Raw genomic sequence first — 57,671 nt, forward strand, 5'->3', positions numbered from 1 at the left:
CGGCCGTCGAAGCCCTTGTCGAGGTTCTTGACCTCGACCACCACGTCGCCCAGTCGCGGCGGCGTGGGGATCTGGATCTCCTCGAAATCGAGCTTGCGCATCTTGTCGGCCTCGGCCGCCATCTCCTCGTACCGGCCCAGGCGCGCCTTGTTCTTGGTCTGGCGGGCCTTGGAACCCGAACGGACCCAGGCGAGTTCCTCCTTGAGGCGACGCTGCAGCTTCTGATCCTTCTTGCCCTGCACCTCGAGGCGCTCGGCCTTCTTCTCCAGGTAGGTGGAGTAGTTGCCCTCGTAGGGGTGCAGCTTGCCGCGGTCGACCTCACAGATCCATCCCGCGACGTGGTCGAGGAAGTACCGGTCGTGGGTGACGGCGAGAACGGCGCCCGCGTAGCTCGCGAGGAACTGCTCGAGCCACAGCACGCTCTCGGCGTCGAGGTGGTTGGTGGGCTCGTCGAGCAGCAGCAGGTCGGGCTTGGACAGCAGCAGCTTGCACAGCGCGACGCGCCGCTTCTCACCACCGGACAGGTGGGTGACGGGCTCGTCGGCGGGCGGGCAGCGCAGCGCGTCCATCGCCTGCTCGAGCTGGGAGTCGAGGTCCCAGGCGTCGGCGTGGTCGAGTGCCTCCTGCAGCTGACCCATCTCCTCCATGAGCTCGTCGGAGTAGTCGGTGGCCATGAGCTCGGCGATCTCGTTGTACCGGTCGAGATCCTCCTTGACCTTGCCCATGCCCTCCTCGACGTTCTGGCGGACGGTCTTCTCGTCGTTGAGGACGGGTTCCTGCATGAGGATGCCGACCGACGCGTTCGGGTCGAGGAACGCCTCACCGTTGGAGGGCTGATCGATGCCGGCCATGATCTTGAGGATCGACGACTTACCCGCGCCGTTGGGGCCCACGACGCCGATCTTCGCGCCGGGGTAGAACGACATGGTGACGTCGTCGAGAATCACCTTGTCGCCGTGTGCTTTACGTACCTTCTTCATCGTGTAGATGAACTCGGCCATGTTGCCACCTTCCACGCCGCGTCGATCTGTGCGGCTTCGTTTCTGCTCGGGGCACGTCGTGGCCGGGCGTCAGTCTCACACCACACTGCGCACACGTCGGCCCGACGCCTCCGATGCCCGTCGGAGTCGATCACAACCTTAGCGGTCGTGGCGGAGCGGTCTAGCTCCCCTCGGCCGACGTGGTCGACCGGCTCGCCGTCGCCTCGTCGTCGGCCGGACGATCGGAGCTCCGCTGTCCCGACAGTCCCGCCAACATCGCGTTGTACTGGGCGAGTTCGGAATCGTTGTCGCGGTCCTCGCGACGGTCGAAGCGCTTGGCCATGCGCTGGTCCTGGCGTGTCCACTGGATGAACAGGGCCAACAGCACGATGACCAGGGGAACCTCTCCGGCCGCCCACGCGATACCGCCGCCGACGCGCTGGTCGGAGAGCAGATCGGTGTTCCAGGGCAGACGCAGTGCGCTGTAGTAGCCGCGGGCGATCACCGAGTCCTGCGACATCAGGATCACCCCGAAGAACGCGTGGAACGGTAGTGCCGCGAACACCATCGCCACCTTGATCAGCGGTTGGACCTGCCGCGGGGACGGGTCGATGCCGATCACCACCCAGTAGAAGAGGTAGCCACTCACCAGGAAGTGGATGTTCATGACGATGTGGGCCGCGTGATATGTCGCGACCATGTCGAACAGACCGCCCAGGTAGAGCACGTAGAAGCTGCCGACGAACAGCACGAATGCGACCACCGGGTGGGTGAGGAAACGCGACACCGGGCTGTGGAGGCCGGTGAGCAGCCATTCCCGGGGCCCGGGCGGAGCTCCGCGACCGGCCGGGGTCAGGGCCCGCAGCGCGAGGGTGATCGGTCCGCCGAGCACCAGCAACACGGGGATCAGCATCGACATCAGCATGTGCGCGATCATGTGGATGCTGAACATGCCCATCGAGTAGGCGCCCAGACCCGACGACGTCGTGAACAGCAGCAACACGGTCCCCATGACCCAGCTGATGGTGCGTCCGATCGGCCAGTCGTCACCGCGACGCCGGAGCCTGATCACCCCCCGCAGGTAGACCACGCACAGCGCGACGGCCGCCGTACCCAGGAGCAGGTCGACCCGCCACGTCGTGAGCAGCGACGACAGCGTCGGGGCGCCGGGCAGGTTGTAGCCCAGTTCGACCTGTTGGATCGACAGCTCCGAGGTGTTGCGCGCCGGCGGCGGGGTACGGGCCAGCCCGACGGCGAGTCCGAAGGTCACCGCGAACACCACGACCTCGGCGATGCCGAAGCGGACGAAGGCGCCGCGGTCGCCGGGATCGGCGTCGAGTGCGGCGATCGACCGTCTGCGGTGGAGTGCGCCGAACGCGCCGAGGACGATCAGCGCCACGGCCTTGAGCAGGACGACGCGGCCGTAGGTGGTGGTGAACAGCTCGTCGAGGTGGACCCGGATGAGGGCATTGATCACGCCGCTCGCGCCGACGACGACGATGCACCACAACGCCACCCGCGAGAACCGACGGACGGCGAGCGCGGTGTGGGCGCCGAGACCGCGGGCGTACACCAGCACGGCGAAGAGACCGCCGAGCCAGACCGTGGCCCCGACGATGTGCAGGATCAGGCTGTTCGTGGCGTAGTCGTGGTCGCCGCCGGCCGAGGAGTGGCCACTGATGGCGAGCGGCATCAGGCTCAGCACACCCATCCCGAGCGCGACGAGGGTCCACCACCAGCGCAGGGCGACCCGGGCCGCGACCGCGGTGATGAGGGCGAAGATCGCCGTCCACAACCACGACCGCGCGTCGGCGACCTGGTCGAGGGCGTTCATCAGGTTCTGGGGCTCCAGCGACGTGGCCAGGGGTTGGCCCGAGACGTTGGACAGCGACAGCGGGATCATCAGCAGTGACGTCACCGCCCACGTCATCGCACCCGCCACGGCCCATCGGATCGCGCGGTAGCCGCCGACGTCGAGGACGCCGTCGGACTGCGGCGGCACGAAGAACGCCGCGAAGAGCGCTGAGCCGATGGCGATCGCGATGGCGATCTCACCGGTTCCCTGCACCACGGGCATGCCGTACGTGGTGAGCCATCCGGGATCGGGGATGCCGGCGAGGGCGACGGCCTCGGCGGCGGACACGGCGGTCACGATGACCGCGACGATCACGGCCACCCATGCGACCACCCACGCCAGGGCACCGGCGCCGCTGCGACGCAGATCGAGGGAGTCAGGAGTGGTCACGCTCATGGCGCCGAGTCTATCCGCGCGCCGATCGCCGTCTGCCCGGTCGATCCCGGCTCCGGCAGCGCGGCCCCGATACACTTGCCGCGCGCCTCCGTAGCTCAGGTGGATAGAGCAAGAGCCTTCTAATCTCTAGGTCGCAGGTTCGAGTCCTGCCGGGGGCACATCAGGAACGTTTGATCGTGAGCCCCGTCATCGCCGAGATGGACCCGATCACGTCGATCACCGCGCCACCCGGTCGCTTCGGTGCACCAGCCTTGTCCTTCACGCCCGACATCCCACTCGTCGTGAGACCTGTACAGCGGATCTCCTGATCGGGCCCCACGCGCAGCTTCACCGTCATGGCCGAGACCTGCAACTGCAGCGTCACCGTGACCGTCGCGATCACCGCGTTGGTGAAATCGAGGTCGACCGTCCCCATCGTCCCGGTGACCAGGATGTTCGACGGCGCATCCCAGGTCCCTTTGCGGCGCACCGTCTCCCAGTTGGCGTCGAACACCACCGGTCGAGTCGGCGCCACCGGCACCCCGGTCGCCACGGCGGCGGGGGTGTCGGGGAACAGCGACGCCGCCACCGGGAGGTTCTCCAGGACCGAGCGGAGGTCGCCGCGCGTCTTCGACTCGTAGACGCGGCCCGACCTCTCCTCGAACTCGGCGATGTCGATGTAGCCGGTGGCGAAGGCGTCGTTGAGGTGCGTGATGGCGCGCTCGCGCTCGGGGTTGCCGACGCGTATCGCGTCGTCGGGCTGTCCGACCATGGGCGCCAGGCTAGTGGAAACCGACATCCCCGGCGTCCGCCGAAAGGTCGTCATTCCCCGACGCGACCGTCGATCGCCTCGCGGACGAGGTCGGCGTGGCCGTTGTGACGTGCGTACTCCTCGATCAGGTGGACCACCACCCAGCGCAGCGAGAAGCGGGCACCGTCACCGCGCGCGATCGACGTGAGCCCGTCCATGCCGACAGCGTCGAGGGCCGCGTCGATCGCGGCATCGGAGTCGCCGACGGAATCCCGCCACAGCGACCACAACCGGTCAGGGGTGTCGCGCGCGGCCGAGGTCCAGTCCCAGTCGGGATCGGCCGCCCAGTCCACCGACGCCCACGGCTGCGGCATCGCTCGGCCGGCGAGTCGATGTGTCACCCATTGGGTCTCGACGAAGGCGAGATGTTTGAGCATCCCGCCGAGGGTCATCGACGAGGCCGCGACCGTGGTGGCCAATTCGGCGGCGTCGAGTCCCTCGCACTTCCAGGAGAACGTCGCCCGCTGGTAGGCGAGGAACCCCCGCAGCGTCGACACCTCGTCGGCGGCGAACTGCGGTTCGACCCGGTGGGACCCATCTGCGTCGGTCATGAGGGCAGCTTAGGGCCGGTGTGCGAACGTCAGTTATGCACTTTGTTGCACAGTGTGTAGATGCGTATTACTGTGCGGTCATGGCACTGGAGCACGCGATCCTCGTGTCGCTCGCGGAGCGACCCGGTACGGGATACGAGATCGGGCGTCAGTTCGAGCGCTCCATCGGCTACTTCTGGTCGGCAACCCACCAGCAGATCTATCGGACGCTCAAGAAGCTGCACGACGACGGGCTCGTCGAGTTCGAGGCGGTCGCCCAGGATTCCCGCCCGGACAAGAAGGTCTACACGCTCTCGCAGGCCGGTCGAGATGCCCTGCGCGACTGGGTGTCACACCCCGCGCCCATCCCCCGCCTGCGCGATGAACTCAGCGTGAAGTTGCGCGCGGCCGAACACGGCGACCTCGACGACCTCATGGCCGAGATCGCCCGGCACCGCGACACCCACGCCGAGAACCTCCGGCTCTACGAGTCGTTCGCCGAACGGGACGCCGCATCCGGCGGCGAGCGGCACGGGCGGCGACTCCATCAGCACCTCGTACTGCGCGGTGGGATCCGCACCGAACGCGGTTTCGTCGAATGGCTCGACGAGGTCCTCGACGCACTCACCGCCGAACGCGCTCACCACCAGAACACCCTCACAGCCACCCGGCGAGAAGTCAGCCCCGACGAAGTAGAGGTCGCACGATGAACGAGCACTTCCCGAACCTGTTCGAGCCGTTGGCGATCGGACCGATGACGTTGCGCAACCGCATCGTCATGGGTTCCATGCACACCGGCCTCGAGGAACGCGCCTGGGACACCAAGCGACTCGCCGCCTACTACGCCGAACGTGCGCGCGGTGGGGTCTCGCTCATCATCACCGGCGGGTTCGCGCCCACCCGCACCGGCCTGCTCCTCCCCTTCGGCGGGAAACTCACCAACCGTCTCGAGGCACGTCGCCATCGCCGCATCACCGGCGCCGTGCACGCCGAGGGCGGCAGGATCGCCATGCAGATCCTGCACGCCGGACGCTACGGTTACACCCCGTTCAAACTCAGTGTGGGATGGGAGAAGTCACCGGTTCACCCGTTCAAGCCGATCAAGATGACCGGCTTCATGATCCGGCACGTGATCCGCTCCTACGGTCGTTGCGCGGTGCTCGCGCGCAAGGGCGGGTACGACGCGGTGGAGATCATGGGCGGCGAGGGCTACCTGCTCAACACGTTCCTGTGCCCGCGCACCAACTCCCGTACCGACAAGTGGGGCGGCAGCACCGAGAACCGCCAGCGCATCGTGCTCGCGATCATCGACGAGATCCGGTCGCGTGTCGGGCCGGACTTCCCGATCATCATGCGGCAGTCCATCGCCGACCTCGTCGAGGGCGGACAGACCTGGGACGAGATCGCGAGCCTGGCACGGGCTCTCGAGGCCCACGGCGTGAGTGCGATCAACACCGACATCGGCTGGCACGAGGCGAAGGTCCCCACCATCGCCACCTCGGTGCCGCGGGCGGCGTTCGTGCGGTTCACCGAACGTCTGCGTGAGGAGGTGTCGATCCCGCTGATCGCCTCGAACCGCATCAACACCCCCGAGGTCGCCGAGGAGATCCTGCGGCGCGGAAGGGTCGACGCCATCTCCATGGCGCGCCCGATGCTCGCCGACCCCGAGTTCTCCAACAAGGCCCGCGACGGCCGCGCCGACGAGATCAACACCTGCATCGGGTGCAACCAGGCGTGCCTCGACCACGCCTTCGTCGGCAAGAAGGTCTCGTGTCTGCTCAACCCTCGCGCCGGTCGCGAGACACTCCTGACGTTGTCGCCGACCCGCCACACCAAGCGGGTCGCCGTCATCGGCGCCGGACCGGCCGGTCTGGCCGCGGCGGTGTCCGCGGCCGAGCGTGGCCATCGGGTCGACCTCTACGAGGCCGGAACCGCGATCGGCGGTCAGTTCGCCATCGCGGCGCGCATCCCCGGCAAGGAGGAGTTCGCCGAGACCATCCGCTACTACACCCGTCGGCTCGAGGTCCTCGGCGTCACCGTGCACCTGTCGACCAGGGCGACCGCCGACGATCTGATCGCCGAACGGTTCGACGAGGTGGTCGTCGCGACCGGCGTGGTGCCACGCATCCCCGACATCCCCGGCATCGATCACCCGTCGGTGGTCAGTTACGCCGACGCCGTCCTCGGTCACCGCGAGATCGGCACGACAGTCGCGGTGATCGGTGCCGGTGGCATCGGCTTCGACGTCACCGAGTTCCTCACCGTCACCGACTCCCCCACCCTCGACATCAAGGAGTGGGAGCAGGAGTGGGGCGTGACCGACGACCTCACCACACCGGGGTTCGTCACCACGCCGCGTCCGATCCCGCCGGTGCGGACGGTCTACATGGTGCAGCGCAAGACCGGCGGACAGGGCAAGGGACTCGGCCTCACGACGGGCTGGGTGCACCGTGCCTCGGTGAAGATGAAGGGCGTCGAGCAGATCTCCGGCGCACGCTACGACCGCATCGACGACGACGGTCTGCACATCAGCTTCCCCGACTCCGACACCCCCGCCAGGGTCCTCGCGGTCGACACAGTGGTGGTCTGCGCAGGCCAGGAGTCGGTCCGCGATCTCCTCGACCCCCTCACCGAGGCCGGTGTGGCCACACACGTGATCGGCGGTGCCGACGTGGCCGCCGAGCTCGACGCGAAACGGGCCATCCGTCAGGGCACCGAGCTGGCCGCCTCGCTCTAGGGCTGCACCGATACCATCTGCTCCCATGGCCCTTCCCACACCGTCCGCGTCCGCCCGTGCCGTCGTCACCGGAGCCTCGTCCGGCATCGGTGAGGCCCTCGCCTGGGAACTCGCCCGTCGCGGCCACTCGCTCATCCTGGTGGCTCGTCGTGGCGAGATCCTGGAGGAGACCGCCGAGGCCATGCGGGCCGAGCACGGGATCACCGTCGAGGTGCGGGCGGTCGACCTGTCCGACATCCGTTCGCTGGAGATCCTGTGCGCCGAGCTCGCCGACCGGGAGATCTCGATCCTGTGCAACAACGCGGGGATCGCGACGTTCGGGGCGATCATCGACCTCGACCACGATTACGAGCGTGCGCAGCTGCGGCTCAACGCCACCGCGGTCCACGAGCTGACGCTGGCCGTGCTGCCGCAGATGGTGGCGCGCGGCGCGGGCGGCATCCTGATGGTCGGTTCGGCGGCAGGCAACATGCCCATCCCGAACAACGCGACCTACGCCGCGTCGAAGGCGTTCGTGAACACCTTCAGCGAGTCGCTGCGCGGTGAGGTCGCCGCGAAGGGTGTGCACGTGACCTTGTTGGCCCCCGGCCCGGTGCGTACCGAGGAACCCTCCCCCGACGAGGCGAGCATCGTCGACAAGATGGTGCCCGGTTTCCTGTGGGACGACAGCGCCGGCGTCGCTCGCCTGAGCCTGGACGCGTTGGCGCGCAACAAGATGCGCGTCGTCCCCGGCGTCCTGTCGAAGGCGATGTCGGTGGCCGGTGGGTACACCCCGCGCAAGATCGTGGCCCCGATCGTCGGCGGCTTCTACAAGAAGCTCGGCGACTGACCCAGGACCGTCGTCAGCGGCGGCGCTTGCCGGCGCCGAACAACGATCGCGTGATCTCGCGGCCGAGAGCACTGCCCGCCGACCGCATGAAGCTCTTCACCGCGGGATTGCTGAACACCTCCGCGACCACCCCCGGCTCGTCCTTCGCGGGTTTCGGCGCAGGCGCCGGGGCCGACGGGGCCGGCGCGGCGGGTGTCTCCTGCGGCGTGGGCTCGGGGGCAACCACTTTCGCGGTCAGCAGTTCGTACGCCGACTCGCGGTCGATGGTCTGCCCGTACTTCTGATGCAGTGGGCTCGCGGTGGCCGCGGCGGTGATCGCGGGCTCTCCGATGGTGTCCATCAGTGAGCGCGGGGGCCGGATGACCGTCCAGGCCACCGGTGTGGGCGCACCACGCTCGGAGAGCACCGTGACGATCGCCTCGCCGATCCCGAGCGACGTCAACGCCTTCTCGAGGTCGTAGGCGCTCGACGTCGGATAGGTCCGCACCGTCTTCGACAGCGCCTTCTGATCGTCAGGGGTGAAGGCGCGCAACGCATGCTGGATGCGGGCGCCGAGCTGCGAGAGCACCTCGTTGGGGATGTCGGTCGGCAGCTGCGAGCAGAAGAACACACCCACGCCCTTCGAGCGGATGAGCTTCACCGTCTGCACGACCTGCTCGACGAAGGCCTTCGACGAGTCGCTGAACAACAGGTGCGCCTCGTCGAAGATGAACACCAGCTTGGGCTTGTCGATGTCGCCCGCCTCGGGCAGGAACTCGAACAGGTCGGCCAGGATCCACATCAGGAACGTGGAGAACAGCGCCGGGCGTGCGGCCTGCTTTCCCAGCTCGAACAGGGTGATGATGCCCCTGCCCTCGGGGTCGAGGCGCAGCAGGTCGCCGGGCTCGATCTCGGGTTCGCCGAAGAAGGTGTCGCCGCCGTCGGCCTCGAGGTTGGTCAGCGCGCGCAGGATCACCCCGGCCGTCGCCGACGAGACCCCACCGATGCCCTTGAGGTCGGCTTTGCCCTCGTCGCTGGTGAGGTGCGCGATGACCTCCCGCAGGTCCTTGAGATCGAGGAGCGCGAGGCCCTTGCCGTCGGCCCAGTGGAAGATCAAGCCCAGGGTCGATTCCTGGGTTGCGTTGAGGCCCAACACCTTGCTGAGCAGGATGGGCCCGAACGAGGTGATGGTCGCGCGGATCGGGACGCCGATGCCCTCGGTGCCGAGCGAGACGAATTCGCAGGGATGCGCCGCAGGGGCCCACGTGTCGCCGATCTCGCCTGCCCGCTTGGTGATCCGGTCGCCGGGTTGCCCGGGTGCCGACAGGCCCGACAGGTCGCCCTTCACGTCCGCCATCACGACCGGAACCCCTGCGGCCGAGAGCTGCTCGGCGATCACCTGGAGGCTCTTGGTCTTCCCGGTGCCGGTCGCGCCGGCGATGAGCCCGTGCCGGTTCATCATCGCGAGCGGGATGCGCACCTGCGCGGTCGGATCGATGACACCGTCGACGCTGACCGCACCGAGTTCGAGCGCCGCGCCCTCGAATCGGTAGCCCGCGGCGATCTCGGCGGCGGGTGATGGTGCGTCGGTCGCTTCGGTCACAGTGGGTTCCTCCCGCCCGGCGCACCCTCCGGCGGCGGCGCGCGTCCGCCCAACACCATAGCGCCGTCATCGGGGTTGGCTAAGGTTGTCGGGTGCAGGACAAACTCGTATGGATCGACTGTGAGATGACCGGTCTGCGGCTCGAGAGCGACAAGCTGATCGAGATCGCGGCGCTGGTGACCGACAGCGACCTCAACATCCTCGGCGACGGTGTCGACGTCGTGATCCACGCCGACGACGCCGACCTCGACGCCATGCCCGACGTCGTGAAGAAGATGCACGCCGCCTCCGGCCTCACCGACGAGGTCCGGGCGTCGACGGTGACGGTCCCCGAAGCCGAGAAGATGGTGCTCGACTACGTCCGCAAGCACGTCACCTCCTCGGGCGCGGCGCCTCTGGCCGGCAACTCGATCGCCACCGACCGCGGCTTCATCGCCCGCGACATGACCGCCCTGGACACCTACCTGCACTACCGGATGATCGACGTGAGCTCCATCAAGGAACTCGCCCGGCGTTGGTACCCGCGGATCTACTTCGGCCAGCCCGAGAAGGGCCTCGCGCACCGCGCCCTGGCCGACATCCGCGAATCGATCCGCGAGCTGAAGTACTACCGCCAGACCGCCTTCGTCCTCGCGCCCGGCCCCGACACCAGCGTCATCACCCAGATCGTGACCGATCTCGGCGACGCCTGAGACACGCACACGCAAACCGATTGGTCTTGCCCACACACGACCGGATAGAGTGGGCTCCTGGTTCCGGGTGACACCGAACCTACGGTGGATGTAGTTCAGTTGGTAGAGCACCAGGTTGTGATCCTGGCTGTCGCGGGTTCGAGTCCCGTCATCCACCCCGCACCGAAATGGGAGGGCCGAACCGGCCCTCCCATTTCTGCGTCACGACTCCCCGTGCTCCCGATCGGCTATCCGGCGGCGCCACTCCTCGAACGAATCCGATGCGTCCGCGTGTCGGTGGCGTCCGGTGGCGAGCGCCGGTGTCGGCGACGCCGCCGGGGAGGTCGGTGAGTCCGCCCGCGACACGTCGGGCGACGGTGGATCACCTGCGGGCGACCGCACCCACGGCGCCCACCAGTTGGCCCGACCCAGTCCGGCGACCAGCGCCGGTGCGAGCACGCCGCGCACGATCGTGGCGTCGATGATGATGCCGAGGGCCAACGCGGTGGCGAGGATCTTCACGTCGGTGGCCGGCACCCGGGACAGGGAGATGAAGGCCAGGAAGAGGATCAGCGCCGCCGACGTGACGAGTCGACCTGTCCGGGTGACACCGGTGATGGTCGCCGAATCGGTGTCGGCCCCCGCGTCGTACTCCTCGCGAATACGGCTGAGCAGGAACACCTCGTAGTCCATCGACAGGCCGAAGAGGAACGCGAACACCGCGATCGGGATCCACACCGTGATGGCACCCGAGGACTGCTGGTCGAACAACAACTCGGTCCCGAACCCGTCCTGCCAGATGAACACCGTGATCCCGTAGGCGGCCGCCAGGGACACGACGTTGAGCACCAACGCCTTGAGCGGGAGGATCACCGACCGCAGAGCCCGCGCGAGAAGAGCGAACGTCACCAGGACGATGAGACCGATGATCCACCAGGCGTTCCCGTACACGGCGGAGATGAAGTCGGCGTTCTGCGCCGCCGCTCCACCCACCGATGCGCCCGCCCGTTCCGCGACGGTCCGGATGCGCGCCGCCGCATCGGCACCCTCGGTGGTCGAGACGTCGTCGCGGGTCCACACGTCCACGATCCGGAGATCGCCGCGCGCCCACTGCGGCGGACTGATCGCCGCGGCGACCCCGGGTACCGACCGGACCTCGTCCACCACCCGATCCGGAGAGGTGGTGAGTACCTCGACGGGCTTGGTGATGCCCGCACCGAGACCGCTGTCGCGCACCGCGGTGATCGCCGCTGCGGCCGGCCCACCCCGAGACGCGAGGGAGTCGTTGGTCGGATCCGACAGGTTGAGCCCCGTCAGCGGGAGCGCCAACACCACCAGGACGGCCGCGGCCAGCACCGCCGAGAGCCACCGCCGCTTGACCACCGCAGTGCCCACGCGATGCCACAACCGACTGTCGGGGTCGGTGGTGCGTCGGTGCGGCCATTCCAGCCGTCGCCCGGCGACCAGGAGCAACGCGGGAAGCAGGGTCAGTGACGCAGCGACGCTGACCAACGGGATCAGCAGACCGGTGAACCCGATGGAGCGCAGGAACGGTACCGGGAGGGCGATGAGGGCGGCCAGGCTGACCGCGACGGTGAGCCCGGAGAACAGCACCGATCGTCCGGCCGTGACGATCGCGTGTCGAACGGCGGCGACGTCGTCGAGACCGTCACCCCGGGCCTCCCGCCATCGGGTGACGATCAACAGCGCGTAGTCGATCGCGACGCCGAGACCGATCAGCGCAAGAAGGTACTGGACGATGAACGAGACATCGGTGATCGCGGTGAGGCCCCACAGCATGAGAAATGTCGTGAGGATCGACGCGGCCGCCACGGCGATCGGCATCAGGGCGAGGAACGATCCGAAGACCAGGGCCAACACCACCAGCGCGCCGACGCCACCGAAGATGGTCTCGGCGAGGATGTCGACTCCCCCACCCCCACCGCCGGCCACCAATGCGTCGACGCCGGTCACAGCAACCGGGACCCCCAGTCGCCCCGAGGTCTCGGCCGCGACCTTCTCCAGCGCCGGCAGCGCGGCACCGTAGGGCTCCGCGCCACCGGTCTGCCGGGGGTAGACCATCACCACCCCGGCCGATCCGCGAGCCGACCGCAGTGCGGGTTGGTCGGCGAAGCCGGCGATCCGCGCTCCCGGCACCGCCGCGCTGGCGGCGTCCGCGACGCGCTGGCCCTCGTCGTCGGTCGCGGGCCGATCCCGGTCCCCGACCACCAGCAGCACCGGCGCGGCCGAACCGCCGGACCCGAACTGTTTCACGATGTCGACATTGGTCTCGTACCCCGACTGACCGGGCAGGCTGAATTCGTAACTCAGGGCCGAGACCGCTTGCGAGGCACCGAACCCGCCGAGCGCGGCGAGCAGGACCCAGGCCGCGATGACCCAGCGTCGGCGCTCGACGACGTTACGCGCGAGAGTGTCCATCAGAACTCCGTCCGAGGTGGCGACAGGACCTTCAGCGGCGTCACCATTCGCGGGACGCGTCGATCAACTTGTGCAGCAACGAGTTCAGTTGCTCCGCCTCCCCGGCGGTGAGTCCGAGCCGCCGGGGGCGGTTGAACTCCGCGACCGCGTCTCCGGCCCGTTCGACGAGGCGTCGGCCCGTGTCGGTGAGATGCAGAGGGACCGCACGGCCACGTCGATTGTCCGCGTCTCGTCGCAGCAGGTCACGCTCGACGAGACCGGAGAGGAGTTCGGCCATGCTCTGTTGGCGGACCAGTATTCGTCTCGCGAGCTCGGCCTGACTGATGCCGGGCGTCGCCTCGAGCTGGAGCAGCACACCGAACTGCACCGGCGAGAGCTGTTCTGCGGCAAAGATCTCCGAGAACCGGCGCGCAACCGGGTGGTAGGCCTGCACCAGCGTCCACGCGGGCAGGGCAGCGATGTCTTCGTTGCTCCACTTCGGCGCGGGCCGGGACACGTGTCCGACGATAACAGGCACCTGTCATCGATGGGAAGGGGTCACACGACACGGGGCGGCCGACCGCGTGGGTCGAGCCGCCCCGATGCATCACCGGCCGTCGGTCACAGCGACCGCGAGATGATCTCCTTCATGATCTCGTTGGTGCCCGCGTAGATCTTCTGCACGCGCGCGTCGGCCCACATGCGACCGATCGGGTACTCGCTCATGTATCCGTAGCCACCGAAGAGCTGCAGACACTCGTCGAGAACGTCCATGGCCTTGTCGGTGGTCCACCACTTCGCCATCGCGACGGTCGGGATGTCGAGCTTGCCCGCGAGGTGTTTGACGATGCAGTCGTCGACGAACACCCGCGCGATGTGCGTCTCGGTCGCGGCCTCGGCGAGCGTGAACTTCGTGTTCTGGAATCCGAACACCGGGCGCCCGAAGGCCTTGCGGTCCTTGGTGTAGGCGATGGTCTGGGCGACCGCCGACTCCATGCCCGCGACCGAGGCGACGGCGATGATGAGCCGCTCCTGGGGCAGCTGCTGCATGAGCTGGATGAAACCCTGCCCTTCCTCGGTGCCGAGAAGGTTCGAGGTCGGGACGCGCACGCCGTCGAAGAACAGCTCGGAGGTGTCCTGTCCGCGCTGTCCGATCTTGTCGAGCACACGGCCGCGGCGGAAACCCTCGCGGTCGCCCTCGACGAGCACCAGGGAGATCCCCTTCGCGCCCTCGCTGGTGTCGGTCTTGGCGACGACGATGATCAAGTCGGCCTGAGAGCCGTTGGTGATGAACGTCTTCGACCCGTCGATGACGTACTCGTCGCCGTCGCGGATCGCCTTGGTGGTGATGGCCTGCAGATCCGACCCGGTGCCCGGCTCGGTCATCGCGATCGCGCCCACGACCTCACCCGAGGCCATCTTGGGGAGCCAGTGCTCCTTCTGCTCCTGCGAGCCGTACGCCAGCAGGTAGTGCGCGATGATGCCGTTGTGGAGGCTGACGCCCCACGAGGAGTCGCCGATCCGCGCCTGCTCCTCGATCAGGACCGACTCGTGGGCGAACGTTCCCCCGCCACCGCCGAACTCCTCCGGGATCGACATGCACAGCAGGCCCAGCTCGCCGGCCTGGTTCCACAGGTCGCGATCGACATGGTGCTGCTCGATGTACTTGTCGACATTGGGTGCGACGTTGCGCTCCATGAACGACCTCGTCATGGAACGCAGGTCGTCGAGATCATCGGTGGCCCAGGGGGAACGCTCGGTCATCAGGTGCCCTTCCCGCGGCCCCTCGGCCGCAACAGTGTCAACGCAGAGCGTAACACTGGTGAATGGCAGTGATGGGGAGGGTCGCTAGGACTGGTCTCCGGCGTTGCCGCGCTTCCACACGTCCCACGGGACATTCCAGTCGCCGAGACCGTCGGTGCCGGGCAGGACGTCGCCGACGGTGTTCTTGACCTCGACGATGTCGCCGCGCAGCGCGGTGTTCATGAACCACTCCGCGTTCTCCGGCGAGACGTTGAGACACCCGTTGCTGACGTTGGAGTTGCCCTGCGCGTAGATCGACCACGGCGCCGCGTGCAGGTAGATGCCGCTGTAGGACATCTGCGTGTCGAAGTAGACGGTCTCGCGGTAACCCGCGGGAGAGTTGACCGGCACGCCGTAGGTGGACGAGTCCATGATGATCGACGGCAGGCGGTCACCGACGATGTAGACACCCCGGTTGGTGGGCGTGCTGTCCTTGCCCATCGAGGTGGGTATGGTGCGGACCACCTTGCCGTTGATGGCGACCGACACCTGCTTGGTGCGATCGTCGGCCGTCGCCACGAGCGACCGCCCGATCGTGAAGTTCAGGTTCTGGTTCTCCTGGCCGAACAGTCCGTTGCCCAGGTCGATCCCGTAGGTGTTCACCTTGACGTTGACCTTGGTGCCGGGCTGCCAGTAGTTCTGCGGACGCCACCGGACCTCGGAGTCGCTGAGCCAGTAGAAGGCACCCTCCACAGGCGGGTTGGTGGTCACGGTGATCGCGTTCTGCGCGGCCTTGCGGTCGGTGATCGGCTCGTCGAAGCGGACGGCGACCGGCTGACCGATCCCGACCGTCGAGTTGTTGTCCGGCAGCACGTAGGCCTGGGTCAGGTTGTTCGGCGCGCGGGTCGTGAACGAGAGCTTGGTGGAGTTCGTCCCGGCGATGCCGGCGACGTCGGCCGACAGCGTGTAGGTCCGGTCGTAGCCGAACGGCTCGGTGCTGGTCCACACCGTGCGGTCGGCGTTGTAGGCGCCGGCGACCATGCCGCCGTCGGCCTTGGGGATCCGGACGTCGGTCAGCTGGCCCGAACGGGACGTCACGCGCACCGGAGCACCGGGCTGGACGCCGACCGCGCGGTCGAGGAGCGGCTGACCCGAGATCCCGGTGACGGAGATCTGCGGACGCAGCATGTCGTCGATCCCGGCCGACGCACCGACGGCGTTGCTGTAGGTCGGGGCGGCGGTTCCGGCCGAGCAGGCGCCCAACACGCCCACCGCACACACTCCCAGCGATGCGGCCACCCATCGTGAACGCCCGCGGTCGCCCCACCCGAACTTCATGTCTACTCCCGAAATCATCTCGCGCGCTTGCACTGTGTCGCACAGACGCGCATGTGGTCGTCACGGTCTCTCGCCGAACCGACGCGGCCTGACCTCGATGTCACGACTCGCCGACGCCATCGACCCCGTGGGATCCACACCTCGTGGACGACACGTGCGACACCACGATCCCAGGGGAAACGCAGGCCTCACGGACGGGGTGTCGGCTCGGTGACCTCAGTGTACGAGACGTCCGCCGGTGGGCGAGCCAGGCGAGCCCCGGCCACGTCATCGATGCCTGTCCGTGACCGACGGGGGACGATTTTCGTCCGACGCGGTCGACCTGTTAATGTTCCTTCTCGCACGAAGCACGCGCCATTAGCTCAATTGGCAGAGCAGCTGACTCTTAATCAGCGGGTTCGGGGTTCGAGTCCCTGATGGCGCACAACACACACGGCACCTCATCCGAAACGGATGCGGTGCCGTGTGTCGTTGTGTCGGTGGTGATACCGACGATCAGCTGACGAGCTTCTTCAGGGTCAGCGCCACCACGATCACGCCCACGCCGATGAGCGGGAACTTGATGGCCGGCGCGTTGAGCGTGGCCAGCACGCCGTTCTTCGCGTCCTCGGCGAGCCGCTGCGGGTTCGCTCGCACCGCAAGGGTGTCGAGGGTCGACGCGAGCTCCTCGCGCGCACGGGCGATGTCACGTTCGATGCTGTCGGTATCCCGTGCCACAGGTCCTCCATCTGGGTCGATGTACTCAGGGTTCGAGTCGTTTGCCCCCTCACGGTAGTTCACGGCACGGCGACCGAGCCGGGGTCGTCTCCCAAACGGTCGACTACCGTGACTCGACGTGACCACCAGCAAGCGCCTGCAGGCCGGCGACCCGGCCCCCGCGTTCACCCTGCCCGATGCCGACGGGAACCCCGTCTCTCTGTCCGACCACCTCGGCCGGCAGGTCATCGTCTACTTCTACCCCGCCGCGTCGACACCCGGCTGCACCAAGCAGGCCTGCGATTTCCGCGACAACCTCGCCGAACTCGAGGGCGCCGGCATCACGGTGCTGGGCATCTCCCCCGACAAGCCGGAGAAGCTCGCCACGTTCCGCGACGCGGAGTCGCTCACGTTCCCGCTGCTGTCGGACCCCGACAAGACGGTGCTGACCGAGTGGGGTGCGTTCGGCGAGAAGACGATGTACGGCAAGACGGTCACCGGCGTCATCCGCTCGACGTTCCTCGTCGATCCCGACGGCACCATCGCGGTCGCGCAGTACAACGTGCGCGCCACCGGACACGTCGCCAAGCTCCGTCGCGACCTGTCGGTCTGAGCGCACGGCCGCCCCTTCAGATGCCCGAGGCGAGAGGCACCACGCAGCGCGGTACCTCACCGCCCGAGCCGCTGGTGCCGCGCAAACGCCCCACGCAGGAGCGCAGTCGCCGTCGGTTCGAGTCCATGCTCGTCGAGGCGCGTTCGCTGCTGATCGAGGTCGGGTTCGAATCCCTCACCTGCGAGGAGATCGCGTCCCGCGCGGATGTCCCGATTGGCACGCTCTACCAGTACTTCGCGAACAAGTATGTGATCGTGTGTGAACTCGATCGTCAGGACGCCGTCGGTGTCCAGCACGAACTCGCCGCGTTCGCCGCCGAGATCCCCTCGTTGGACTGGATCCGCCTGCTGGACAAGTTCATCGACCACCTCGCCGCGCTGTGGCGCGACGACCCGTCACGACGGGCCGTGTGGCTCGCCGTGCAGTCGACACCGGCCACCCGGGCGACGGCAACGATCCACGAGCGGGCGATCGCCGACCAGGTGGCGCGGATCATCGCCCCGCTGACCCCCAGCCAACGCACACGGCGGGTGATGATGTCGGAGGTGCTGGTGCACACGGCGTATTCGCTGTTGAGCTTCTCGGTGCAGGACGGCCACGACCACGCGCGCACCGTCGCCGAACTCAAACGCATGCTCGGCGGATACCTGCTCCTCGAGGACGGTCCCGCGGGCTGACCCTGGCCTCTCAGCCGGCCGGTTCGTCCTCCAGGACGGCCACGGCGGCCGCGATCGAGCCGTCGTGGGTCAGCGAGATGTGGACCGTCGACCCCTCGAGATGCCGTCCGATCTCCCCGCCGAGTCGGATCGCCGGGCGGCCCCAGGTGTCGGTCACGACCTCGATGTCGCTGTGTCGGATCTCGGGCATGACCGGCGACCGGGCGAACCGGCTCACCGACCACGCCTTGATCACCGCCTCCTTGGCCGCCCACCGACCCGCGAGGTGCCGGGCGTCCTCCGCGGTCCCCGCCGCCGAGTCGCGACGCTCGCCGACGGTGAACCGATCGGCGAACGTCGTCCCCGGCTGGGCGAGTTGTTCGGCGAACTCCGGGATCGACACCACGTCGATCCCGATCCCAACCACCGTCACGAGGCGCCGACCACCGACGTGCCGGACACCGAGGGGTAGTTGCCGTCGGCGTCGAGCCGCGTGGACTCGTCGAGCAGCAGGGACGCCTCCCGCTCGGCGTCGACACCCGCGTCGCCGAGCCGGCGGTTCGGCGGACGACGGTAGAGGGCGTCACCGCCGCACATCGCCTCCAGCATCCGCTGCGCACCGGCGCGGGCACGCTCGGCCGCGCGACGTCGATAGTCCTCGCGCACAGCCGGATCGAGGCTCGCCACGAACGCCTCCGGGTGCACGACGGCGATGAGGCCGGAGACGTGACCGAAGCCGAGGCTCGTCAGCAGACCCGCCTTGAGCGGGAACCGCTCCCCCAGTCGCAGGGGTTCGGTGACCCACACGAGGTGATCGTGGCGGCGCATGGTCTCGTCCACACAGTCCAGACTCCGGTTCGGCGGGATGACCCCGTCGCGCAGCATCTGGCACAGCCCGATCAGCTGGAACGCCGCCGCGCCGCCCTTGGCGTGTCCGGTCAGCGACTTCTGCGACACCACGAACAGTGGGGCGCCGTCGTTGCGGCCCAGTGCTCCGGCGAGACGCTCGTGCAGATCGGCCTCGTTCGGGTCGTTGGCCTTGGTGGAGGTGTCGTGCTTGGACACCAAGGCGACGTCGTCGGCGCTCACGCCGAGTGCGGTGAGCGCCTTCGCCATCGGCGAACCGCTGCGCCCACGTGCAGCGCCCAGGGCTCCGATGCCGGGGGCCGGGATCGACGTGTGCACGCCGTCGCCGAAGCTCTGCGCCCACGCGACCACACCGAGGACCGGGAGACCCATCTCCGCGGCGACGTCACCCCGGGCGAGCAGAACCGTTCCGCCGCCCTGCGATTCGACGAATCCTCCACGCCGCCGATCGTTGGCGCGCGAGAACCGTCGCGGGTCGATCCCGCGGGCGGCCATCTTCGCGGAGTCGGCGGTGGCCGACATGTCACCGAATCCGACGATGCCCTCGATGCCGAGGTCGTCGAATCCGCCGGCGACCGCGAACAGGGCCTTGCCGAGACGGATCTTGTCGACGCCCTCCTCGACCGAGACCGCCGCGGTCGCACAGGCCGCGACCGGGTGGATCATCGCGCCGTAGCTGCCGATGTAGGACTGCACCACGTGTGCGGCGACGACGTTGGGCAGCGCCTCCTGCAGGATGTCGTTGGCCTTCGACTCGCCGAGCAGGGTGTCGATGTACAGCGAACGCATCGACTCCATGCCACCCATGCCGGTGCCCTGGGTGTTGGCGACGAGGCCGGGGTGGACCCAGCGCATCAGCTCCGACGGCTCGAAGCCCGAGCCGAGGAACGCGTCGACGGTCGCGACGAGGTTCCACAGCGCGACCCGGTCGACCGATTCGGCCATGTCCGGTGAGATGCCCCAGCGGGTCGGGTCGAACCCGGTGGGGATCTGCCCGCCCACGGTGCGGCTGAGCGAGAACCGGCGCGGGACGCGGATCTCGGTGCCGGCCCGTCGGGTCACCGTCCACTCCCCGGTCTCGCCGTCGTGGGCGACCGAGGTCTTCCCGGGGTCGGATGCGGCGAAGGCGCGCGCCTCCTCCTCCGAGGCGACACCGAAGGTCAGGTCCTCGTCGAGGAAGACCGACGTCAGCAGCGGCGAGGTGTTGTCGACCATCGCGCCCTCGTCGGCGTACCGGCGGATGCCGCAGCGTTCGACGACCGCGTCGTGATAGCGATCGGCGATCTCGCTCTCCGCGACCGGGTCACCGGATTCGGTGTCGTACCACCCCGGCTTCGGGGTCTCCTCCCACACGATGAGCCCGGTGTTCCAGGCCAACTCGAGGACGCCGGCCGCCGAGAGCTCCTCGTCGACCTCCATCTCGAAGCGGGTGCGGGCACTGCCGTAGGGGCCGAGTTCCCCGGCGCCGACGATGACGACCAGGTCCTCCGGTGCGACGTCGAGCGTCGGCCACGCCGGGCTGGTGGCCACCGCGGCACGCGCGGGCGCCGGAAGTGCCGCCACCGTCGGGGTGGTGTCGGCGACGTCGTCGGTCGGCTCCGCGTCGGCGGCCTCGGCCGCGGCCGCTGCGAGCGCCTTCAGATCGATCGACGCGGGATCGAGTCCGGCGGTGAAGTCGGCGACGACGGGCTTCTCCCGGGCTGCCGTACGTGCCTGCGGCACACACAGACCCAGCAACTCGTCGGCCATCTCCTCGGTGGCCCAGGTTCGGACACCCGCGGCCTCCACGGCGGCGACCATGCCGTCGTTGTGGCCCATGAGCCCCGTTCCGCGAACCCAGCCGATCAACGCGTGGGCGAGGGTGACCGTGGAGTTCCACGATTCCTCGGCACCCCATCGGGTCACGAGGGCGTCGAGGGCGGCCTTGCTCTCGCCGTAGGCGCCGTCGCCGCCGAACATCCCGCGGTTGGGCGACCCCGGGAGCACCACATGCAGGCGTGCGGCCAGATCGTGATCGGCCCCGAGCGCGCCGAGTCCGGCGATGAGACGTTCCACCGACCAGAGCAGCACCTTCATCTCGAGCTCGGCGCGACCGCCGGCGTCGGTGAGGTCCCCGGCCACGCGCGGCGCGGCGAACGGGAACAGCAGCGTCGGCTTCATCGCCGGCTTCACCACGCCGGTGGTGCCACCGAGGTTCTCGGTCTGCTCCGCACCGATCCAGGCGACCAGGTCGTCGACGTCGGTGTAGGAGCTCATGTTGGCCGAGGCCAGCCAGAGCGCCGCGCCGTCACGCGCGTTGTCGCGGTAGAGCTTCCGGAAGAACGCGATGCGCTCGGAATCCAACCGCGAACTCGTCGCGATGACCGTCGCGCCGCCACCGAGCAGCTTGCCGACGACGGCTGCGGCGATCGATCCGGCGCTGGCACCGGTGACGACGGCGATCTCGTCGGTCCAGCGGCCGGGCGCGGGATCCTGTGCGGCGTGGGCGATGTGGGAGTAGGTCCGGGCGTGCACCGGGTAGGCGGCGTGCAGCGCCTTGCCCTGCCACCACGTCGCGTGGTGGGCGACCGCGTCGCCGGCACCGGCGAAGCGAGCGGTGATGCGCTCGAAGTCGGTGTCGAGCTCGTGCTCGTCGGTCACCCACAGGCGCGCGAGATCCTCGCGGGCCGAGGCCCACCGGTCGTCGATGAGCACGGTGGTGCGTTCGTCGAACGTCGGCGCGACGGTGCGCATCCAGTCCGCGCCGAGCTCGGCGCTCACACGGTCGACGACCGCCTGGGTGCGATCGGCCTCGTCATCGATCTCGGCGGGGACGACGGTGTGGAGACCGAGCTTGTCGAGGATCGCGTAGGCGGCGCTCGCCAGTGCCCCGGTGCGGCCGGTGAACTGTTCGGTGAGATCGCCGAGTGCGGCGAGATCGACCGTGCCCCCGGCACCACCCTCGGCGGACGGCTTGGCGACGCTGACGCCGCGTCGTGCACCGACCTCGGCGACGGCGGCGTCGATCACGGAGTCGAGTGCGTCGACACCGCCGATCGGACCCGAGGACAACCCGCCGAGGTCGCCGCCGCGGACGCTGACACCCTCGCGGCTGCCGAGCGCGACCGCGACCGTGGCGTGCAACGCCCACCCGGGGCCGAGCTGCCAGACCGAGGACACGCGGTCGGAGACGTACGACGGCCGCTTGTTGAGCGGGCCGACCACCTTGCGCAGCTGATCGGTGATCGCGTCACCGAGGACCGCGCCGAACGGCTTGTAGCCGCGGGCGAGGCTGTTGACGGTGGAGGCCAGCGCCGCCATGTCGGCCTCGGCCGCACCGTCGATGGCTCCGAGACCGAGCTCACCGCCGATGTCGAGCAGCAGCTGGTTGCGTCGTGACGAGACACCGTCGCACAGCGCCTCGATGGTGTCGGCGGCACCGATCTGGTCGGGACGCATCTTGGTCCACAGCGCGATGACGGCCGCGACCGCGTCGGCGGGGACGAACGTGATGTCGTCGGGACGCGGACCACCGGTGGCCGCGGCGGGAGCCGGTGCCACCGCGACGGCGGCGGGTGCGGACTCGGCCGGTGCGTCGGCGCCGGAGGCATCGGATTCCTCGGCCTCGGGTTCGGGCTCGGGATCGGCGTCGAGCGCAAGGACGACCTGGTCGTCGCGCTCGAGGTTGAGGACCTGCACCGTGGCCCCGGCGTAGTCGTCGAGCTTGAGGGTGTTCGCGGCGAGTCCGGCGAGGGTGGGAGCGGACTTCACGCCGACCTCGACGAAACGCTCGACACCCAGACCACCGGTCTCCCGCGGGGAGAACAGCAGGTCCTGGGTCTCGATCCACCGGACGGGGCTCGCGAACTGCCATGCGAGCAACTCGATCAGCACCGTGCGGGCCAGGGCGGTGCGGTCGGCACTGGCCACGTCCCAGTCGGCGAGGACCTCCTCGAGCGGGTCCGACGGCACCAGCGCGGCGATCTCGGCGACGAAGTCGCGGTCGAGGGTGAACAGACGGGGCACCAGGTTCGGCACGTACCGGCCGATGAGGACGTCGGGGTCGAACGACTCCGGCAGCAGTTCCTGCAGGCGGCGACGGAACTCCGGGACGCCGGCACGCAGCACCGTGGAGTGGAACGGTACGTCGATACCCGGGATGAGGATGAACGCCCGCTTGCCGCCGAACTGTGCACGGCGACGGTCGATCTCGGCCTCGAGGTGTTCGAGGCCCCGGACGGTTCCGGCGATCGCGTACTGCGATCCGAGCAGGTTGAGGTTGACCACCTCGAGGAACTCGCCACACTGCGCGCCGACCTCGGTGACGAAGGCGACGACCTCGTCGTCGACGAGCCCGATCTGACTCGGACGGATGGCCGCGAGACGGTAGTCGCTGCGACCGTCGGCGTCGCGGGGCACGAGGTGGTGCATGGCCTCGCCGCGCTGGAAGACGACCTCGAGGACGGCCTCGAGGGGCAACACACCGGCGCACGCCGCGAGGGCGTTGTACTCGCCGACGGAGTGACCGCAGGTGATGGCGTCGGTGACGAATCCACCCGACTCGGTCAGCTCGGCGATCTGCGCCACGCCGAGGGTGGCCATGGCGACCTGGGTGAACTGGGTGAGGAACAGGACGCCGTCGGGATGGTTGTAGGTGGTGCCGTTGGCGACGAGGGTCGTCGGGTTGTCGCGGACCACCGCGAGGATCGAGAAGCCCAGCGCGGAACGGGTGTGGGCGTCGGCCCGGTCCCAGACCTCACGGGCGGCCTTCGATCGGCTGCGGGCGTCGAGCCCCATGCCCGCGCTCTGGATGCCCTGACCCGGGAACGCGTAGACGGTGCGCGGCGCGGCGAGCCGACCGGTGGCGGTCATGACGAGCGCGTCGTCGACCTTGCAGGTGACCTCCACGATCTCGCGGCCGTGGTCGATGGCCACCCGGTCGACGCGGATCGCGACCCGGTCGCCGGTGCGGACCATGCCCATGTAGCGGGCCGTCCAGCCCAGCAGGGGTCGTGCGGCCGGCACCGGTTCCGCGGAATCGGTTGCGGTGGCGACGTGTTGGGCGGCGGCCGACAGCCACATCCCGTGCACGATCGGCTCTCCCAGCCCGGCGAGGCGGGCCGCGTTGGAGTCGGTGTGGATCGGGTTGCGGTCACCGGAGACGGCGGCGAAACCGTGCATCCGTGCGGGCGCGGTGACGACGGCCGAGCGCAGGAGCTTGCGCGTGGCGGTGGTCTCGGTGTCGATCGCTCCGCCGGCGCGGACGGGCTCGGCGAGCACACCGTCGCCGAGGCGACCGCGGATCGCGAACCGCTCGATCATCGACGCGACCGGACCGGCGTCGCTCGTGATGTCGACCGACACCTCCACGACACGACCGAGGTCGGTGTCGACGACCTCACCGGTACGGGCGACGACGACGAGGTCGGTGTCGACCCGGGGCAGGACGGCGGCGGTGGAGACCGCGTGATCGAGGTGCACCAGATCGAGCAGGCCTTCGACGACCGGCGTCCCCGCCGAGGTCCGGGCGGCGCCGATCGCGGCGAAGACGCTCGGCCACGTCAGTCCGACGAGCGCGTCGGGGACCGCGAATCCCGCACTGCCCGTGGGCACCGACGCCGAGAGATGGGCGGGCAGGGTGTGCGCGGTGACCGCCGAGTGGTCGGCCGGGAGGTCGGCGGTCCACCGGACGGTCGTCGTCGCGGCACCGTCGACGACCTCGGGCAGTGCGTGGCCCGCGGCGACACCGAGGATGGCGCCCATGGCCGCGGCCGCGGCGTCGAGCGACACCTCGGGGCTGCCGCCGTCGGCGAGAGAGGCGTCGACGGTCATGGCGATGGTGACCCGTGTCGTCGCGACGGGAACGGTGAGGGACACGCCGTCGTCGGTGCGCTCGAGCACCGAGCCGGTGGGCTCGTGCTCGGCGCGACGCGAGCCGGTGGCGTCGAAACCGTCACCATCGAGCAGGGTCCATGCCGAGCGGTCGCCGAGAAGCGCGATGGGGTTGGCCACGATGCGTCCGGCCCACAGCACGGTGTCGGTCTCGATGATGTCGACCAGCACACCCGCGCCGTCGACGATCCCGCGCCGCAGGCGGCTGCTGACGGCGGCCGGCTGGGCGCCGGTGGCGGCGATGTCGCCGGCCACGTGTGCCTCGAACCGGTCGAGCAGGGCGCCGATCGGTTCGTCGACGGTCGTGATGCCGGCGACCGCGACGGGACCGGGGATGATGCAGACCTCGTCGGCGCCGTAGCGCGGGTCGTGGGCCTGCCACAGCGAGTCGCTGCGCCACCAGCGGCGCACGTCCTTGTCGATGACGGGGACGAAGTTGACCGGCTTGCCGGGTGTGCGGCACAGACCGAGGAAGAACGCGACGTCGGCGGGGTGCAGCACGTCGGCGTCGATGGCCGGGTACAGGCTGCCGAGGACGTCGATCGCGGCGTGCGGCGCGTCGGTGGCGCGCTCGCCGGCGAACGCGGAGGCGAACTCGCCGCGGTCGGTCGGGTGCAGGCGCGCCTCGGCCCGCTGCAGCATCTCGGCGAAGCGCTGCCGCCAGGTGATGTCGGCCCACACCGGCGACGGTCCGGGATCGGTGCCGACGGCGAGGTCGGCGTAGCGGGTCAGCCACTGCCGGTAGGTCATCGCGGCGAGGTCGCCGAAGTAGGGCTTGGCGGTGCGGTCGAGCGCGGTGACGATCTCGTCGCGCCGATCGGCGACGGCGTCGGCGTCGCCGGCGACCTCGTCGAGGAGGCGGCCGCACGCCGAGGCGGAGTTGTCGACCTCGTGGATGTCGGCACCGAGCTGACTGCGGCCCGACGCCATGCCCGCGTCGGCGTGGCCGGCACCGATCCAGGTGTCGCATCCGGGGGTGTCGACGAGCAGCTGCTTCACCGCGGGCGAGGTGGTCGCCTCGAGGGCAGCCATGGTGACGGTGCCCAGCAGGATGCCGTCGACCGGCATGGCCGGGTAGCCGTGCGCCTGCGACCACGCGCCGGTGAGGTAGTCCCCCGCCCGTGCCGGCGTACCGATGCCGCCGCCGACGCAGATCACGGCGTTGGTGCGCGAGCGCAGCTCGGCGTAGGTCGCCAGCAGCAGGTCGTCGAGGTCCTCCCACGAGTGGTGACCACCCGCGCGACCGCCTTCGATGTGGACGATGATCGGGTGCGAGGGCACCTCGGCGGCGATGCGCACCACCGCGCGGATCTGCTCGACGGTGCCGGGCTTGAAGGCGATGTGCGGGATGCCGGCCTCGGCCAGTTCGGAGACCAGGGCCACGGCGTCGTCGAGTTCGGGGATCCCCGCCGAGACCACGACACCGTCGAGGGGTGCGCCGGCGGCGCGCGCCTTCTGGACGAGGCGCTTGCCGCCGAGCTGCAGCTTCCACAGGTAGGGATCGAGGAACAGGGCGTTGAACTGGGCCTGGCGTCCGGGCTCGAGGAGGTCGGTCAGGCGGGCGACGTTGTCGGCGAAGATCGCCTCGGTGACCTGGCCACCGCCGGCGAGCTCGGCCCAGTGACCGGCGTTGGCCGCCGCGGCGACGATGGCCGGGTCGACCGTGGTCGGGGTCATGCCGGCGAGCAGCATCGGCGACCGGCCCGTGAGGCGGGTGAAGGACGTCTCGACCACGCGTCGACCGTCGGGGAGCTCGGCCAGGGTCGGTGCGAACGACGACCACGGCGGCGCGACCTCGGGGATACCGCCGGGGGCGAACAGGTTTCGCTGGCCGCCGCGCAGTCCGACCGCGATGCAGCCGATACCCCGGCCACGCAGGACGGGTACCGACAGGCGGGTCGCGACGTCGGACGGCCCCATGTCGAGGACCCACGAGACACCCGAGTCGGCGACGCCGTCGAGCGTCGACACCCAGTCGACCGGGTCGACGAGGACGGCGTCGGCCAGGCGTGCGGCCCAGTCGGTGTCGAGCCCGCAGCGCTGCGCCCACGCGACCACCAGGTCGCGGGCGGGTGCCAGTGCGGCGTGGTGGAAGGCGATGCCGACGGTGAGGCGGTCGAAGACGGGTGCGAAGGGCGCTCCGCCCATCACCTTGCGCTTGCGATCGGCGGCCTCGCCGGCGGCGACGGTGTCGCACATCGCCTCGAACGCGGTGAGGTGACGCGGCGACCCCGACACCACGACCGAGCGACGACCGTTGCGGATCGCCAGTGCGGGTGCGTTGTGGAGGTCGGCGTCGGCGATGGTGGCGCGGTAGCGGGTGAGGAGTTCCTCGACGCGGCCGGGGACGACGTTGGTGATCGACATCATCGGCGCGCCGTCGGCGGTGGTGGCCAGGCCGACCCGCCGGGCGACGGTGGCCCCGGCGGCACCGATGAGATGGGCCAGGGCGAGCAGAGCGCCCGTTCCGCCCGTGGTGGTGTGGGTGTCGTCGGAGAGCGACTCGACGGCCATCACGCCCTGCGAGTGACCGACGACGGCGTGTGCCGGGATCTCGGCGGTGTCGAGACCCTGCTTGCGCAGCGCGGCGACCGCGGCGAGCTGGGACAGCAGGATGCCGGGAACCGACAGCGCGGCGCCCGACAGGATCGCCTCGGCGGGCACGGGCTCGTCGGCGCCGAGCGCGTGGACCCAACTGAGCGGATGGAAGCCGTCGGGCCGCTGCGCGGCGAGTTCGTCGGCGACGGGAGCCAGGAGCTGCTCGGCGGCGTCGACGATCTGGCCGACCGAACGGTCGAGCTCGGCGTCGATGACCAGCTCGGCCAGCGCCGGGAGCCACGCGATGCCCTGGCCGCCGAAGCTGACCGCGTACCGGTCACCGGCCCGCAGTCGGCTGATCAAGGTCTCGTCGGGTCGGAACGATGCTGCCGAATCCCCGGGGCCGCTGCGGAACTGGTGAACGGTCACTGATGATCTCCTCGATGTGGTGGTGCGTGCCACGGCATCGACGAACCGCGGAGCGGGTCGTCGGGGCGGGCGGGAAGTATCGGTTCGGCTGACCGCTGGCTCATCGTCGAGGCGGTCGAAAGGGCCTGGTGCGCAACGGGTGTGGGGTCGAGTCGGTGGAGTTCCGATTCCGCGGTGCGGAGTCGGGGCTCGGTGGGTACTCGCCGTCCACCCGGTGCGGCACGAGAACCATCGTCGCACACGAAAATGAGGGATCCCTCATGTTTTGGGGTGACCGCCGGGTATACCCGCGAGTAACCCCGCGGGTAACTTCGCAGGGCCGGTCGGACCCTCCCGCGACTCCCGACGAACCCCCATGTGACGGCGTCGATGCGCCCCGTCGGCGTCCGCTCCGAGACGCAGAACAGTTCGTTACCGAATCGTTATGAGGTGGTGGCGGGGCTCATCGTGTCGTCCCGTGTGGCGGGCGATCACAGCGCGTCGTCAGGGTTGGCGACGCGCACCCTAGGGTGGCTGTCATGAGTGAGTGCGTGTTCTGCGCGATCGTGGCCGGCACCGCCCCGGCACGGATGGTCTACTCCGACGATCACGTGATGGGCTTTCTCGACATCCGTCCGGTACGACCGGGCCATACGCTGGTCATCCCCCGCGAGCACCATCCCGATCTCGCGGGCATCACCAGCGAGATGGGTACACGGCTGTTCGACGCCGCCCGGATGATCGGCGCGGCCCTGCGGTCGTCGTCGATCGCCGCCGACGGGGTCAACGTGATGATCAACGACGGACGTGCGGCATTCCAGACGGTGTTCCACACCCACGTGCACGTGGTCCCCCGCCACCACGGCGACCGCTTGTCGTTCGCCCGCGGTCTGGTGATGCGCCGCGATCCCGACCCGGACGCAACCGTGGCCGCGGTGCGCGCGGCGATGCCCGAGGGGACCTGAGCGCCGCGAGAGGGATGCGGTCAGTCGCCGCCGGTGAGATCGATCGGTTCCCAGCCCTGCGCCACCCGCGCGACATCGCTGTCGGGGACCGAGTGCGCGGCGACACCCCGCGCGTCGAGTTCGGTCCACAGTCCGGCCAGGGCGCGCTCGGGATCGAGGAGGTACTCCGACTCGCGGACGCGCCAGAACCGCCAGCCGCAGCGCCGTAGCTCGCGTTCGCGTTCCATGTCGGCGCGGGCCTGCTCGGGCGTGCTGGTGAACTCGTCACCGTCGCACTCCACCGCCAGTCGGGCATCGGCGCCGGTGACCACTAGATCGATCACGCGGTTGTTCACCGACACCTTCGGGTTGACGTGATAGCCCCGTGCGGTCAGGTCGAGGAAGATCTGCTGCTCGAAGAGGCTCTCGAACGGCTCGCACCGCTCGTCGACGGTCACCACCGACGGCATCGGATCCACCAGCGCACCCTCGGTGCGTTCCATGTACGACAGCAGCGAGTAGCGCAGGTCGTTCGGCTTGAGGTCGGCCGAGGCGACCGAGTGGAACAACCACAGCTGCTCCATCGCGCGCGACGCCGCCACGTTGAACCGGCGCTGCGACTCACTCCTGGTGAGCGACACCGGGTTCCGGTCGACCGAGACCACCATCGACAGGAACACCACATGGCGTTCGTCGCCCTGGAAGTCCGGCGGCGTCCCGATGCGCAGCGACCGTTCGTGCCACTGCTCCGGGGTCAGCGCCGCACGTAGGCGCTGGGTGATGAGGTCGACCTGGCGTTGGCCCTGCAGCACCACCACACCGAAGGTGAGGCCGGCGTAGCGCTCGTCGTCGGCGCAGGCGACGAGCGCCTCGACGAGTGCGTCGGCCTCGACGCTGTTGGTCAGCGCCGAGCTGTCGCCGGTGGCGACCGCCTCGGGCACGAAGACCGTGCGCAGCGGCGGCAGTCGGTCGGCGCCGAACTGACGCACCGGCACCAGCGGCGAGTCCGGGTAGAACTGTCGCGAGGAGTACTCGATGATCTCCGGCATCGACCGGAAGTGCTCGCGCAGCCGCACGACGTGGCCGAATCGTGTGCGCAGCATGGAGAACAGGCTGGACCGCGGGGTGAGGCTGTCCCGCATGTACTGCGGCACGTCGGGGAGGTAGGTGTCGAGCTTGGCGAAGACGTCGTCGAGCCCGGCGGCACCGGATGTCCCCGGCGCACACTGCCTGTCGTCGCCGACGACGATCACCCGGGGCGCGAGCCACAGCAGGAACAGGCTGGTGATGTCGGCCTGGCTCGCCTCGTCGACGATCACGACGTCGAACGAGTTCTGTTCCGGGGTGATCGACGAGAGGACCTGTGAGATCGGCATGATCCACGCCGGGACCGCACCCTGGGCCTGCGTCATCGCCGACCGTGCGGCACGACGGAACCGTTCGGCGTGCTTGCCCGATCCCTTGCCGAGGTTGGTGATGTGGTCGCGGTAGGACTGCAGGGCCTGCACCTGCGCGACGGACATGTGTTCGAGGCATTCGCGCCACGCGCACGCCGCGGCCAACCCGGCGGTGAAGTGACCTATGTCGGCCTCGACGGCGTCGAGATCGGACTCGAGGCGTGACTCGCGATTCGGGTCACTGCGGTCCGACGCCCACGAATAGGCGCGGCGCCACGACCAGGCGTCGGTCAACTCGCGCAGACGGGCGTCCCACGCGCGGTCGTCGGCGGTCTCCCGCAGCAGGCGGTGCAGCTCGGGCGCCTTCTGCTTCAGGCGGAGTTCGAGCAGGTCCAACGCACCCTGCCGATCACGTTGTGCGCGTGCGGAGTTGAACGCCCGGCGCGACTCCTTGATGGCGTCGGAGTCGGCGGCGACGATGGCCGACACGAGGGCCTCGCCCTCGTCGGACGGTCCCTGGTCGACCTCGGCGCTGAGCGCTCGCGCGTGCTCGTCGAGTTCGCGCCGGGCCAGCACGGCGTCGTTGGTCGCCGCGATCGCACCGGTCTGGCGGGCCACCTCGGCGACCTCGTCGATGCTCTTCGGGCGGGGTCCGCCGGGGCTGATCGACTCGAGCTGACGGACGAGTGCGTCACGGCCGGTGAGGAGCTCGGAGATCCAGCCCAGCTGCTCGTCGAGCCGGACGAGTTGCCCCAGTTGCGACGACCGCGACCCGGTGGTGTCGACCGGGACGTCGACGTCGGCGAGGACGGTCTGCACGCGACCGACGCCCTCGAGCACGGCGAGGTGGTCGGCGACGAGTTGCATGGTGTCGGCGTCGGCGGGCGCACGTCCGTCGACCGTGGCCACGACACCGAGTGCGTCGACGGCCCGCTGCTGCGGCGACTTGCGGAAGCGCGAGCGCCACACACCACCCGATCGGAGGTACTGCGCGACGTCGTCGAACACCGACGCCGCGCCGGCGGGGGCCCCGGCGGTACCGTCACCGGACGAGACCGACACCTCGTGGGTGCCGATGTCACGGTCGCGCCGGGTGGCCTCGTCGATGACGGCCGAGATCTGGGTGACGCGATTCCACAGGTAGGCGGCCTCGCCGGAGAGCAGGCGCTCGGCCATCTGCTGCAGGTGCTCGGGGAACGTCCGCACCTCGCGGACGGCCGCGCCGAGGTGGTCGCACTGGTTCTTGATGACGAGGAGCCGACCGCTGTCGACGTCGGAGAGGATGGCGAGCAGCGAGCCGCTCCCGACCATCTTCTCGCTCGGTTGCTCGGCGATGCGCGCGCAGATCGAGTCCAGCTCGACCGACCCGGGCAGGAACGCCTCCAGATCGGGCAGGCGCTGGGCGAGGCGGCTCGCCCAGGTGTCGTCGCGCTCGCGCAGCAACGTCAGCAGACGGTCCATCTCGTCGGTGTCGAGGGGCGGCAGCGCCGATTCGAGGGGGCCGGGCAGCCAGTCGTACCGGTCGGCGACCTCCTGGCAGGTCCGCACGATGTGCGCGGCGGTTCCGCTGTAGCCCGCGGCCACCCACTCGTGCTTCTCGGTCTCCGACTCGCGCAGCTGCCAGATCTCACGCAGGATCTGCTCGCGTTTGGCGCGCGCCTGGTCGCGCTTGGACCGCAGGTTCTTGATCTCGGACGTCACCACCCGCGACTGGAACGACCCCTTGCGGGCGGCGATCGCCTCGACGCTCTCCACCAGCGACGACGAGCCGTCCTTGGTGACGTCGGTGATGGCGACGGCGAGCTCGCGCAGTTCCGGCGGGAGCTTGTCGCGCAGCACCTGCAGCGCCTGGGCCTTCTCGCTCACGACCAGCACGCGCTGCCCCTTGGCCAGCAGGGCAGCCATGAGGTTGGCGATGGTGTGCGTCTTGCCGGTGCCGGGAGGACCCTCCACCACGACGCCGCTGTCGAGTCCGAGCTGGGCGAGGATGTCGCGCTGTTCGACGTTCGACGCCAACGGGTAGAGCGCGTCCTCCACGAGTTCGCCCGCCGACATCGCGCCGGCCTCGGCCAGTCTCGCGACGCGTTCCTCGGACTCGATCGGTTCGACGAGCTGGGCCAGTCCGATGGGGATCGAGGCGTCGCCGTCGGCGTCGCGCAGTGATGCCATCATGGCCTCGTAGTAGCCGAGGATCGCGCCCGAGCCACGGTTGCGCAGCACGAGAGCCGGTGTGGCGGTGACGGTCACGGGCACCGAACCCGTCGGCACGGTGGTGCGCCAGGTCTCGACGATGTCGGCGACGGCGGGTGCGAGCACCGACGGCTGCGCGGCCAGCAGATCGGCGACCTCCCCCGACCGGCCGAGGTCGAATCCGTCGACCCCGGTGAGGAGGTGACTGTCCTGGAGTTCGGGGACCGAGTCGCCGGCCAGGCTGATCGAGATGGTGTCGGCGGTGTGGTCGTGTTCGGCGACGACGGCCTGGGTCAGCAGGTGCTGGTTGACCGCCGGGACGTCGTCGTCGGCGGAGGCTTCGGATCCGACCGTCAGCAGACCGGTCGCGAGGACGAGTTCGAGGGACTCGGGACGTTCGGCGAGGTCGTCGAGCATGGCCGCGACGCTCGCGAAACCGTCGGCGCCCGCACCGGTCGGGCGCAGTTCGAGGAAGCGTTCACCGGGGGCGGCCTTGGTGCGCACCGGCAGACCGTGGTCGTCGCCGAGCCAGACGAGGGCCTCGTGGTCGTCGACGTTGCGGACGACATCGGACTTCGCACGGATGAGCTCGTGCAGGAACTGCAACAGCCGCAACACCCGTGCGCGTCGATCGTCGACGGACATCGATTCGGTCATCAGGTCCTCTTCGCCCGCACCAGCAGCGGTCGAGGTCGTCGGGTCACCTCGAGGTGAACCTCAGGTCTATGGACCGAGGCAGAGTGAACGCTACCTGCTCGGGCCCTGACCTTCGCATTCATGGGTGCCCACGATATTCGATGACCACGCCTCGCGCGGTGACGCGCGGAAGGGACGCGCGGCCGGACCGACCGTCGAGCTCGATCAGCCGGCGAGCAGCGCCGAGCGGAAGGCCGGGAAGTCCCCATCGACGTAGCGCACGTTGGTGTAGCCCAGCGCGGCGATCTGCTCGGCGATGCGGCGGGCCTGCGCGCGCACCGACACCACGGCGATCTCGACGTCCAGGTCGCACACGCAGGGCATCCGACGGGGGGAGGTCGGCTCGAACGCGGCGGTCAGATCGGCCGGCTCCACGATCACCGCCCCGGGGAGACTTCCTTGATGACGAACCACCTGGGGACGCATGTCCACCACGACGGCCGCACCCTGTTGTGTGTGCTCGGCCGCTTCTGTCGCCGAGATTGGATCCACCACTGACACCGGGGAACTCACCGATCCTTGTTACTGCAGGAGAATTTCTGACGCTGACGTCCGGTCGGGTACGACGACGATGTCGTAGCCCGTGGATGTGACATCGGACGCAGCCGAGCCGATGTTACGGGAAAGTTTCCTGTAGGCGGTGAGACCCGCGGGTGGAGCCGGCCGTACGGATCAGTTGCGACCGCGACCGGCCACGCGCGGAGCACCGCGTCGGCCGCCGAAGTCGCCGCCGCGACCGCTGCCCTGGCGCGCCGACGAGCGCTGCCGCGGCGGACCCTGATCCTTGCTCAGGTTGATGGGCACGTTCATGATCCGGGTGCTGCGCAGCGCGGTGAGCGTCTCGCGGCCGAGATCCTCGGGGAGTTCGACGAGGCTGTAATCGGCGCGGATGCTGATGTGCCCGAAGTCGCCGCGGCTCAACCCGCCCTCGTTGGCGATCGCACCGACGATCGCGCCGGGGGTGACGTTGTTCTTCTTGCCCACCGCGATGCGGTACGTCGCGAAGTTGGTGCCACCCTCGCGAGGGCGGCGCTCGCTACGCTCTGCCCCGGCCTTGCGCTCGCTCGCCGGCGGATCGGGGCTCAGCAGGAACCCGCCGTCACGCGTCTCGAGGGCCAGCGCGGCGGCGATGTCGGCCATGGCCACATCGTTCTCCTGCGCGTAGTTCTCGATGAGCCGCCGGAACATCGCGATGTTCTCCGACCCCAGGTTCTCGGTGATCGACTCGCCGAACTTGGCGACACGCTGGGCGTTGACGTCGTCGACGCTGGGCAGACCGATCTCGGTGATCGGCTGACGGGTCGCCTTCTCGATCGACCGCAGCAGGTGACGTTCACGCGGGGTGATGAACAGCAGCGCGTCACCGGAACGACCTGCACGCCCGGTGCGACCGATGCGGTGCACGTACGACTCGGTGTCGTGGGGGATGTCGTAGTTGACGACATGGGAGATGCGGTCGACGTCGAGACCACGGGCGGCGACGTCGGTGGCCACGAGGATGTCGAGCGATCCTGCCTTGAGCGAGGCGATGGTGCGCTCACGCTGGGCCTGCACGATGTCGCCGTTGATGGCCGCCGCGGAGAACCCTCGCGACCGCAGCTTCTCGGCGAGTTCCTCGGTCGCCGACTTCGTGCGGACGAAGATGATCATCGCGTCGAAGGTCTCGACCTCGAGCACGCGCGTCAGGGCGTCGAGTTTGCGCTGGTGCGACACCTGCAGATAGCGCTGCGTCGTGTTCTGCGCGGTCTGCGTCTTCGCCTTGACGGTGATCTCCACCGGGCTCTTGAGGTACTTCTGCGCCAGCCGACCGATGGCCTTGGGCATGGTCGCGGAGAACAGGGCGACCTGCTTGGAGTCGGGAGTGTCACGCAGGATGCGCTCGACGTCCTCGGCGAACCCCATGGTGAGCATCTCGTCGGCCTCGTCGAGGACGAGGAAATCCAGTTCGGAGATGTCGAGGGTGCCCTTGTCGAGGTGGTCGATCACGCGACCGGGTGTCCCGACGACGATCTGGGCACCGCGACGCAGGCCGGACAGCTGCACGCCGTAGCTCTGGCCGCCGTAGATCGGGAGGACCTTGATGTCGGGCAGGTGCGCGGCGTACTTACCGAACGCCTCGGCGACCTGGAGCGCGAGCTCGCGGGTCGGGGCGAGCACCAGGGCACGCGGCTTGCGGCCGCCGCCGGAGATCTTCGACAGCACCGGGATCGCGAACGCCGCGGTCTTGCCGGTACCCGTCTGGGCGAGACCGACGACGTCGCGACCGGCCATCAGCGGCGGGATCGTCTCGGCCTGGATCGGCGAGGGACTCTCGTACCCCACGTCGTTGAGTGCCTGCAGCACCCGGGGTTCGATGTCGAGATCGGCGAATGTCACCGATTGGGCCTGCGACCCGTTGCCGTCCACTGCTTGCCCGCCGATTCCCGGCACCTGAGCCGATCGTTGATGTCCGGCGGCCTCACGGCCCGTCGGATGAGAGATGTCTACGCGAGCACTCTAACCGCCCCCGGGGCCGATCCGTTATTCGTGACCTGCGGCGCAGGGACCCGAACGGGCGGGTTGTGCAGCCGCGGTTTGCCGTGGGAACAGACCAGGTAATCTGTGTCACAGTGCTGCCGCAGGTCGGGATTGTCCGTTTTCGGGCTGCGTCGAACGATCGAATTGGAGACCCTCGTGCCCGAAGTGACCACCCCCTCGACCACCACCGTCGCCGACGACGCCGCCATCGTCGACGCACCGCTGCGCTACCGCAGCGAACGCCCCGACCTGCCGCTCTTCCGACGCCGCCGCGGTGAGAAGTGGACCATCGTGACCGCCGGCGAGTTCGCCGATCAGATCGACGCCACGGCCAAGGGCCTCATCGCGGCCGGTGTCGAGCCCGGTGACCGGGTCGCCATCCTGTCCTCCACCCGCTACGAGTGGACCGTGCTGGACTACGCGATCTGGCGCGCGGGGGCCGCCACGGTCGCGATCTACGAGACGTCGGCGTCGGATCAGGTGAAGTACATCCTCTCCGACTCGGGCACCTCGCTGCTGATCGTGGAGAACGAGGCGATGCGCAGCACGCACGCCGACGTCGTCGACGCCGCCTCGTCGACACTGCGCGAGACCCTCGTGATCGACGACGACATCCTCGGCACCCTCGCGGGCAAGGGCGCCGACATCGGCGACGACGAGCTCGACCGACGTCGGTCGACGCTCACCTCGGACAGCATGGCGACCCTGGTCTACACCTCGGGCACCACCGGCAACCCGAAGGGCGTGGCGCTGACCCACGGCAACTTCCTCGGTGAGTGCGCGAGCGTGCGCGAGACGCTCGGCGACATCATGTCCGAGGGGCGTTCGACCCTGCTGTTCCTCCCGTTGGCGCACATCTTCGCCCGGGTCGTCGCGGTCGGTTCGGTCGAGAGCGGGGTTCTGTTGGGCCACACCAACGACATCGCGAACCTGATCACCGACTTCGAGAAGTTCCAGCCGAGCTACATCCTCTCGGTGCCGCGCGTGTTCGAGAAGGTCTACAACAGCGCGAAGCAGAAGGCCTACGACGGCGGCAAGGGCAAGATCTTCGACCGCGCGGCCGACACCGCCATCGAATACAGCCGCGCACTCGACACGGGCTCGCCCGGCCTGGCCCTGCGCGCCAAGCACAAGGTGTTCGACGCACTGGTCTACGCGAAGTTGCGCGCCGCACTCGGCGGCAAGTGCACCGACGCCATCTCCGGTGGCGCTCCGCTCGGCGACCGACTCGGGCACTTCTTCCGCGGCATCGGGATCCCGGTCTACGAGGGCTACGGCCTGTCGGAGACCGCCGCCGCGGTGACGGTCAACGCGCCGGGCGCACAGCGAGTCGGCACCGTCGGCCGCCCCGTCGCCGGCGCCTCGGTGCGCATCGCCGACGACGGCGAGGTGCTCCTCAAGGGCCCCATGGTGTTCGCCGGTTACTGGCACAACGAGGAGGCGACCCGCGACTCGTTCGACGGCGAGTGGTTCCGTACCGGCGACATCGGCACCCTCACCGACGGCTACCTCGCGATCACCGGCCGCAAGAAGGAACTCATCGTCACCGCCGGTGGCAAGAACGTCTCCCCCGCCCCGCTCGAGGATTCGATCCGCGCCCACCCGCTGGTGAGCCAGTGCCTGGTGGTCGGCGACAACAAGCCGTTCATCGCCGCGCTGATCACCCTCGACGCCGAGGCGGTCCCCGGCTGGCTCGAGCGCAACGGCCTGTCGGCCGACACCTCGATCGCCGACCTGGCGACCAACGAGACACTGCGCGCCGAGATCGACGGAGCGGTGAAGCAGGCCAACGCGAAGGTGTCGAAGGCCGAGGCGATCAAGAAGTTCACCATCCTCGACTCCGACTTCACCATCGAGTCGGGCGAGATCACGCCGACCATGAAGCTCAAGCGCAACGTGATCCACCAGGCCCACGGTGACGCGATCGAGGAGCTCTACGCCAAACGCTGACGCCGTCGCGGGGCGCGGGGGCTGCTCCCCCGCGCCCGTGACCGCCGTCAGCGCGTCAGGAACTCCACCACGAGACGGTTGACGGCCTCGGGCTGCTCGACCTGCAGGAAATGGCCTGCGCCGTCGATCAGTTCGACACGGCTGCCGTCGGGCAGCACGTCGCGTACCGACCCGGCGTAGCCGACCTGCATGCACCCGTCGTCGACACCGTGCAGATACAGCGTCGGCACCGTCGGCGCATGGCGCCACGCGTCGTGCATCTCCCGATACCGCGCGAGCGGGCGGGTCGGACGCGCGAGGGCGCGGTAATACCTCAGGGCCGCACGACGGTGGGCCGTGGTCGGCAGCGCGTCGAAGACGTGGACGAGATCCTCGGCGGCGTCGTGGCCGGGCGACCAGTCGTGCCACAGCCGTGGGATGAGTCGGTCGAGTGAACGTTCGGCGACCCCGGGGATCTGGTTGAACACCATGTACCAGCTCATCCGCGCCTGGCGTAGGAGTCGGCGGGCGACGACCGCCGGTGGCGAGTCGGTGCGCACCATCGCCGGAACCGGTGGCACCGACATCGACACGACCGCCCGGAACGGCGACTTGCGGTAGGCGCCGAGGGCGTTCGCGGTGAGCGCGCCCCAGTCGTGGCCGACGACCACGGCCTCACCGTCGCCGCCGAGAACGCGATGGATGCCGATCACGTCGTGCATGAGGGCACCGATGTGGAAGTCGTCGTCGACGGGCACACCGCTCGGGGCGTATCCCCGGCTGAACGGCGCGACCACGCGGAATCCGCGTTCGGCGAGTGCGGGCCCGAGATGTCGCCACGACCAGGCCGAATCGGGATAGCCGTGGAGCAGCAGCGCCAACGGGCCGTCGGCGGGACCCCATGTCAGGGCCGAGACGGTCAGCTCCGGGAGCTCGACGGAGAGGGTGGACGGTTCAGCGCTCACCTGCGCGAGTCTATTCGCGGTCGGCGCGAGCGACGGCGCACGGCGACAGATCGGCCGTCAGGGCGCTCAGCGCACCGCCTCGACGTGGTCGTGGTGACCGACTGCGGCGCCACGTCGATCGCCGGGACCGGTGAACCGCATCGCGGGGTCGGCCACACGACGGTGCCGCAACGTGAGTACATCGTGGTAGTAGCTCATCCCGAGCTGCCACGGCGACCGGGAACCCGCGCGCGGGAAGGTGTCGATCGACCGCACGATGTAATTGGCCTCGCAGTCGAGCAACGGTCGCTCGTCGACGGAGCTGGGCCGCACCGGCACGAACTGGTCGTGGCCGTGCCTGCGCATGTGGGAGAGCATGCGGCCGAAGTGCTCGCCGACCAGATCGGCCTTGAGCGTCCACGACGCGTTCGTGTACCCGATGGTGAAGACCAGATTCGGTACACCGCTGAGCATCATCCCCTTGTAGGACAACGTGTCCGAGGGGGCGACGTCGCGTCCGTCGACCACGATCTCGATACCGCCGAACGCGAGCATCTGCAGTCCGGTGGCCGTGACGACGACGTCGGCGGGGATGGTCTCGCCCGACCGTGTCGTGATGGCATCCGGCGTCACGCGGTCGATCGTGTCGGTGACGATCGACGCGCTGCCCTCGGCGAGAACGGAGAAGATGTCGCCGTCGGGCGCGAGACACATCCGCTGATCCCACGGGTCGTACTTCGGCGTGAAGTGCTTCTCGAGGTCGAAATCGGCGGGGAGCTGCGCGGCGTTCTCCTTGCGGATGACCGACCGCATGTACCGCGGCCACCGCTGACACATCTGGTAGAGGACGGTGTCGATCAGGACGTTCTTCCACCGGGTCAGCACCGCCGAGCGTCGCGCACCGATCCGTCGCGCGATCTTCTCGTCGAGGTCGTCGTGCCGCGGGAACGCCATCACGTACGTCGGCGAGCGTTGCAGCATCACCACGTGTGCGGCCTTCTCGGTGAGCGCGGGCACCAGGGTGATGGCCGTTGCGCCGCTACCGATCACGACCACACGCTTGCCGGTGTAGTCGAGGTCGGCGGGCCACTGCTGGGGATGCACCACCGGACCCGCGAAGTCGCCGAGTCCCGGGATGTCGGGGGTGTGGCCGGCGTCGTAGCTGTAGTACCCCGTGCAGAGGTAGACGAAGCGACTGGTGACGACCACGGTCTGGTCGTGATGCCGGGCCGTCACCGTCCAGGTGGTCGTCTCACTGTCGAACTCGACGCGGGTCACGCGGTGGGAGAACCGGATTCGTTCGTCGGTGCCGTCGGCGACCGCGGTCTTCTCGATGTAGTCGCGGATGGTGGCCCCGGAGACGATGGAGTCCGAGTCGGTCCACTGGTTGAACCGGTAGCTGAGGCTCTGCATGTCGGAGTCACAGCGCACTCCGGGGTAGCGGAAGAGATCCCAGGTCCCGCCGATGCGATCTCGGGCCTCGAGGACGAGAAGCCTGCCGTTCGGCATCGCCTCCCGGACATGGTGTGCCGCACCCACGCCGGACAGGCCGGCCCCGACGATGATGACGTCGACATCGGTCTCGTTCGCTGTGGTCACACGCGCCCCGCTCTTTCCGCGTCTCGCCGGCGGAGGTCACCGACGCACACTCTCCCAGTGTGTGGGCGGTCACAGGCGGCCCGCAATGGTGAGAACACACAATGAGGCGCCGGTCCCGCTGGCACGGTCGCGGTCGACGCAGGTCAGCGACCCCGCGCGAGGTCGATGTCGTACTGGGAGACCTTCCGATACAGCGTCGCGCGGCTCATCCCCAGTTCCCGGGCGGCCTGCGCCATCGTGGGGGTGCCGTCGGAGAGCACACGGACGATCTCACCCCGTTCGAAGGCCTCGATCCGGGACAGATGCCGGGTGCTGCCGGCCAGGATCTCCGGGGGCAGGGCACCGATGTCGATGACGTCGGCCCGCCCGGCGCAGTCACCCACGACCCGGGTCAGCTGGTCGACGTTGCCGGGCCAGTCGAAACCGCGCAGCGCGCGCCGCGCCGCCGGCGTGAACTCCACGTCGCGACCACGCACCCGTAGCGCGATGTGGCGCGCGAGCGCGGTGATGTCGTCGGGGCGGTCGCGGAGCGTGGGGACGGAGACCACCGTGTCGACGAGTTCGGCGAGCGCGGGCGGGATGTCGGCGAACCGCTCCGCGGTCACCGCGAACGGGAAGGCGTCCGGATGCGGATCGCGGGCGACGAGGTCGCGCAGGCGTTCGGCCACCCAACTGGGCAACATGTCGACGTCGCGCACGATGACCGCGGTGTGGTCTTTCCCGACCTCGGGGGTCCACAGTCCCAGCCAGGTGCTGACGTCGGTCGGCGCCGGCGCCGCGGCGGACAGGATGCGATCGCGCGGGAACGCGTGGCGGGCGGCCTGTGCGAGGGCGGTGGCCCGTCCCGACCCGGGTTCGCCGATCGCGGCGACCACCCGCGCGGCCGACATCGCGGTCTGTGCGGTGCGGACGGCGCCGTTCCATTCCGGTGAGAGATCGTGCACCGTCCCCGATCCGGGTTCCAGGCGTGGCACCTCCACCCGGAAGATCTGTCCTCTCGGGGTCCGTCGCGGGTGTCGTCCGTGCGAGCGGGCCATCATCAGGGCGGTGGTGTTGCTGGCGGCCGAACGCGCCAACGCGAGCAGCAGTTCGCTCGAGGTCCGCGACCAGGTCGTGAGATTGACGCTGCCCTCGAGGCGTCCCGACTCGGGTTCGAGGATCGGGACCGCGGCACAGGTGAACGAGCAGAGGCTCTGCGCGTAGTGCTGGTCGGCGCGGACGAGTGTGGGGACGCGGTCGGCGAGTGCGAGCCCCAGTCCGTTGGTGCCGACCATGCGCTCGGAGTAGGCGAACCCTGGTGCGAGATGGACGTCGTCGAGGGCGCGGAGCAGTCCGCGATCACCGCTGAGTCGACTCAGGACCACCCCGTCGGCGTCGGTGAGCATGAGGCTGACGGGTTCATCGGCGAGGGTCCGGTGCAGATCGGTCAGCACCTCGTTGCCGCACTGGAAGAACAGCGAGCCGAGATCCTCGGTGCCCGTGAACACCGGCTCGACCGCATCCAGCGGGATCCCGTAGTCCTCGCTGCGCTGCCACGAGGCCATGACCCGGCTCGACACCGGCGTCGCATGCGCCAGTTCGGCATGCACCCGGGTCCGTTCCGGTACGCCCTCGTCCACCGTCATCCCTCCGACATCCCCGCACGACATCGACAGCGCCCTCCAGTGTGACGCCGGTTACACACAGTGTCACCCGACGCCGGAGGATGCGGGCATGCGCACGTGTCTCAAAGTGAGACTGCAACGGCGTCGGCAACGTCGCGTCCCGCTCCTAGTGTCGGCCTCACACGTTGTGACAGCAGTCACACGAGAGGGAGAACAGCCATGTATCGCAAGGACGACACCAGCTACTTCATCGTCGACGCCCACGTCGCTCTGTGGGACGCACGGGCGGAGAACCAGCGCAACATCCACGGCAAACAGTTCATCGACTGCTTCTACGACTACCACCGGAACCTGTCGCCGGAGTCGGAGCTGTGGAGCTACGAGGAGTACCTCTACCAGGGCGGCGACCGGCTGATGCACGACCTGTTCGAGGTCGGCCACGTCGACCATGCGATCTTCCAGCCCGCCCATCTCGGCGAGTTCTACTACAAGGGGTTCGGCCAGACCGACGAGGCGTCGGAGCTGGCGGCCGCGCACCCGGACAAACTGACCTACAACCACCATTTCGACCCGCGCAACGGCGAGCAGGGACTGGACCAGCTGCGGCTCGACGCCGAGAAGTACAACCTCAAGGGCGTCAAGCTCTACACGGCCGAATGGCACGGGGAGTCGCGGGGCTACAAGCTCGACGACCCATGGGCCTACCGGTACTTCGAGGCGTGCCGTGAGCTCGGCATCCGCAACATCCATGTCCACAAGGGCCCCACCATCCGACCGCTCGACCGCGACGCGTTCGACGTCGCCGATGTCGACCACGTGGCGTCGGACTTCACCGATCTGAACTTCGTCGTCGAGCACTGCGGACTCCCCCGCCTCGAGGACTTCTGCTGGATCGCCACCCAGGAGCCCAACGTCTACGCGGGCCTCGCCGTGGCCATCCCCTTCATGCACACCCGCCCCAAATACTTCGCGCAGATCATGGGCGAGCTCCTCTACTGGCTGGGCGAGGACCGCATCTTCTTCTCCTCCGACTACGCCCTGTGGACCCCGAAGTGGTTGGTGGAGAGCTTCGTCGACTTCCAGATCCCCGACGAGCTCAGCGAGTACCCGAAGATCACCACCGACCAGAAGAAGAAGGTCCTCGGGCTCAACGCGGCCAAGCTCTACGACATCCCGGTGCCCGCCGAACTGCAGCTGCCCGACGCCGACGAGACCGCAACCGGCCCCCGCGGCGCGGACGAGATGGTCGGTGCATGATGTCGGCTCCCACCCTCGACACCACCCGACACGCCGAGATCCGGCTCGCCCTCGACGCGGTGATCGACCCGGAACTCGACGAACCGATCACCGACCTCGGCTTCGTGCGGTCGATCGACGCCGGCGCCGACGGCGCGGTGGAGGTCCATCTGCGCCTGCCCACCTCGTTCTGCGCGCCGAACTTCGCCTACCTCATGGCATCCGACGCCAAGGACGCCCTCACCGCGTTGCCGTGGACGTCGGTGGTGGTCGTCGAACTCGACGACCACCACGACTCGGAGATCATCAACACCGGGTTGGCCGCCGACGCCGGGTATCGCGGGACATTCCGACACGAGGCGGATTCCGACCTCGACCAGCTGCGCGCCACGTTCGCGCGCAAGGCGCACACCGCGGCGATGGAACGCGCTCTGACCGGACTGCTGCGCGCCGACCCTGAGCGCACCGAGACCCAGCTCGGTGCGGTGCGCCTGGCCGATCTCCCCGACGACGACGCTGCGCGCTCGCTGCGGCGCCGTCGTCGCGCCATCGGTCTCGGCACCGACGCGGACGATCTCGTCCTCGTCGACGCCGACGGGATGAGCTACGCGCCCGACGCGGTGACCCATGCCCTGCGTCGGGCGCGTTCCACCCGCATCTCGATCGAGGGGAACGCCCACTGGTGCAAGGGCCTTCTCGGTACCCGCTACGCCGACGAACCCGCCGACCCGACGTTCGTCCCGCTGACCGCGCTCACCGTGCGTGCGTCCTGACCCACCCCACAGAACCGGAGAGACCATGTCCACGATGCGCGCCGTCCAGGTGGTCGGCTACCACCAGAAACTCGAGATGACCGAGCTCCCGATCCCCGAACCCACGGGTCCGTTCGACGTCGTCGTGAAGATCGGCGGTGCCGGTGTGTGCCGCACCGACCTCCACATCCTCGAGGGACAGTGGGCCGAGAAGTCGGGCGTCACACTGCCGTACACGATCGGCCACGAGAACGCCGGCTGGGTCCACGCGGTCGGCTCCGCGGTCACCCATGTCGCAGAGGGCGACAAGGTGATCCTGCACCCGCTGATCACCTGCGGCCTGTGTCGCGCCTGCCGGTCCGGCGACGACGTGCACTGCGAGGTCAACGCGTTCCCCGGTATCGACACGAACGGCGGCTACGCGGACTACATCAAGACCTCCGCGCGCAGCGTGGTGAGGATCGACGACTCGCTCGAGCCCGCCGACGTCGCGGCCCTCGCCGACGCGGGCCTCACCGCGTATCACGCAGCGGCCAAGGCGGCGCAGCGCCTGACGCCGCGCGACCGCTGCGTCGTGATCGGGGCGGGTGGACTGGGGCACATCGGGATCCAGGTCCTCAAGGCCCTGACCCCCGCGGAGCTGGTGGTCGTCGACCGCAACGAACAGGCCCTCAAGCTCGCCGAGTCCATCGGCGCCGACCGCGGCATCGTCGCCGACGGGACCCAGGTCGAGCAGGTGCTGGAGCTGACCGGTGGCCACGGGGCGGAGGTCGTGATCGATTTCGTCGGCGAGAACGGCACCACCGCAGAGGGACTGGCGATGACACGTCGCGCCGGCGACTACCACATCGTCGGATACGGCGAGAACATCGACGTTCCGTCGATCGATCTCATCTCGGCCGAGAAGAACATCGTGGGCAACCTCGTCGGGTCGTACAACGACCTGTGCGACCTGATGCAGCTGGCCGCGCGCGGGGCGGTGACCCTACACACCGCGAAGTACTCCCTCGACGACTTCCAGAGTGCCATCGACGATCTCGACGCCGGCAACGTCCGCGGCCGGGCCATCCTCACCCCGTGAGGACCCCGATCACCAGCGAGCCCGCCACGTACCGTGGCAGGGAACCGTCCACCATCAGTGCAGGAGAGAATCCGTGATCTTCATCGTCGTCAAGTTCCCCGTGAAGCCCGAGCACGCCGACGCGTGGCCCGAGTTAGTCGCCGACTTCACCGCGGGCACCCGCGGCGAGCAGGGCAACCTGTTCTTCGACTGGGCGCGCAGCCTCGACGACCCGAACGAATACGTGCTGACCGAGGGTTTCGCCGACGACGGCGCCGAGGCACACGTCAACAGCGATCACTTCACGGCCGCCGTTGCCGACCTGCCACAGTATCTTGCCCACACCCCGAAGATCATCAGCGAGAAGATCGGTGCCGACGGCTGGGGCCCGATGGGCGAGATGCAGGTCGACTGACCCGCTCGGCCCACACCCTCCTCAGCCCTGGCCGGTGGGGAGCACGATCATCGAGGCGACGTTGACCCCGACGGGTAGGGACGCACTCCAGCGGACCGACTCGGCGATCGCCGACGCCGGCATGGGTGGGTTCTCGATCGCGAAACGTGCCAACCATTCTCGGGCGTCCGGATCGGACATGTGATCACCGAGCTCACTCTCGGTCATCCCCGGTTCCACCACGCGGACCCGCACCCCGCGAGGCCCGAGTTCCGCGCGGAGGTTGGTGCCGAGGTGGGTCACCGCCGCCTTGGTGGCGGTGTACACCGCGTACCCGGGAAGCACGAGATGCGCTCCGATCGAGCTCGTCACCACCAGATCCGCGGCCCGGCCCGCACCGCCCGCCTCGGTCAGGTCGTCGACGGTGGCGCGAACGGTCGCGAGCACCCCGGCGATGTTCGTCGAGATCATCGTGTCCCACTCCGCGGTGTCGGCGGAGTCGATGGGTGCGGCGAGCATCGACCCGGCGTTGGCGCACACCAGATCGAACGGCACCCCCATCTCGGTGCGAGCGCGTCGGACCGCCTCGGTGACGCCCTGCGTGTCGGTGACGTCGGCGACGACGACCGTGGCCGGCGGGGCCTCGGGGACGGTCTGCGCGATCTGTTCGGCCACGTCGACGAGCCGGTCGCGCCGGCGGCCGACGAGTGCGACGCGGACGCCGGCCTCGGCCAGCGCAAGGGCGGTTGCGGCGCCGATCCCGGATCCGGCGCCGGTGACGAGCGCGACCCGTCCGGTGAGAGTCTGCGATGGGAGTGTGGATGTGTTCGGTGTGGTCATGTCTCGATCGTCGGGGACCCCGGTCGCGCGAGGTAGACCGTGGCACTACCGGGTAGTCGCACTACCTGTCTCGGCATGAGATGGGTCGATAGCATCGGCCCATGACCGACAACCAGCTCGGTGAGTTCCTCCGGGCCCGTCGCGAACGGGTGTCGCCGGCGTCTGTCGGACTGCTCGCCATCGGCCATCGCCGCACGCCCGGGCTGCGTCGCGAGGAGGTCGCCGCGGGAGCGGGCATCAGCATCGACTACCTTATCCGGCTCGAGCGCGGCCGTGATCGACATCCGTCGCCGGCGGTCGTCGATGCGCTCGCCGACGTGCTCGGTCTCGACGCCGACGGACGCGCCCACCTCGCCGACCTCGCCGATCCCCGTGCTGGCGAGGGTGTTCCGCTCGTCGCCGCGGCAACCGCATCGACCCGTGCGCTCATCGACTCCTGGCCGAACCCGACGATCGTCACCAACGGCGTCCTCGACCTGATCGGGGTGAACACCCCGGGCGAACGACTGCACCGCGCCATCGGCCTGCGGATCGGCGACAACATGGCCCGTGCGCTGTTCCTCGATCCCGGCGCCCACGAGATCTACCTCGGATTCGACGACGTCGCCGTCGAGGTCGTCGGGAACCTCCGGGCGATGTCGGCGACGTCGGGCGCGCATCCGGAACTGACCGCACTCGTGGGAGAACTGTCGGTGGCCAGCGACCACTTCGCGCGCCTGTGGGCGCAGGGCGAGGTCCGCGCCAAGTCCGACGGCGTCAAGGTCATCGCCCATCCCGAACACGGTCGTCTCGACCTCCGGTGGTCGACACTGCACGTCGCCGGGTCGCCGGGCGAGATGATCGTGACCTACAGCGCCGAGGCGGGTTCGGAATCCGAACGCGTCCTGGCCACGCTCGGTGAGCCCGCGTCGTCGCCGCGAGATGCGCGACGACGGTGACACGACGCGGGTGACGTCGGATCAGACGGTCTGCAGCAGACGGTCGAGGTTCCGGATGGCACGGCCCATCGACCGCAGCACCCGCATCGACACCGCCATCTGTTCCTCGGTGAGCCCACTCGCGTCGCCGATGCGCATCGAGTTGAGGCGCGAGGCCTCGAGCCACTCCCCCATTCCGGGCTCACGTGCCCACCGCGCCACGCTGCGCGTGTTCGCGAGAGTGGTGCGCAGCCAGTCGATGTCGGTGTCCGGATGGGCGATGACCTCGCACAGTGCGTTCTTGTGCTCGAGGTCGGACACGGTCGCCTCCACATGGGCGATCAAGGCCGCGCTGAACACCTGCTGGCAGGTGCGCACGCTCTGCAGCGTGATGTGGCCGTCGGCGAACACCGGCACCTGCGGGCGGCGCTCGAGACCGTCTGCGGTGCAGTCGATGTGCACCGTGTTCGGCGTGGTGGGGATGATGCCGTCGTCGAGGGTGATGGTGTCGGACCCCACCGACCGCACGCGGCCGAGGCGGACCACACCACGGATGCGGCGCAGCTCGTCGAGCTCGGCCCGCGACACCGTCGCACAGCGGTACATGGTCGGCCGGACCGCGGGATCGAGCCGTAGCAGCTGACCGGTCCGTTCGAGGCGGTCGAAGAGGTCGTCGACGGTCTCGGCCTGGGCCGAGGCCTCGAGCTGGAGTGCGTAGCCGCCGACGGTGCTGTCGAAGAACGCCTCGACCGGCTGGATGTTCAGACGGTCGAGCAACCAGGCATCGCGGGGCACGATCCATCGGATGGCGTCGGGCTCGACACCGCGCCCGAGCAACCACAGACACGCGTCGACACCCGTCTTGCCGCCACCGACCACCACGTACCCGTCGGCGGGGGTGACGATCTCGGGCATCTCGTTCGGCGCCATCCATCGCAGGCCGGGGGCGACGGGGAACGCCGGCGCCCGCATCGACGGGACCGTCACGTTGCTGTACGTCGCGTCGACGACTGTGCGCGCACGGACGTCGTGCCGCTCGCCGGTGAGGACCGAGGTGACGACCCCGTCGGCGAACTCGGTCATCGGGAGGTGGTGGAACCGTCCTGTCGGTGCGAACCGTCGCGTGACGACGTGGTCGAAGTAGGCGACGACCTCCGGTCCCGACGCGAGTTCGTGGTGGCCCGCGTTGGACCCCTCGGTGTCGACACGATCGAGGCCGAGCTTCTCGGAGTTCACGCCGTAGAACGCCGAGGGTTGGTGCAGACGGACGAACGGGTAGGCGCGGGTCCAGTGACCACCGGGGCGGTCGTAGCGGTCGACGAGCGCGACCGTGGCGTCGGTCTCGGTGAGAAGTACGTCGACGAAGGCCAGGCCCATGGCGCCCGCGCCCACCACCAGATAGTCGACCTCGATGCCGTCAGATGTCATCTCTGCGACGCTAATGCCTCATACGGTGCGCGAGGGGGGACTTGAACCCCCACGTCCTCGGACACTGGAACCTAAATCCAGCGCGTCTGCCAATTCCGCCACTCGCGCGTGCTGCACTCCATGGTGTTGCGAGCGTCACGATACCGGTTGACCTGCCCGATTCCGGTCCCGGGTACCGTCGATGCCATGGCACAGGTGAAGCGACGGCACCGACCCGCGCTCATCGCGCTGGTCGTTCTCGCGGCACTCGCCTGCCTCGGACTCGCGTGGTGGCAGTGGACCCGTTTCGAGTCCGGTTCGGGCTCGGGACAGAACCTCGGCTACGCACTGCAGTGGCCCGCGTTCGCGGCGTTCGTCGTCTACGCCTACCGGCGGTTCGTGATGCTGGAGGCCGATCCCGACGAGGTCGCGAAGCTCGCGCCCGGCGCGAAGGGCGCGACCGAGGTCCCGGCGGATCTGCTGCCCGAGCGTCCCTCGGCGCCGTCCCGCGTCATCCCCGACGACGACCTACCGCCCGAGGACCGCGAGCTCGCCGAATACAACCGTTATCTGTCCGCACTCGCACAGCAGGAGAAGAAGTGACCTCACCGCAGCAGTCCGTCTCGGCGAAGCCGACCGCCGAACCGGCACGCATCTCCAGCGCGCTGCTGCGGTACCGGGTGATGGCGTGGGTGACGGGCCTGTGGTTGTTGCTGCTCGTCGTCGAGCTGATCCTCAAGTACGCCTTCAGCGTGGACTCGCTCGATTTCGTTCCCGTCGTACACGGCTGGGTCTACGTCGTCTACCTCGCGATGGCGATCGACCTCGCCATCAAGGTGCGCTGGCCGGTGGGCAAGACGGTGCTGACGCTGATCGCCGGGACCATCCCGTTCCTGTCGTTCTACTTCGAGCACATCCGCACCCGCGAGGTGCGCGCCGTCCTCGCGGCCTGAGCGTCCTCAGCCGGCGAGCGAGCGCAGCGTCGGCAGCAGCCGCGCGAGTGCCCGCGACCGGTGACTCAACCCGTCCTTCTCGGCGGGTGACAGCTGTGCCGCCGTGCGCCCGGCCACCGAACCCGGCGGGGTGAGCTCGTCCTCGTCGGGAACGAAGATCGGGTCGTAACCGAATCCGTTGTCGCCCAGCGGGGTCCGCACGACGTGCCCCCGCCACTCGCCGCGGACCACGGTCTGCGCACCCTGCGGGGTGACCAGCGCGCAGGCCGAGACGAAGGCCCCGCCGCGGCGACCGTCAGGGACGTCGCCCATCTGTCCGAGCAGCAGCTGCAGGTTCGCGTCGTCGTCGCCGTGACGACCGGCCCAGCGAGCCGACAGCACACCGGGCATGCCGTTGAGCGCGTCGACCTCGAGTCCGGAGTCGTCGGCGAGACACGCCAGACCCGTTGCGGCGCACCCGTCGACCGCCTTCGCCAGAGCGTTCTCCTCGAAGGTCGCGCCGATCTCGGGAGCCTCGGGGAACGGGGGCACCTCGTCGAGACCGACGACGGTGACGCCGTCGATCCCCTCGGTCGCGACCAGTCGGCGCAGTTCGGTCAGCTTCTTCGCGTTGCGGCTCGCGAGCAGCAGGGTCGTCGGCATGGCGATCGTGCTCAGTCGGCCGTGCGCAGAGGCGTGTCGAGCGCCTCGCGCTGGGCCTTGAAGAGTCGCGTCGTGCCCAGAGCGGCCAGATCGAGCATCTTCTCCAGCGTCGGGCGGGCGAACGTCGCGCCCTCGCCGGTGCCCTGGATCTCGACCAGCGGGCCGGCGTCGGTCGCGACGACGTTCATGTCGACCTCGGCGCGCGAGTCCTCCTCGTACGGGAGATCGAGGCGTACGCGGCCGTCGACGACACCGACGCTCACCGCGGCGATGGCGCACGAGATCGGTTGGGGGTCGGCGAGCTTGCCGCGTTCGTTCAGGAACGCGACGGCGTCGACGAGTGCGACATAGGCGCCGGTGATGGCCGCGGTCCGGGTACCTCCGTCGGCCTGTAGCACGTCACAGTCGAGCGCGATGGTGTTCTCGCCCAATGCCGCCAGGTCGATGCACGCCCGGAGCGAGCGGCCGATGAGCCGACTGATCTCCTGGGTGCGTCCGCCGACCTTGCCCTTGACCGATTCACGCTGCGAACGGGTGTGGGTCGCGGCGGGCAGCATCGCGTACTCGGCGGTGAGCCATCCCAGTCCCGAACCGCGGCGCCACCGCGGAACGCCCTCCTCGACACTGGCGGTACACATCACCCGGGTCTGCCCGAACTCCACCAACACCGAACCGGCCGGATGGTCGGTGAAGCCGCGGGTGATGCGCACGGGGCGCATCTCGTCGTCTGCTCTGCCGTCTGCGCGTCTGCTCACGCACCAACTCTAACGACCCGGCAACCCGCGGTACGGCCGACCGCGCAAACGTTCCCCGGGTCGATCACACCGCGGGGCCACGCCCCCGTCACTCGATGTCGACGACGAGTCCCGGATGGGCGACGCTGATGGGCCCGGAGTACGCCGCACGAGCCTCGTCGAGGACGTCCTCGACCGGCGTCCACGGCGGGATGTGGGTCAGGATCAGTGATTTCACGCCGGCGCGGGTGGCCATCTCGCCCGCCTCGGTCCCCGACAGGTGCAGACCCGGTGGCCGTTCGCCGGGCGCGTGGGTCCACGACGCCTCGCACAGGAACACATCGGCGTCGCGGGCGAGCGCGACCAGCTCGTCGCACACGGCGGTGTCGCCGCTGAACGCCAGCACCCGTCCGCCGGGCTCGCTGATCCGCAGCCCGTAGGTCTCGGGCGGATGGGATACACGGGTGGGGATCACCGTCATCCCGCCGATCTTCACCGGCTCGCCCTCCACCCAGTCGTGGGTCTCGAAGGTGTCGGTGATGTCGTCGATCTGTCCGGGGTACTCCGAGGAGGCCGCACCGATCCGGGTGGCCGTGCCGGAGGGACCGTAGAGCGGTGCACGCACCGTGGCGGGCACCGGATGGTAGCGACGCCAGACCAACATCCCGGGCAGATCGAGACAGTGATCGGCGTGGAGATGGCTGAGCATCACCGCCACCTCGTTGGGGTCGACGCGCTCCTGGAGGGCTCCGAGCACCCCCGGTCCGAAGTCGAGGACGACGGGCTGTTGATCGGGCACCGTCAGCAGATAACCGGACGCCGGAGCACCGGGCCCGACCACACTGCCCGAGCTCCCCAGGACGGTCAAACGCATGTCGCCCACTGTGCCACGTGATGCGGCACACAGCATCGACGATGGTGTTTTACGCGTGTTGGATGGCGCCGATCGCGGGACCGAGGAACCGTGTGGACAGCCGCGCGAACGACACCGGGTCGCCGGTGGCGCGGAACGTCCGCTGTGCGGTGCGGTCGGTGTGCGGGTGCAGCAGGTCGCGCTGGGTCAGCACCCGCAGAACGTCCTTGGCCGTCTCCTCGGCGCTGGAGACGAGCGTGACGTCGTCGCCCATCGCGAGTTGGATGACCCCCGAGAGCAACGGGTAGTGCGTGCAGCCGAGGACGACGGTGTCGACGCGCGCCTGCTGCAGCGGTTCGAGGTAGCCCTCGGCGAGGCCGAGGATCTGGCGTCCCGAGGTGATCCCGCGTTCGACGAAGTCGACGAAGCGCGGACAGGCGACCGAGGTGATCTCGAGGTCGGTGGCCGCGGCGAACGCGTCGTCGTAGGCGCGCGAGGTGACCGTCGCCGAGGTGCCGATGACCCCGATCCGCCCCGAGCGCGTGGTGTTCACCGCGCGGCGCACCGCGGGCAGGATCACCTCGATCACCGGGATCGGGTAGCGCTCGCGGGCGTCGCGGAGGCATGCCGACGACGCGGTGTTGCAGGCGATGACGAGTGCCTTCACACCGTGGTCGACGAGGTCGTCGGCGATGGCGAGGGCGTGGGCGCGGATGTCGGGGATCCGCAGCGGTCCGTAGGGACCGTTGCCGGTGTCGCCGACGTAGAGGATGTCCTCGTCGGGGAGCTGATCGACGATGGCGCGCGCCACCGTGAGTCCGCCGACCCCGGAGTCGAAGATGCCGATCGGCGCGGTCTGCGAGGAGTCCGCGGCACTCGGATCGGACTGTGTCACCGAGGTGTGGTCCCGCCGTACAGCGGCGCGGCGGGCGTCGAACGGGAGCGTCGGCGGTCGCGTCCGGCGAGCATCGACGCGGCCAACACCCCACCGACGGCGCCGAACAGGTGTGCCTGCCAGGAGATCTGCGGTTGGGTCGGCAGCACACCCCACAGCACCGATCCGTAGACCAGCGCGAGCACGACGCCCAGGACGATCTGCAGTGGCGACCGGTTGAACAGCCCGCGGACGAGGAGGAACGCGAGCCAGCCGAAGATGATGCCCGAGGCGCCGATGGTCGAGACATGGGCGGGACCGAACAACCACACTCCGAAGCCGGAGACGATCCAGACGATCGCGGTGGTGATCACGAACCGGCGTGCGAGCAGCAGCAGGAAGCCGAGCACGGCCCCCACCGTGGCATTCGAGGTGAGATGGTCGAACCCCGCGTGCAGGAACGGCGACCACACGATGCCGGCGAGCCCGTCGGTCTCGCGCGGCACGATCCCGTCGTCGTCGAGTCGCAGATTCGTGGCGGAGTCGATCGCCTCGACGAGGTTGAGCACCCCGATGACCACGACCATCACCACCGCCGACCGGACCCAGAGGGCACGATCGTGGATCGGACCCGACCGGCGGGAGTCCGGTGTCCCGATCGGTCCGACCGGCGTCGGCGCGCTCATGAGGCGATCACCCACCCGAGGTTACCGGCGTCCGGGCCGCGCGACGAGATGTCCCGCGCGCGAGGTCACCGACGCGACGCCGAGGGCACCGTGTCGGCGAAGGTCGGGATCGTCGCCACCGCCGTCGCCGCCAGCACCGCGTTGACGATCGCCCGCCGCACCACGACCGCGGCCGCCTCGGCGAGCACGGCGACCGCCGCGACATCGGGGTTCATGCCGGTCGGCACCGCCGCGGCCCGCACGGTCTCGACCGTCCCGGTGGACACCGCGAAGACGGTGTCGCCGTCGAGGGGCGAGTGGGCCGGACGGACCGCGTGGGCGATGCCGTCGTGGGCAGCCATGGCGATCCGTCGCGTCGACGCCGGGTCGAGGCGGGCGTCGGTGGCCACCACGCCGATGGTCGTGTTGAGCACCGTCGCCTTGGCGCGCAGTGCCCGGTAGGCCTCGAGGTCCTGCGGGGACACGGGCCCCAACCCGAAATAGTCGAGATCGGCCGGGCCGCACCCCCACGGCAGACCGGTGTCGGGGTCGATGACATCGCCGACCGGGTTGGCCACCATCAGCGCCGCGATCGTCACGCCGGGTGCCGCCGGGTGGTCGAGCACCACCGACGCCGTCCCGACCCCGCCCTTGAGCACACCGGCCCGCGCACCCGCACCGCCGCCGACGGAACCCGACACGATGTCGGTGCTCGCCGCCGCGACCGCCGCGGCACCCATGGCCGCATCCGGGCGACAGGTCCAGCCCCCGACCGGCAGGTCGAAGACGACCGCCGCGGGCACGATCGGCACGACGTCGCCGAAGCCGTTCATCGGCAGCCCCACGCCCGCCTCGCCGAGTGCGGCCATCACGCCGTCGGCGGCGGCCAGTCCGTAGGCACTGCCACCCGACAGGACGATCGCGTGGGCGGTCTGCACCGTGTTCGCCGGGTCGAGCAGGTCGGTCTCGCGTGTGCCGGGACCACCTCCGCGGACGTCGACGGCGGCCACCGCACCGATGGGGAGCCTCACGACGGTGGTGCCCGTGGCCCACCCTGCACCCGGCGTCTCCTCGGTCGCGACCGTCACGTCGTCGTCGATCCGGTGGGCCTGGCCGACCGTGACACCGGCGACGTCGCCGAGGGAGTCACGCGGCCCGGGCACCCACCGTCGGCGTCGGTCGTCCGCCCCGGTCACCACCGCACCCGTCATTTCCCCATGAGGGCGACGACCAGCAGTTCCTGGACCACCGTGAGCCAGTGGTAGACGTCGAGATGGGCGGCCTGGGGGTCGTCGGGCGGGAGCTGGTCGGGGGTGTGCTCGGTGACGCCGAGCATGGCGCCGAGGGCGAGTCGCACGTCATTGACCGCGGTGAGCCACTGTTCGGCCTGGGCCGGGGTCAGCGACACGTCGCCCCCTCCGGGCGGCAACGTGTCGAGCACGACCTGCGCCGCCGACATCTTGGTGGCGATGATGTGCGGTTCGTGCACGCTGCGCAGCGCCCCGTTGAGATCGCCGGTCACGGTGTCGGCGACGAGTTCTCGATCCTGGTCGGGTCGGTGGAAGTCGGGCAGCAGGCGGCCGAGCGTGGCGTCGTCAGGGGGTGCGGAATGTCCGGTCTCGATGCCGGTGAGCGCCGACAGGTCGTCGGTCGGTGCGCTCTGCGATCGCTCGTCGAGCAATTCGGTCATCGATCCGACGAGGGAGGCGATCAACTCGCTCTCGTGTGCGTCGAGTCGGGCGGTGATGCGCTGCGAACCACCACGTCCGCGACGTCTCCAGTTCTGCACCCGGATCAGCTGTCGCGCTGCATGGTCGCCCACAGCCCCGCGGCGTGCAGTTTGCGCACGTCGAGTTCCATCGAGTCGCGGTCGCCACTCGACACCACGGCACGACCCTCGTTGTGCACCTGCATCATCAGCTCCGACGCCTTGGTCTCGGAGTAGCCGAACAGCTTCTGGAACACGTAGGTGACGTAGCGCATCAGATTGACCGGGTCGTCCCACACGATGGTGACCCAGGGGCGGTCGATCTCGGTGTCCGCCTCGGCCGTGTCGGGGTCGGCGACCGCGGTACCGGCCGGGGTAGCCTCGTCAGAACCGAAAGTCGGCATCGGCGCTCGCCGATCCCGCCTCGGAGTCCGAACTCCTCGGAATCGTGCGGTCGTCGTCAGTCCGCGCATGGCCCCCAGGGTAGGTGATTGTGAGCATCGACAACACAGCCATGTTCACCGATCGCTACGAGCTGACGATGGTCTCGGCAGCTCTGCGCGACGGTACGGCGCAGCGTCGCTGCACGTTCGAGGTGTTCGCGCGGCGCCTGCCCGACGGCCGTCGCTACGGGGTCGTCGCCGGGACCGGGCGGCTGATCGAGGCGCTGGCCGGTTTCCGTTTCGGCGAGGAGCAGCTGCGCACCCTCGCCGACGTCGTCGACGACGCGACCCTCGACTGGCTGCGCTCCTACCGCTTCTCCGGCGACATCGACGGCTACCGCGAGGGCGAGCTGTTCTTCCCGGGATCGCCGATCCTGTCGGTACGCGGCACCTTCGCCGACGCGGTCGTGCTCGAGACGCTGGCGCTGTCGATCCTGAACCACGACAGCGCGATCGCCTCCGCCGCGGCCCGGATGGTCACCGCCGCCGGTACCCGCCCGATCATCGAGATGGGATCGCGCCGCACCCACGAGTCGGCAGCCGTGGCATGTGCCCGCGCGGCCTTCATCGCGGGCATGGCGTCGACGTCGAATCTCGAGGCGACCCGCCGATACGGGGTCCCCGGCGCGGGGACCAGTGCGCACTCGTTCACCCTCGCCCATGTCGGTCTCGGCGGCACGAGCGACGGGGAACGGGCCGCCTTCGCCGCCCAGATCGCGGCGCTGGGCGTGGGCACCACGCTGCTCGTCGACACCTACGACATCACCCGCGGGGTCGCGACCGCGGTCGAGGTGGCCGGCACCGGTCTGGGTGGCGTGCGCATCGACTCCGGTGACCTCGGCGTGCTCGCCCGTCAGGTGCGCGCCCAGCTCGACGACCTCGGCGCCACCAACACGCGCATCGTGGTCTCCGGTGATCTCGACGAGTACGCGATCGCCGCGCTGCGCGCCGAGCCGGTCGACGCATACGGCGTCGGGACGCAACTGGTCACCGGCAGCGGCGCCCCGACCGCGGGCATGGTCTACAAACTCGTCGAGGTCGACGGCGTGGGTGTGGCGAAACGGTCCAGCCACAAGGAGTCCCGCGGAGGGGCCAAGTCCGCCTCGCGCGCCGCGCGCGACACCGGCACCATCGTCGAGGAGATCATCCACCCGGCGGGGTCACCGGTCCCCCACACCGACGGACTCACCACCACCGCTCTTCAGATCCCGCTCGTGCGGGGCGGAGAACCGGTCGACGACCTGCCGTCGATCACCGACAGCCGGGAACACCTCGCGTCCGCACTCGTCAGCCTGCCGTGGGAGGGGTTGAGCCTGTCGTCGGGTGAGCCCGCGGTCCCGACCCGTTTCGCCCTTCCGTGACCGCACTCCCCCCGGTCACCGAACTGCTCGCCTCGGCGGTGTCGGCCCTCGGTGGTCGCCACCGCGACGGGCAGCTCGCCATGGCGTCGGCGGTCGCGAACGCGATCGACACCGGCGAGCACCTGGCCGTCCAGGCCGGCACGGGTACCGGTAAGTCACTCGCCTACCTCGTGCCGGCATTGCGTCACGCCGTCGAGTCCGGTTCGACCGTGGTGGTGTCGACCGCGACGATCGCACTGCAGCGACAGCTGATCGACCGCGACCTCCCCCGCCTGGCCACCGCGCTCCGCAAGCCGCTGGGCCGCGAACCGAGCTTCGCGATCCTGAAGGGTCGCGCGAACTACATCTGCCTCAACAAGATCCACTCCGGTGAGGCCGAGGAGCAGACCGAGGAACTGTTCGACCCCTTCACCACCTCCCGGGTGGGCCGCGAGGTGGTGCGTCTGCGCGAATGGGTCAGCGACACCGAGTCCGGTGACCGCGACGACCTCCCGACCGCGGTGATGGACCGGTCGTGGCGACAGGTCAGCGTGACCGCACGGGAGTGCCTCGGCGCGGCCAACTGCTCCTACGGCACCGACTGCTTCGCCGAGCTCGCCCGCGGCCGGTCGTCGGCCGCCGACGTCGTGGTGACCAACCACGCCATGCTCGCGATCGACGCGATGAGCGGGTTCAACGTCCTGCCCGAACACGATGTCGTGATCGTCGACGAGGCGCACGAACTCGTCGACCGGATCACCTCGGTCGCGACCGCGGAGATCGCCTCGTCGACGGTCGCCGGCGTCGCGAGGCGGTGCTCGAAGCTGATCGACGAGGAGTTGGTCGACGACATCCACGGCGCCGGGGAACTCGTCGCCGCACTGCTCGAATCGACCGCGCCGGGACGCTGGACGTCGCTGCCCGACGGCGCCGGGGCCACGTTCGCCGCCCTGCGCGACCGGTTGTGGCGCGCACGCTCGGCGATCGGCCCGGCGCGGGACGGCACCGATTCGAGCGGAGCCGCAGCACGCTCGGCGGCGATCACCGCACTCGACGACCTGCACGACAACGCCGTCCGACTGCTCGGCGCCTTCGACGAACCCGACGAGTCGAAGCGTCGCGACGTCGTGTGGATCGCCGAGGACCTGGTGCGCGACGAACGCCGGCGGACCCTGCGGATCGCGCCGCTGTCGGTGGGTGGACTGCTGCGGTCGTCGCTGTTCGCCGAGGCGACCGCGGTGCTGACCTCGGCGACGCTGACCGTCGGCGGCACCTTCGACAGCCTCGCCGCCAACTGGGGCCTGCCGATCTCCGGCCGCGGTGCCGACGCCTCGGCGGCCGTGCTCTCCGACCTCACCGCCACCGGCACCCCGACACCGGCCGACGGCGACACCATCCGGTGGCAGGGCCTCGACGTCGGGTCGCCGTTCGACTACCGCCGTTGCGCGATCCTCTACGTCGCCGCCCATCTCGACCCACCGGGTCGCGCCTCGATCGCCGAGGCGACCCTCGACG

At 69.4% G+C, this 57,671-nt stretch carries 45 protein-coding genes and 4 tRNA genes (2 of these 49 only partly in view); 20 read left to right on the forward strand and 29 right to left on the reverse strand.

Annotated features, from left to right (window positions below):
- Both ettA and ASG12_RS11255 read right to left on the reverse strand, forming a co-directional pair.
- On the reverse strand, window positions 1-1,001 hold the 5' portion of the coding sequence (ettA, locus tag ASG12_RS11250; RefSeq protein WP_055789204.1) for an energy-dependent translational throttle protein EttA. Its footprint begins 673 nt before the window's first position; the window shows 1,001 of its 1,674 coding nt (coding positions 1-1,001); it begins with the start codon at window positions 999-1,001; its stop codon lies off the left edge, out of view.
- A 160-nt stretch (window positions 1,002-1,161) separates the two neighbouring features.
- Window positions 1,162-3,231 carry a cytochrome c oxidase assembly protein gene (locus tag ASG12_RS11255; RefSeq protein ID WP_082501868.1) on the reverse strand — a complete coding sequence of 690 codons (2,070 nt, stop codon included), beginning with the start codon at window positions 3,229-3,231 and terminating at the stop codon, window positions 1,162-1,164.
- Window positions 3,232-3,315: 84 nt separating this feature from the next.
- On the opposite strand from ASG12_RS11255, the gene ASG12_RS11260 reads away from it, so the two are divergent.
- Window positions 3,316-3,389, forward strand: a tRNA-Arg gene (locus ASG12_RS11260).
- A gap of 2 nt (window positions 3,390-3,391) precedes the next feature.
- On the opposite strand, the gene ASG12_RS11265 is transcribed toward ASG12_RS11260, so the two are convergent.
- Together ASG12_RS11265 and ASG12_RS11270 are read right to left on the reverse strand one after the other, a co-directional pair.
- Window positions 3,392-3,982 carry a DUF1707 SHOCT-like domain-containing protein gene (locus tag ASG12_RS11265; RefSeq protein WP_055789207.1) on the reverse strand — a complete coding sequence of 197 codons (591 nt, stop codon included), beginning with the start codon at window positions 3,980-3,982 and terminating at the stop codon, window positions 3,392-3,394.
- Between the two features lie 50 nt (window positions 3,983-4,032).
- Window positions 4,033-4,572 carry a DinB family protein gene (locus ASG12_RS11270; protein WP_055789210.1) on the reverse strand — a complete coding sequence of 180 codons (540 nt, stop codon included), beginning with the start codon at window positions 4,570-4,572 and terminating at the stop codon, window positions 4,033-4,035.
- A gap of 80 nt (window positions 4,573-4,652) precedes the next feature.
- Between ASG12_RS11270 and ASG12_RS11275 the strand changes: the two genes are divergently transcribed.
- The 3 genes from ASG12_RS11275 to cmrA are packed head-to-tail and all read left to right on the forward strand — an operon-like array spanning window position 4,653 to window position 8,117.
- Window positions 4,653-5,261, forward strand: a complete 609-nt coding sequence (locus tag ASG12_RS11275; protein WP_055789217.1) for a PadR family transcriptional regulator — start codon at window positions 4,653-4,655, stop codon at window positions 5,259-5,261.
- Entirely contained in the window at window positions 5,258-7,288 is a 2,031-nt protein-coding gene (locus ASG12_RS11280; RefSeq protein WP_055789219.1) for an NADPH-dependent 2,4-dienoyl-CoA reductase, read from the forward strand. The genes ASG12_RS11275 and ASG12_RS11280 overlap by 4 nt, the downstream gene beginning before the upstream one ends.
- A gap of 25 nt (window positions 7,289-7,313) precedes the next feature.
- Window positions 7,314-8,117 (forward strand): mycolate reductase, encoded by an 804-nt coding sequence (cmrA, locus tag ASG12_RS11285; RefSeq protein ID WP_055789222.1) that lies wholly within the window; start codon window positions 7,314-7,316, stop codon window positions 8,115-8,117.
- A gap of 13 nt (window positions 8,118-8,130) precedes the next feature.
- Here the strand turns inward: cmrA and ASG12_RS11290 are convergent, their stop codons facing one another.
- The gene (locus tag ASG12_RS11290) at window positions 8,131-9,699 is read right to left on the reverse strand and encodes a helicase HerA-like domain-containing protein (RefSeq protein ID WP_055789225.1); all 1,569 of its coding nucleotides are present in this window, start codon (window positions 9,697-9,699) and stop codon (window positions 8,131-8,133) included.
- A gap of 92 nt (window positions 9,700-9,791) precedes the next feature.
- Here ASG12_RS11290 and orn point away from each other — a divergent pair, with 92 nt between their 5' ends.
- Entirely contained in the window at window positions 9,792-10,391 is a 600-nt protein-coding gene (orn, locus tag ASG12_RS11295; RefSeq protein ID WP_055789226.1) for an oligoribonuclease, read from the forward strand.
- A gap of 84 nt (window positions 10,392-10,475) precedes the next feature.
- Window positions 10,476-10,548: transfer RNA gene (locus ASG12_RS11300), tRNA-His, on the forward strand.
- Window positions 10,549-10,592: 44 nt separating this feature from the next.
- Here ASG12_RS11300 and ASG12_RS11305 read toward each other — a convergent pair.
- From ASG12_RS11305 to ASG12_RS11320, 4 genes are all read right to left on the reverse strand, one after another.
- Window positions 10,593-12,809 carry an MMPL family transporter gene (locus ASG12_RS11305; RefSeq protein WP_082501869.1) on the reverse strand — a complete coding sequence of 739 codons (2,217 nt, stop codon included), beginning with the start codon at window positions 12,807-12,809 and terminating at the stop codon, window positions 10,593-10,595.
- A gap of 40 nt (window positions 12,810-12,849) precedes the next feature.
- Window positions 12,850-13,305: a MarR family winged helix-turn-helix transcriptional regulator gene (locus ASG12_RS11310; protein WP_055789229.1), complete on the reverse strand. Its 456-nt coding sequence runs from the start codon at window positions 13,303-13,305 to the stop codon at window positions 12,850-12,852.
- A 104-nt stretch (window positions 13,306-13,409) separates the two neighbouring features.
- Window positions 13,410-14,552 carry an acyl-CoA dehydrogenase family protein gene (locus ASG12_RS11315; protein WP_055789231.1) on the reverse strand — a complete coding sequence of 381 codons (1,143 nt, stop codon included), beginning with the start codon at window positions 14,550-14,552 and terminating at the stop codon, window positions 13,410-13,412.
- An 84-nt stretch (window positions 14,553-14,636) separates the two neighbouring features.
- Window positions 14,637-15,869 carry a L,D-transpeptidase gene (locus ASG12_RS11320; protein WP_055789234.1) on the reverse strand — a complete coding sequence of 411 codons (1,233 nt, stop codon included), beginning with the start codon at window positions 15,867-15,869 and terminating at the stop codon, window positions 14,637-14,639.
- Window positions 15,870-16,220: 351 nt separating this feature from the next.
- Between ASG12_RS11320 and ASG12_RS11325 the strand changes: the two genes are divergently transcribed.
- Window positions 16,221-16,293 (forward strand) — tRNA-Lys (locus ASG12_RS11325).
- A gap of 71 nt (window positions 16,294-16,364) precedes the next feature.
- Here ASG12_RS11325 and ASG12_RS11330 read toward each other — a convergent pair.
- Window positions 16,365-16,586 (reverse strand): DUF3618 domain-containing protein, encoded by a 222-nt coding sequence (locus tag ASG12_RS11330; RefSeq protein ID WP_045822338.1) that lies wholly within the window; start codon window positions 16,584-16,586, stop codon window positions 16,365-16,367.
- A 118-nt stretch (window positions 16,587-16,704) separates the two neighbouring features.
- Here ASG12_RS11330 and bcp point away from each other — a divergent pair, with 118 nt between their 5' ends.
- Together bcp and ASG12_RS11340 are read left to right on the forward strand one after the other, a co-directional pair.
- Complete coding sequence (bcp, locus tag ASG12_RS11335; protein WP_055789237.1) at window positions 16,705-17,178, forward strand: thioredoxin-dependent thiol peroxidase; 474 nt, start codon at window positions 16,705-16,707, stop codon at window positions 17,176-17,178.
- Window positions 17,179-17,198: 20 nt separating this feature from the next.
- A complete protein-coding gene (locus ASG12_RS11340) occupies window positions 17,199-17,855 on the forward strand; it encodes a TetR/AcrR family transcriptional regulator (protein WP_055789239.1) in 657 nt (218 codons plus the stop codon).
- Between the two features lie 10 nt (window positions 17,856-17,865).
- Here ASG12_RS11340 and acpS read toward each other — a convergent pair whose 3' ends face one another.
- Both acpS and ASG12_RS11350 read right to left on the reverse strand, forming a co-directional pair.
- Window positions 17,866-18,267 (reverse strand): holo-ACP synthase AcpS, encoded by a 402-nt coding sequence (gene acpS, locus ASG12_RS11345; protein WP_045822335.1) that lies wholly within the window; start codon window positions 18,265-18,267, stop codon window positions 17,866-17,868.
- The gene (locus ASG12_RS11350) at window positions 18,264-27,539 is read right to left on the reverse strand and encodes a type I polyketide synthase (protein WP_055789241.1); all 9,276 of its coding nucleotides are present in this window, start codon (window positions 27,537-27,539) and stop codon (window positions 18,264-18,266) included. The genes acpS and ASG12_RS11350 overlap by 4 nt, the downstream gene beginning before the upstream one ends.
- A 518-nt stretch (window positions 27,540-28,057) precedes the next feature.
- Between ASG12_RS11350 and ASG12_RS11355 the strand changes: the two genes are divergently transcribed.
- Window positions 28,058-28,483, forward strand: a complete 426-nt coding sequence (locus tag ASG12_RS11355) for an HIT family protein (RefSeq protein ID WP_055789244.1) — start codon at window positions 28,058-28,060, stop codon at window positions 28,481-28,483.
- A gap of 20 nt (window positions 28,484-28,503) precedes the next feature.
- On the opposite strand, the gene ASG12_RS11360 is transcribed toward ASG12_RS11355, so the two are convergent.
- The 3 genes from ASG12_RS11360 to ASG12_RS11370 form a co-directional block, all read right to left on the reverse strand.
- Entirely contained in the window at window positions 28,504-32,706 is a 4,203-nt protein-coding gene (locus tag ASG12_RS11360; RefSeq protein ID WP_055789248.1) for an AAA domain-containing protein, read from the reverse strand.
- Window positions 32,707-32,910: 204 nt separating this feature from the next.
- Window positions 32,911-33,246, reverse strand: a complete 336-nt coding sequence (locus ASG12_RS11365; protein WP_055789619.1) for a rhodanese-like domain-containing protein — start codon at window positions 33,244-33,246, stop codon at window positions 32,911-32,913.
- A 171-nt stretch (window positions 33,247-33,417) separates the two neighbouring features.
- Window positions 33,418-35,121: a DEAD/DEAH box helicase gene (locus ASG12_RS11370; RefSeq protein ID WP_200932765.1), complete on the reverse strand. Its 1,704-nt coding sequence runs from the start codon at window positions 35,119-35,121 to the stop codon at window positions 33,418-33,420.
- 297 nt (window positions 35,122-35,418) lie between these two features.
- On the opposite strand from ASG12_RS11370, the gene ASG12_RS11375 reads away from it, so the two are divergent.
- Window positions 35,419-37,212 carry an AMP-dependent synthetase/ligase gene (locus ASG12_RS11375; RefSeq protein WP_055789620.1) on the forward strand — a complete coding sequence of 598 codons (1,794 nt, stop codon included), beginning with the start codon at window positions 35,419-35,421 and terminating at the stop codon, window positions 37,210-37,212.
- Window positions 37,213-37,259: 47 nt separating this feature from the next.
- Here ASG12_RS11375 and ASG12_RS11380 read toward each other — a convergent pair whose 3' ends face one another.
- The 3 genes from ASG12_RS11380 to ASG12_RS11390 form a co-directional block, all read right to left on the reverse strand.
- Window positions 37,260-38,156 carry an alpha/beta hydrolase gene (locus ASG12_RS11380; protein ID WP_055789254.1) on the reverse strand — a complete coding sequence of 299 codons (897 nt, stop codon included), beginning with the start codon at window positions 38,154-38,156 and terminating at the stop codon, window positions 37,260-37,262.
- Between the two features lie 66 nt (window positions 38,157-38,222).
- Window positions 38,223-39,734, reverse strand: a complete 1,512-nt coding sequence (locus tag ASG12_RS11385) for a flavin-containing monooxygenase (protein ID WP_055789257.1) — start codon at window positions 39,732-39,734, stop codon at window positions 38,223-38,225.
- Between the two features lie 143 nt (window positions 39,735-39,877).
- Window positions 39,878-41,359 (reverse strand): GAF domain-containing protein, encoded by a 1,482-nt coding sequence (locus ASG12_RS11390; protein ID WP_055789260.1) that lies wholly within the window; start codon window positions 41,357-41,359, stop codon window positions 39,878-39,880.
- 198 nt (window positions 41,360-41,557) lie between these two features.
- Here ASG12_RS11390 and ASG12_RS11395 point away from each other — a divergent pair, with 198 nt between their 5' ends.
- The 4 genes from ASG12_RS11395 (at window position 41,558) to ASG12_RS11410 (ending at window position 44,801) form a co-directional block, all read left to right on the forward strand.
- Complete coding sequence (locus ASG12_RS11395; protein WP_055789264.1) at window positions 41,558-42,595, forward strand: amidohydrolase family protein; 1,038 nt, start codon at window positions 41,558-41,560, stop codon at window positions 42,593-42,595.
- A complete protein-coding gene (locus tag ASG12_RS11400) occupies window positions 42,592-43,347 on the forward strand; it encodes an iron-sulfur cluster assembly protein (RefSeq protein ID WP_235456572.1) in 756 nt (251 codons plus the stop codon). The genes ASG12_RS11395 and ASG12_RS11400 overlap by 4 nt, the downstream gene beginning before the upstream one ends.
- A gap of 34 nt (window positions 43,348-43,381) precedes the next feature.
- On the forward strand, window positions 43,382-44,407 hold the full coding sequence (locus ASG12_RS11405) for an NAD(P)-dependent alcohol dehydrogenase (RefSeq protein ID WP_055789622.1): 1,026 nt from the start codon (window positions 43,382-43,384) through the stop codon (window positions 44,405-44,407).
- A gap of 73 nt (window positions 44,408-44,480) precedes the next feature.
- The gene (locus ASG12_RS11410) at window positions 44,481-44,801 is read left to right on the forward strand and encodes a putative quinol monooxygenase (RefSeq protein WP_055789269.1); all 321 of its coding nucleotides are present in this window, start codon (window positions 44,481-44,483) and stop codon (window positions 44,799-44,801) included.
- Between the two features lie 21 nt (window positions 44,802-44,822).
- Here ASG12_RS11410 and ASG12_RS11415 read toward each other — a convergent pair whose 3' ends face one another.
- Complete coding sequence (locus ASG12_RS11415; RefSeq protein ID WP_055789271.1) at window positions 44,823-45,620, reverse strand: SDR family oxidoreductase; 798 nt, start codon at window positions 45,618-45,620, stop codon at window positions 44,823-44,825.
- Between the two features lie 101 nt (window positions 45,621-45,721).
- On the opposite strand from ASG12_RS11415, the gene ASG12_RS11420 reads away from it, so the two are divergent.
- The gene (locus ASG12_RS11420) at window positions 45,722-46,558 is read left to right on the forward strand and encodes a helix-turn-helix transcriptional regulator (RefSeq protein ID WP_055789273.1); all 837 of its coding nucleotides are present in this window, start codon (window positions 45,722-45,724) and stop codon (window positions 46,556-46,558) included.
- Between the two features lie 21 nt (window positions 46,559-46,579).
- On the opposite strand, the gene ASG12_RS11425 is transcribed toward ASG12_RS11420, so the two are convergent.
- Entirely contained in the window at window positions 46,580-47,965 is a 1,386-nt protein-coding gene (locus tag ASG12_RS11425; RefSeq protein WP_055789275.1) for a hypothetical protein, read from the reverse strand.
- A gap of 26 nt (window positions 47,966-47,991) precedes the next feature.
- Window positions 47,992-48,073, reverse strand: a tRNA-Leu gene (locus ASG12_RS11430).
- A 78-nt stretch (window positions 48,074-48,151) separates the two neighbouring features.
- Between ASG12_RS11430 and ASG12_RS11435 the strand changes: the two genes are divergently transcribed.
- Together ASG12_RS11435 and ASG12_RS11440 are read left to right on the forward strand one after the other, a co-directional pair.
- A complete protein-coding gene (locus ASG12_RS11435; RefSeq protein WP_055789624.1) occupies window positions 48,152-48,547 on the forward strand; it encodes a hypothetical protein in 396 nt (131 codons plus the stop codon).
- Window positions 48,544-48,897, forward strand: coding sequence for a DUF3817 domain-containing protein (locus ASG12_RS11440; RefSeq protein ID WP_055789278.1), 354 nt, complete (start codon window positions 48,544-48,546; stop codon window positions 48,895-48,897). Before ASG12_RS11435 ends, ASG12_RS11440 begins: the two co-directional genes overlap by 4 nt.
- A gap of 6 nt (window positions 48,898-48,903) precedes the next feature.
- Here the strand turns inward: ASG12_RS11440 and ASG12_RS11445 are convergent, their stop codons facing one another.
- The 8 genes from ASG12_RS11445 to clpS all read right to left on the reverse strand — a co-directional run bounded on the left by ASG12_RS11445 (window position 48,904) and on the right by clpS (window position 54,777).
- A complete protein-coding gene (locus ASG12_RS11445; protein ID WP_055789280.1) occupies window positions 48,904-49,539 on the reverse strand; it encodes a non-canonical purine NTP pyrophosphatase in 636 nt (211 codons plus the stop codon).
- 11 nt (window positions 49,540-49,550) lie between these two features.
- Complete coding sequence (rph, locus tag ASG12_RS11450) at window positions 49,551-50,294, reverse strand: ribonuclease PH (protein WP_055789283.1); 744 nt, start codon at window positions 50,292-50,294, stop codon at window positions 49,551-49,553.
- Window positions 50,295-50,382: 88 nt separating this feature from the next.
- Window positions 50,383-51,147, reverse strand: a complete 765-nt coding sequence (locus ASG12_RS11455; RefSeq protein ID WP_055789628.1) for a cyclic nucleotide-degrading phosphodiesterase — start codon at window positions 51,145-51,147, stop codon at window positions 50,383-50,385.
- Between the two features lie 49 nt (window positions 51,148-51,196).
- On the reverse strand, window positions 51,197-52,021 hold the full coding sequence (gene murI, locus ASG12_RS11460) for a glutamate racemase (protein ID WP_055789285.1): 825 nt from the start codon (window positions 52,019-52,021) through the stop codon (window positions 51,197-51,199).
- Window positions 52,018-52,686, reverse strand: coding sequence for a rhomboid family intramembrane serine protease (locus ASG12_RS11465; protein ID WP_055789630.1), 669 nt, complete (start codon window positions 52,684-52,686; stop codon window positions 52,018-52,020). Before ASG12_RS11465 ends, murI begins: the two co-directional genes overlap by 4 nt.
- Window positions 52,687-52,751: 65 nt before the next feature.
- The gene (locus ASG12_RS11470) at window positions 52,752-53,861 is read right to left on the reverse strand and encodes a P1 family peptidase (protein ID WP_235456588.1); all 1,110 of its coding nucleotides are present in this window, start codon (window positions 53,859-53,861) and stop codon (window positions 52,752-52,754) included.
- A gap of 11 nt (window positions 53,862-53,872) precedes the next feature.
- Window positions 53,873-54,454 (reverse strand): oxidative stress transcriptional regulator AosR, encoded by a 582-nt coding sequence (gene aosR, locus ASG12_RS11475; RefSeq protein WP_045822319.1) that lies wholly within the window; start codon window positions 54,452-54,454, stop codon window positions 53,873-53,875.
- Window positions 54,455-54,459: 5 nt separating this feature from the next.
- Complete coding sequence (clpS, locus tag ASG12_RS11480) at window positions 54,460-54,777, reverse strand: ATP-dependent Clp protease adapter ClpS (protein WP_055789287.1); 318 nt, start codon at window positions 54,775-54,777, stop codon at window positions 54,460-54,462.
- Between the two features lie 89 nt (window positions 54,778-54,866).
- Here clpS and ASG12_RS11485 point away from each other — a divergent pair, with 89 nt between their 5' ends.
- Window positions 54,867-56,177 carry a nicotinate phosphoribosyltransferase gene (locus tag ASG12_RS11485; protein WP_055789290.1) on the forward strand — a complete coding sequence of 437 codons (1,311 nt, stop codon included), beginning with the start codon at window positions 54,867-54,869 and terminating at the stop codon, window positions 56,175-56,177.
- A protein-coding gene (locus tag ASG12_RS11490; RefSeq protein ID WP_055789293.1) for an ATP-dependent DNA helicase crosses the window boundary here: on the forward strand, window positions 56,174-57,671 show its 5' portion. Its footprint extends 563 nt past the window's final position; only the first 1,498 of its 2,061 coding nucleotides appear in the window; its start codon is at window positions 56,174-56,176; its stop codon lies beyond the right edge, outside the window. The genes ASG12_RS11485 and ASG12_RS11490 overlap by 4 nt, the downstream gene beginning before the upstream one ends.

Origin of the sequence: Williamsia sp. Leaf354 (genome assembly GCF_001424365.1) — a bacterium.
Lineage (GTDB): Bacteria > Actinomycetota > Actinomycetes > Mycobacteriales > Mycobacteriaceae > Williamsia_A.

What these genes read in the sequence shown, in the direction of transcription:
- ASG12_RS11255 (WP_082501868.1), bottom strand. Translation starts at nt 3,231, where the DNA reads ATGAGCGTGACCACTCCTGACTCCCTCGATCTGCGTCGCAGCGGCGCC.
- ASG12_RS11265 (WP_055789207.1), bottom strand. Translation starts at nt 3,982, where the DNA reads ATGGTCGGACAGCCCGACGACGCGATACGCGTCGGCAACCCCGAGCGC.
- ASG12_RS11270 (WP_055789210.1), bottom strand. Translation starts at nt 4,572, where the DNA reads ATGACCGACGCAGATGGGTCCCACCGGGTCGAACCGCAGTTCGCCGCC.
- ASG12_RS11275 (WP_055789217.1), top strand. Translation starts at nt 4,653, where the DNA reads ATGGCACTGGAGCACGCGATCCTCGTGTCGCTCGCGGAGCGACCCGGT.
- ASG12_RS11280 (WP_055789219.1), top strand. Translation starts at nt 5,258, where the DNA reads ATGAACGAGCACTTCCCGAACCTGTTCGAGCCGTTGGCGATCGGACCG.
- cmrA (WP_055789222.1), top strand. Translation starts at nt 7,314, where the DNA reads ATGGCCCTTCCCACACCGTCCGCGTCCGCCCGTGCCGTCGTCACCGGA.
- ASG12_RS11305 (WP_082501869.1), bottom strand. Translation starts at nt 12,809, where the DNA reads ATGGACACTCTCGCGCGTAACGTCGTCGAGCGCCGACGCTGGGTCATC.
- ASG12_RS11315 (WP_055789231.1), bottom strand. Translation starts at nt 14,552, where the DNA reads ATGACCGAGCGTTCCCCCTGGGCCACCGATGATCTCGACGACCTGCGT.
- ASG12_RS11320 (WP_055789234.1), bottom strand. Translation starts at nt 15,869, where the DNA reads ATGAAGTTCGGGTGGGGCGACCGCGGGCGTTCACGATGGGTGGCCGCA.
- ASG12_RS11340 (WP_055789239.1), top strand. Translation starts at nt 17,199, where the DNA reads ATGCCCGAGGCGAGAGGCACCACGCAGCGCGGTACCTCACCGCCCGAG.
- ASG12_RS11355 (WP_055789244.1), top strand. Translation starts at nt 28,058, where the DNA reads ATGAGTGAGTGCGTGTTCTGCGCGATCGTGGCCGGCACCGCCCCGGCA.
- ASG12_RS11360 (WP_055789248.1), bottom strand. Translation starts at nt 32,706, where the DNA reads ATGACCGAATCGATGTCCGTCGACGATCGACGCGCACGGGTGTTGCGG.
- ASG12_RS11390 (WP_055789260.1), bottom strand. Translation starts at nt 41,359, where the DNA reads ATGACGGTGGACGAGGGCGTACCGGAACGGACCCGGGTGCATGCCGAA.
- ASG12_RS11395 (WP_055789264.1), top strand. Translation starts at nt 41,558, where the DNA reads ATGTATCGCAAGGACGACACCAGCTACTTCATCGTCGACGCCCACGTC.
- ASG12_RS11400 (WP_235456572.1), top strand. Translation starts at nt 42,592, where the DNA reads ATGATGTCGGCTCCCACCCTCGACACCACCCGACACGCCGAGATCCGG.
- ASG12_RS11405 (WP_055789622.1), top strand. Translation starts at nt 43,382, where the DNA reads ATGCGCGCCGTCCAGGTGGTCGGCTACCACCAGAAACTCGAGATGACC.
- ASG12_RS11415 (WP_055789271.1), bottom strand. Translation starts at nt 45,620, where the DNA reads ATGACCACACCGAACACATCCACACTCCCATCGCAGACTCTCACCGGA.
- ASG12_RS11420 (WP_055789273.1), top strand. Translation starts at nt 45,722, where the DNA reads ATGACCGACAACCAGCTCGGTGAGTTCCTCCGGGCCCGTCGCGAACGG.
- ASG12_RS11425 (WP_055789275.1), bottom strand. Translation starts at nt 47,965, where the DNA reads ATGACATCTGACGGCATCGAGGTCGACTATCTGGTGGTGGGCGCGGGC.
- ASG12_RS11435 (WP_055789624.1), top strand. Translation starts at nt 48,152, where the DNA reads ATGGCACAGGTGAAGCGACGGCACCGACCCGCGCTCATCGCGCTGGTC.
- ASG12_RS11445 (WP_055789280.1), bottom strand. Translation starts at nt 49,539, where the DNA reads ATGCCGACGACCCTGCTGCTCGCGAGCCGCAACGCGAAGAAGCTGACC.
- ASG12_RS11455 (WP_055789628.1), bottom strand. Translation starts at nt 51,147, where the DNA reads ATGCGTTTGACCGTCCTGGGGAGCTCGGGCAGTGTGGTCGGGCCCGGT.
- ASG12_RS11465 (WP_055789630.1), bottom strand. Translation starts at nt 52,686, where the DNA reads ATGAGCGCGCCGACGCCGGTCGGACCGATCGGGACACCGGACTCCCGC.
- clpS (WP_055789287.1), bottom strand. Translation starts at nt 54,777, where the DNA reads ATGCCGACTTTCGGTTCTGACGAGGCTACCCCGGCCGGTACCGCGGTC.